This window comes from Crenobacter luteus, from assembly GCF_004345725.1.
Lineage (GTDB): Bacteria > Pseudomonadota > Gammaproteobacteria > Burkholderiales > Chromobacteriaceae > Crenobacter > Crenobacter luteus.
The window spans coordinates 1-45677 of the sequence record NZ_SLXG01000022.1 but is presented as its reverse complement, the minus strand read 5'-3'; the positions used below and the strand labels follow the sequence as shown (position 1 = coordinate 45677).

Sequence of the window (45677 nt, the reverse complement as noted above, 5' to 3'; positions counted from 1 at the left end):
CTTCGAGCGGCGGCTGGACACGCATTACGCCTTGCTCAAGCTGGCTTGTTCCTTGATCTGCTTACGCTTTGTCGAGCGGTTTTGTTAGCGGCTCTGAGTACAAACCAAAGGCATGGCCGTTGTCATCAAGATTCTTGAATTACACTTTCAAGCGCATCCGCTAGACTGAAAGCGTCAGGAACCGACACCCCCGGGAACGCGCGACCCGCCGCCCCGCCCGCCGCCGGAGGCCGCCATGCCCTACCAACGCATCCTCGTCCCAGTCGACGACAGCACCGTTTCTTCGCTCGCCATCGACCACGCCTGCATGCTGGTCAGGGAAATGAAGGGCACGCTGCGGCTCGTGCACGTGGTCGAGCTCGACCAGTTCGGCTGGCGGCGCAGCCACCCGCTCGGCGACGAGGAACGCCGCTCCTTGCGCGAGGCCGGCGACCGCGTGATGGAGCTGGCGACGCTGCGTGCGCTCAAGAACGGCGTCACGCCGCAGACGCACACGGTCAGCGCCTGGCGCGAGGCGCTGGTCGCCATGCTGGTCGACGAGGCGCGGCAGTGGGGGGCCGACCTGGTCGTGATGGGCACGCACGGCCGCACCGGCCTCGCCCATCTTCTGGTCGGCAGCATCGCCGAGGGGGTGCTGCGGCACAGCGCGGCGCCGGTGATGCTGATACGGCAGCACGGCTAGCCGCCGGCGACCGCCTGCCCGCGCGCGCCGTCCAGGCCGGCAGGGGCCGAAGACCGCGCGGGGCCGGGGCGACGAGAAATGAGAAAAGACAGGGGCGGCGCGCTCAATGCGCGCCGCCCCTGTCTTGTCGCCGTCTATTTCCGTCGACGCCGGTGGCGGCCGGGCTCAGACGGAAAAATCGGGATCGGAATCGTCCGTGTACTTGTCGTTCGCCGCGGCGATGCGGCGCGTGGCGGCCACCTGCTGGCTCCACGCGGCGGCCTCGGCACGGTCGGTCAACAGCCGCGCCGACCAGTAGGACAGGCCGCCCTGTCCTTCGTAACCCACATCCTGACCCCGCAGTGGTTCGCTGAGACTCAAGGCATCCATCTGCGCACCTCCCTTGTTATTTTTGGTGGACTCCGAAGATAGTGGCTGGAAAGCGACGTTTCCATAAGTAAGATTACCTATTTTGCTTAGTTTTTCACTGACGCAACGCAACAAACCCTCTGTTTTTACGGATTTTCCCCGAAACCGCATTGAAACGATCGTTCGCTCGATGGCATGGTTCATGCTTTTCGCTCCCGACACCCCGCTTCGCGCCCGCGGCGCGGGGCGCTAGAATGCGGGCCCGTCCATCGCCCGTCCGACTCCCGGAGACCCGCTTGAGCCATTACCGACGCATCGCCTGCCTCAGCACCGAGGCGGTCGAAACCCTCTACCTGCTCGGCACCGAAGACCGCGTCGCCGGCATTTCCGGCTTCACCGTCCACCCGCCCGAGGCGCGCCGCGACAAGCCGAAGATCAGCGGCTTCTCGAGCGCCCGGCTCGAGCGCATCCTCGCTGTCGAACCCGACCTCGTCGTCGCCTTCAGCGACATGCAGGCCGAGCTGGCCGCCGAGCTGATCCGCGCCGGTCTCGAGGTTCACGTATTCAACCAGCGCACGCTGTCCGGCGTGCTCGCGATGGTACGCGCGCTCGGCGCGCTGGTCGGCGCAGGCGAGCGCGCCGAGGCGCTGGCGGCCGAGCTGGCCGCGCGCATCGAGGCGGCGCGGGCGGACGCCGCCGCGCAGACGCGCAAACCGCGCGTCTACTTCGAGGAGTGGGATGCGCCGCTGATCAGCGGCGTCGGCTGGGTGTCCGAGCTGATCGCACTGGCCGGCGGCGTCGACGTGTTCGCCGACACCGCCCATCACTCGTCGGCGACCCGGCGCATCGTCGCCGACCCGGACGAGGTGGTGCGCCGTGCGCCCGACATCGTGATCGGTTCGTGGTGCGGCAAGAAATTCCGCCCGGAAAGGTTGGCCGAGCGCGCCGGCTGGTCGGCGATCCCCGCCGTGCGCGACGGCCGGGTGCTCGAGATCAAGTCGGCCGACATCCTGTCGCCGGGCCCCGCGGCCATCCTGCGCGGGTTGCCGCAGCTGCAGGCCGCCGTCGCCGCCTGGCGGGAGGCGCGATGACGACGCGCGACGAGGTGCCCTCGCCCTGCGTCAAGCTGTGCCGGCTCGACGACAGCGGCCGCGTCTGCGTCGGCTGCCGCCGCACGCTCGACGAGATCGCCAACTGGTCGACGTACAGCGCCGCGCAAAAGCGCGCGGTGCGGGCGCGGCTCGCTGCCGACGCGGCCTCGCCGCTGGCGCGCGAAAAGCGCTGCGAACGCTGCGGCGTCGCCTTCGGCTGCGGCAGCGGCGCGCGCGACGGCGGCTGCTGGTGCAACGAACTGCCGCAGGTGCTGCCGCTGGACGGCGCCGGCGGCGACTGCCTGTGCCCGTCGTGCCTGCGCGCTCACCTGGCCGGCGCCTACCGACAACGCGGCCTGACGCCGCCCTTTCCGGAGAGCCCCATGCATAAACTCGACGCCAGCGCCTACCCCGTGTCGCCGTGGAAGAACGGCGGCGGCAGCACCCGCCAGGTGCTGATCGAACCGGCCGACGCCAGCCTGGACGACTTCGCGCTGCGCATCAGCCTCGCCAGCGTCGCCAGCGACGGCCCGTTCTCGCGCTTCGACGGCGTCGACCGCACGCTCGCCATCGTCGACGGCGACGGCATCGCGCTGGACATCGACGACGGCGCCGAGCGCGCGACGCTGACCCCGACCAGCGCGCCGCTGGTCTTCGCCGGCGAACGGGCCATCGACAGCCGCCTCGTCGGCGCGCCGGTGCTCGACTTCAACGTGATGACGCGCCGCGCGCGCCTGCGCCACCGCGTCGAGGAGCTTTGCATCGACGCCGCGCTGACGCTGGCGCTGCCGAGCGGCGCGCTGCTGCTACTGGCCGACGGCGACGGCTGCGACATCGACGACGGCGCGGCGCGCGTGGCGCTCGGCCGGCTCGACGCGGTACGCTTCGACGCCGCCGCGACGGCGACGCTGACGCCGCGCGGCGCCTGCCGGCTGTTCCGCGTCGACGTGACGCCGGCCTGAGCCTCGGCCAACCGCGAAAGCAAAAACCCGCCGAATGGCGGGTTTTTTGTCGGCTGGGGCCGCTCAGAAGCGCTCGTAAGCGCACAGGTAGCGCCAGCAGCCTTCGGCGAGCTCACCTAACGCGAGCCGGCCGATGCGGATGCGCCGGATCGCGACCGGCTCGACGCCGGCCGCCTCGGCCAGGCGCCGCACGAGGCCGGCGCGATTCTCGCGCAGCACCAGGCGCAGCTGGCGGTCGCTCTGGCGGCTGAAGCGGAAGGCGGCGAGCGCCTTGCCGTCCAGTTCGCGCGTCGCGTTCAGCGCGGCGAGCGCACCGTCGGGCAGCGGCGCGGCCAGCGCGAGCAGGTACTCCTGCTCGTAGTCGGCGGCGTGCTTGCCGAGCTGGCGCGCGAGCTTCTCGTCCTGGGTCAGCACCGCCAGCCCGCCCGCCTCGTCGTCGAGCCAGCCGGCCTGGACGAGGTGCTGCTGATGGCGCCGCAGAAAGACCACGCCGGACTTGTCGCGCGCGTCGCGACGCGCCGGCAGCGCCCACAGGCCCGGCTCGGCCAAGTCGCCGCCGGCCGGCTTGTTCAGCAGCAGCGTGACCCGCTCCAGCCGCGCGCCGCCGGGCCGCGGCAACACCTCGACGCGCTGGCCGGGCCGCACCCGGCTACCGAGCACGTCGACCACCGCGTCGTCGACCTTGACGAGGCCGAGCTCGATCAGCTCGTCGGCTTCGCGGCGCGAGCAGCCGGCCAGTTCGCTGACGCGCTTGGACAGGCGGATTTCGGTGGACGGACTATCGGTCATCGTGCGCTTTCGGTCGGTTGCGGAATCGGAGCGCGATTATCGCCGCGTTTGCGCCCGACCTCAAACGCGGCGCGCGTTCAGCGTTCGGCTTCGTCACGACCGGCCTCGACGCGCGCCGGCTGCGCCGCCTTCACGCGCGCGTCCAGCGCGACCACCAGCGCGCCGGTGCCGAAGAAGCCGATCGCGAAAAAGACCGCGTTCAGCAGCACGCCGTCGTAGCCGAGCTGCGGCACGTTGAAGAAGGGATAGGGGTAGTGGCCGAACACGCTGCCGCGCAGCATCGTGTAGACGAAGTAACCGACCGGGAAAATCAGCCACACCAGCGCGTCGCGCCAGCGCAGCCGGGCCGGCGGCACGTAGCGGATCCAGTAGACGAAGTAGCCGAGCGGGATCACGTCGTGCAACAGCAGGTCGGCCAGCCACTGCAGACCGCTCGGGCTCCACAGGTGACGCAGCAGCAGCTCGTAGACGGCGCCGACGATGACGATGTAGGTCAGCGACGCCGAGCGTACGCCCGGCTGCTCGAGAAAGCGGCTGAGCGCCATGCCGGGCAGAAAGCGTGGCAAGGTCAGGCTGGCGGCGAGGAACAGATTGGTCAGGATGGTGAAGTAGCTGAAGAAGTTCAGCAGCGAGGACTGCCACGGCACGCCGTGCGCCAGACCGTCCACCACGTTGTGGTAGAGCTGGGTCGACAGCGCGAACCAGCCGGCCGTCAGAAGCGCGACTTCGAACAGGTCCCTCGTCGAATTCTTTTTCATCGCTAAACCCCGGCGACTTGACGAGAAACCGCGTCAGGGCAAGGCGGACCCGCTCGGCGCGGTGCGGATATCTATAAACATAGTCAAACGGCGCCACGCCGGCAGGGGGAATCGCCGGGCTTTCGACGATGCAAAAAGCCCCGCTTGCGCGGGGCTTTTTCTGCGTCGGGATCCGGCCGGATTACTGCGGCTGGATGTTCGAAGCCTGCAGGCCTTTCTGGCCCTGGGTCACTTCGAAGCTCACGCGCTGGCCTTCTTGCAGGGTTTTGAAGCCCTGGACGCGGATCTCGGAGAAGTGCGCGAACAGATCGTCGCCGCCTTCGTCCGGGGTGATGAAGCCAAAGCCTTTAGCGTCGTTGAACCACTTAACGATACCAGTTTTCATAATGAGTACTCCTTAATTAGGACAAATTGAGCAAAGCTCGGGGCGCAGTTAAATCAAGGAGGGGGTAGTGCAACTGAAGTACCGCTAAGGAACCACAAGTGAACAACGATCACACAACTTGAAAAACTTGCGAGACACGTTATACGGGACATTGACCGCGACGGCAACTGTTATTTTTCACCGCTCCGGCACGGACCGGGCGCAGGACAATGGACTTCCCCAATCGCCGCCGCCTTGGGCGATGCCCGATAGTGGGCAGCGCCGGCGTCTTCGCCGGCCTTGTTCCACCCTAGCCCCATGGAGCCTTCATCGTGCTCGATCATCCGCTACGCGACACCCTGGCCAGCGAAGTACACGCCCGCCCCTTTCTCCGTCTCGAAGGCTCGGCCCGCCTGTCGCACCTGGCGATCTACGACGCGGCCCGTCCCGAGCTGCACCACCGCCTGCTGTCCTCGCTGTGCGCGGCCTTCGGCACGGCCCCGCCGCCGCCCTCGGCCAACCATTTCACCGCGCGGCACGCGGAACTGCTGCTCAAGTGGGAACGCCACACCGAGTTCTCGAGCTTCACCTTCGTGCTCGAGCACGGCGGCGGCGAGCCGTTCTCCGACAACGCGATCGACCGCGTGCCGGCCGCCTGGCTGGCCGAGCTCGCCGGCACGCGCCTGGTCGCGCTGCACGCCGAGGTGGTCGAGCGCGCCGCCGCCGAGCGGGTGCGCGGTTCGCTTGCGCGCTGGTTCGCCGGCCCGGTGCTGGTCGGCAGCCGGGTGCTGACCGGCGGCGAGGTGTGGTGCGACTGGCATATCGGGCCGGACGGCTACTCGCGCTTCCTGGTGCTCGACCTCGACTTCCGCGAGGCGCAGGTCGGCCGGCTGCTGCAACGACTGTACGAGATCGAGACCTACCGGATGATGGCGCTGCTGGCGCTGCCGGTCGCGCGCGAGATGGCCGGCACCCTCGGCCAACTCGAGGCCGAGCTGGCCGCGATCATGGCGCGCATGGACGCCGACCGCGACGGCAGCGGCGACCCGGCGCTGCTGCAGCAACTGACCCGACTGGCGGCGCACGTGCAGGCGCTGGCGGCGCACAGCACGCGCTTCAACGCCTCGGGCGCCTACGACCGGCTGCTGTTCGCCCGCATCGCCGAGCTGCGCGAGGAGCGCATCGAGGGCGTGCCGACGATAGGCGAATTCATGGAGCGGCGGCTGTCGCCGGCGATGAACACCTGCCGCGCGGTGCAGGCGCGCCACGAAACACTGGCGACGCGGGTCGCGCGCGCGGTCGACCTGCTGCGCACGCGGGTGAACCTCGCGCAGGAGCGCCAGACCAACGCGCTCTTGCAGGGCATGAACCGTACCGCGCGCACCCAGCTGCAGATGCAGCACGCGGTCGAGGGGCTGTCGGTCGCGGCGATCTCCTACTACGTGCTGAGCCTGATCGCCGTCGCCTTCAAGGCGCTCAAGCAGGCCGGCCTGCCGGTCAGCCCCGAAATCGGCCAGGGCGTGCTGATCGTGCCGGTGGTACTCGGCGTCTACTTCGGCGTGCGCCGGCTGCACAAAACCTTCGCGGCCGGGGAGACGCACTGAGCGTGCGTCGGCGGGTTTGAATGCATGGTGACGCCGGCGGCTCGGCTAGGATGAAGCAGCGACATCGTCGTGGAGTCCGCCATGCACCAGGCCCAGTTTCCCCCGCCGGACGAGGACGGCGAAGCGCCACCGGCCGGCTTTTCCGGCCTGGTGCGCTACGACACGCCGATGGCGCCGCGCCGTGTCGACTACTACCTGTGCGGCGAGATACTCGGCCCCCACCTCTACACCGACCTGTTCTTCACGCTGCGCTCGGCCAACCCCGACGACGCGATCTTCCTGCACCTGAACACCCAGGGCGGCGACTTCGACTGCGGGCTGCAGATCGTCAACAACATGCTCGCCTCGCCGGCGCGCGTCGTCACCGTGCTCGAGGCGCGCGCCTACTCGATGGGCGCGCTGATCTTCCTCGCCGGCGACGAGCTCGTCGTCCACGACAACTGCCAGCTGATGTTCCACACCTACTCGGGCAGCTTCGCCGGCAAGGGCCACGAACAGCAGGCGCAGGCCCAGGCGCTGGCCTCGTGGTTCGAGAAGGTGCTGACCCGCCTGTGCAGCCCCTTCCTGAGCGCCGCCGAGATCGGCCGGGTGCTCAAGGGCAGCGACCTGTGGATGGACTCCGACGAGATCCGCCGCCGCCTGGGCCGGATCAGCCGCGCCGCGCAACAGGGGCAGCCGTCGCCGCGCAAACGCGCGGCCGACGAACACGATTGAGCGCGGCGCTCATGCCATGCGCAAGTGCGTCGCACCGGCCTACAATGGCAAGGCGGACGACCGCGCCCTGCCCCGCCCACCCGAGGAGCCCTCCATGAGTGCAGCCCTGCCCATCGCCAAGGCGGACGCCGAACTGGCCATCCTGCCGCGCATGGCCAACCGCCACGGCCTGGTGGCCGGCGCTACCGGCACCGGCAAGACCGTCACCCTGCGCGTGATGGCCGAGCAGTTTTCCCTGGCCGGCATCCCGGTCTTCATGGCCGACGTCAAGGGCGACCTCTCCGGCCTCGCCCGCGCCGGCGGCGACGCGGCCAAGGTCGCCGAACGCGTCGCCGAACTCGCGCCACCCGGCTTCGGCTACCGCGCGTTCCCGGTGGTGTTCTGGGACCTCTACGGCAAGGCCGGCCACCCGGTGCGCGCCACCGTCAGCGACATGGGGCCGCTCCTGTTCGCGCGGCTGCTCGGCCTGAACGACACGCAGGCCGGCGTGCTCACCATGGTGTTCCGCATCGCCGACGACAACGGCCTGTTGCTGCTCGACCTCAAGGACCTGCGCGCGATGCTGCAGCACGTCGGCGAGCACGCCGCCGAGTACAAGACCCGCTACGGCAACGTGTCGCCCGCCAGCGTCGGCGCGATCCAGCGCGGCCTGCTCGAACTGGAGAGCCAGGGCGCCGAAGCCTTCTTCGGCGAGCCGGCGCTCGCGCTTTCCGACCTGATGCGCTGCGACGCCGACGGCCGAGGCACGGTCAACATCCTGGTCGCCGACAAGCTGATCCACGCGCCCAAGTTGTACGCGACCTTCCTGTTGTGGCTGCTGGCCGAGCTGTTCGAGACGCTGCCCGAGGTCGGCGACCCGGACAAGCCGCGGCTGGTGTTCTTCTTCGACGAGGCCCACCTGCTGTTCGACGACGCACCGGCCGCGCTGCTCGACAAGATCGAGCAGGTGGTGAGGCTGGTGCGCTCCAAGGGCGTCGGCGTCTACTTCGTCACCCAGAACCCGGTCGACATCCCCGAGACGGTGCTCGGCCAACTCGGCAACCGCGTGCAGCACGCGCTGCGCGCCTTCACCCCGCGCGACCAGAAGGCGGTGCGCGCCGCCGCCCAGACCTTCCGCAGCAACCCGGCGCTCGACGTCGAGGCGGTCATCACCGAGCTGGGCGTCGGCGAGGCGCTGGTGTCCCTGCTGGACGACAAGGGCCGGCCCGGCGTCGTCGAGCGCGCCTTCGTCTACCCGCCGCAAAGCCGGCTCGCGCCGCTCGACGACGCCGAACGCGCCGAGCTCGTGCGCGCCTCGCCGCTCGCCGGCCGCTACGAGGCCGTGCTCGACCGCGACAGCGCCTACGAGATGCTCGAACGCCGCGCCGGCGAGGCAACGCTGCCGCCGACCGAGGACGGCGGCCGTGCCGAACGCGCGCCGGCGCGACAGTCCGACAGCCTGATCGAGGCCTTCGGCAAGAGCCTGCTGCGCGCCGCCGGCTCGACCATAGGCCGGCAACTGATCCGCGGCGTGCTCGGCTCGCTGCTGTCGGGCGACAGCAAGCGCCGGCGCTGAACGCCGACGCCCGGCTCAGTAGTCGACCTTGCCGCGCAGGGCCTTGATCTGGCCGCGGCTGGTCTTGCCGGCGAGGCGCCGCTGCCGGGCGCCGAAGGTCGGCTTGGTCGCCCGCCTCGCCTTGGGCACGTGCGCCGCCGCGTCGACCATCGCCTGCAGCCGCGCCAGCGCGTCGGCGCGGTTCTGCTCGCGGGTGCGGAACTGCTGGGCCTTGATGACGACCACGCCGTCCTTGCTCACCCGCTGGTCGCCCAGCGCCAGCAGCCGCGCCTTCACCGCCTCGGGCAACGACGACGCGCGCACGTCGAAACGCAGGTGGACCGCCGTCGATACCTTGTTGACGTGCTGGCCGCCGGCGCCCTGCGCGCGGATGGCGCCGAATTCGACTTCTTCTTCACGGATCACGGGCGACGCGGTCATGACGGGGAAATTCTCCGGAAAAACGGCCAAGTCCCGCCGCCACGGACGGCGGCATGGCGAGGGGCACCGCGCTGCCAACACCGCTGCGGCGACTTTTCGGCCTCGGGGCAATGGTAGCCCAGATCACGCCGGCCGGGAAAAGAACGACGCCACCGCGAAACGGCCGCGAAGGCGGGCAAGCCGTGCCCCGGACCATTTCGTGCCCAGGCGGGCTTGAAATGCGCGCCGGCGTCGCCATCTGCGCAAGACAACCGCCCGCGTCTTGCGCGGGCCCACTCACCCCGAACAGGAAATGCTCATGGCCATCACCGTCAACGGCGTCGAAATCACCGAAGCTCAAGTCCAGGCCGAAATGGACAACCACGCCGACACCCCGAGCCCGCGCGACGCCGCCGTCCAGCAGCTGGTGCTGCACCAGCTGCTGCTGGAAAAGGCCAAGGAAGAAGGCTTCGACACCAGCAACGAAGGCCGCGCCATCGGCGAATTGCTCGACAAGACGCTGCAGTTCACCCCGGTCGACGAAGACGCCGCGCGCGCCTTCTACGACCAGCACCCGGAGCAGTTCACCCAGGGCGACAGCGCCGTCGCCAGCCACATCCTGTTCCCGCTGGGCCAGGGCGACGAGCTGTCGAACAGACTCGCCCGCGCCAAGGCCGAGGGCGTGCTGGCCGAAGTGCAGGCCGACCCGACCCGCTTCGCCGACCTCGCCCGCGAGCACTCGACCTGCCCGTCCGGCAAACAGGGCGGCGACCTCGGCCAGTTCGGCCGCGGCCAGATGGTGCCGGAATTCGAACAGGCGGTATTCGGCAGCGACGCCGGCGAGATCGTGCCGACGCTGGTCGAGACCCAGTTCGGCTACCACATCATCCAGGTCAACGCGCGTCAGGAAGGCGGCAAGGTCGCCTTCGAGGACATCAAGGACCGCCTGCAGCAGTACCTGAACCAGATGGCCAGCCGCCAGGCGATGCACGAATACCTGTCGAAACTGGTCAGCGCGGCCAAGATCGAAGGCTACGCGATGCCGGGGCTGTAAGCCCGCGCCGCGGTCGGACGCAAAAAAACCGGGCCTTGTGCCCGGTTTTCGTTTGTCCGCGTCACGGTTGGCCGAGGCGTGCGCGGGCGCCGCGCAGCCACGCCGACAGGCCTTGCGACCGGCGCTTACAGCCTGAAGCGGCCGAAGGCGGCGTCCATCCTGCCGGCCGCGTCGGCCAGCGTCGCGAGCGTGGCGCTCACCCCCTGCAAGGCGGCGTCGTTCTGGCCGACCGTGCCGTTGATCGTCTCGCTGCTCGCGGCGATCTGGCGCGTCGCCGCCTGCTGCTCGCCGGTCGCGGCGACGATCGCGTCCATCCTGTCCTTCACGCAGGCCATCGCCGCGCGCAGCCGCGCCAGGCTGGCCTCGGCCTCGTGCGTCAGCGCGACGCCCTCGTCGACCTGGCCGACCGCCGCGCCGACGTCGCCGACCGCGCGGCCGGTGTCGTCACGGATTGCGCCGACCATGCCGGCGATCTCGCGCGTCGCCTCGGCGGTCCGCTCGGCCAACTTGCGCACCTCGTCGGCGACCACGGCGAAGCCGCGTCCCGACTCGCCGGCGCGCGCCGCCTCGATCGCCGCGTTCAGCGCCAGCAGATTGGTCTGGTCGGCGATGTCGCGGATGGTGACGGTGATGCCGGAAATGCCCTGCGAGCGTTCGTCCAGCTGCGCGAGCATGGTCTCCAGACCGCGCACCGAACGCGCGACGTCGGCCATGTGTCCGGTCAGGCGATACAACTTGGCCGAGCCGGCGTCCAGCTCGGCGCCGCTGTCCCTGACCCGCTCGTCGGCGGCGCGCGCGCCCTCGACGATGTTCTCGACGCCGGCGCCCAACTGTGCGAGCGCGACGGCGTTGGCCGAGGACACGCCCGACAAGCGGCGCGCGCGCTCGGCTGCGCCGGCGACGTCGCGCTCCGCCTCACGCACGCCGCCGACCACGCCGCTGGCCTCGCGCCGCAGCTCGACGAAAAGGCCGTGCAGGTGCGCGACGAAACGGTTGAAGGCGCGCGCGGTCTCGGCGATTTCGTCGCGGCCGCCCTCGTCGAGACGGCGCGTCAGGTCGGCCTCGCCATGCGCGATCTCGACCATCGCCTCGCGCAGATGGACGAGACCGCCGAGCAGGCGGCCGATCGCCCAGCCCGCCAGCGGCACCAGCAGCAGCAGCGCGATGGCCGACAGGCCGGCGATGCCGTAGAGCAGCGTGGAAAGGGGCGCGAGCGCCGCGTCCTTGGCGGTGACGATGCCGACCAGCCAGTCGGTGCCGGCGATCGGCCGCAGCGAAACCAGCATCCGGGTGCCGGCGACGTCGGCCTCGTCGACGCCGCCGACCTTCGCCAGCGCCGCCAGCCGCGCGGCGTCGAGCGACGGCGCGACGGCGGTCAGCGGCTTGAGCGTCAGCGCGGCGTCCGGGTGGGCGATCACCGTGCCGGCGCGGTTGACGATGAAGGTGTAGCCGCCGCCGCGCACCGGCAGCGACAGCACCGACTTGACCAGCGCGTCGACGAACACGTCGGCGCCGATCACGCCGGCGAAGGCACCGCCGGCGTCGAACGGCGCGGCGACGGTGACGATGAGCTTCTTGCTGTCGGCGTCGACGTAGGGCTCGGTGATCACGGCGCGGCCCGCCTGGCGCGCCGCAAGGAACCACGGCCGCTCGACGACCTTGAAGTCGGCCGGCGGCACCCAGTCGTCCGACCAGACCGAGCGGCCGTCGGCGTAGCCGATGTAGTCGACCATGAAGCCGCCGGCGCGCGCCGCCTGCTTGAGCTCGCCGAGCACCTCGTCGCGCGCGGCGAAGCCGCGCTGCGCGTCGATCTGGCGCTTCTTCTCGCCCAGCCACGTCTCGACCACCGCGCTCTGGCCGCGCAGCGCGGAGGTGAATTCGTGCTCCAGCCCCGCGACGATCTCGCGCCGCATCTGGCTGAACGCCAGCCACAACAGCATCAGCACGAACAGCGCCAGGAGCGCCACGTTGAGCACGATCAAGCGACTGCGAAGCGACTTCATCCCCGACCCCTCCGTCCACGAATGCGGGCCATTAGAGCCGCGGCGCGACGGGGCGGCAAGGCACCCATCCGGAATCTGTAAGCGCGGTTCGCGAATTCGAACGGAATGACGCGGCGACTGTCGGCAAAGCGCCACGGCCGTCGCGGATGATCGGCCCGCCGTTGGTTCGGTAACGGAACGGCGGACTCAGCCCGGCAGCAACGCCTCCTCGCCGTCCTCGTCGTCGCCGCGCAGCGCCGGCGACAGCTGCTTGTTCGCCTTGACGCCGAGCTTGCGCAGCCGTTCGGCGCGGTTGACGAGGTTGCCGCTGCCGCTGACGAGCTGCTTCATCGCGGTCGCGTAGCTGTCCTGCGTGCTCGCCAGCTGCTTGCCGAGCTTTTCCAGCGTCTCGACGAAGCCGACGAACTTGTCGTACATCGCGCCACTCTGGCGCGCGATCTCGATCGCGTTCTGGTTCTGCTGCTCGTAGCGCCAGATGCTGGCCACGGTGCGCAGCGTCGCCAGCAAGGTGCTCGGGCCGACGATGACGATGCGCTTGTCGAAAGCCTCGGTGAACAGGTCCATGTCGCGCTGCACGGCGGTCAGGTAGGCCGGCTCGACCGGCACGAACATGAACACGAAGTCGATGCTGGTGAGGCCGTACAGGTCCTGGTAGCGCTTTTCCGACAGCGTGCGGATATGCGCGCGCAGCGCGGCGATGTGCGACTTGATCTCGGCCTCGCGCGTCGCGTCGTCGTCGGCGGCGGTGTAGCGCACGTAGGCGTTCAGCGACACTTTCGAGTCGACCACCAGGTGCTTGCCCTCGGGCAGGTGGATCACCACGTCGGGCTGGTAGCGCTTGAGGCCGCCGTCGTCGGTCTCGAGCACGTCAGAATGCTGCACGTCGTACTCGCGACCGCGCGCCAGGCCCGAGTGTTCGAGCACCTTCTCGAGCACCATCTCGCCCCAGGCGCCCTGCGACTTGCTGCTCGCGCCGGTCAGCGCGCGCGTCAGCGCGACCGCGTCGTCGCCGAGGCGGGTGTTCAGTTCCTGCAGGCGCTTGAGCTCGGTCTCGAGCGTCAGCCTCTCCTTCGAATCCTTGTCGTAGGTGTCCTGCACCAGACGGCCGAACTGCTGGATCTTCTCGCCCAGCGGGTTCAGGAGTTGGCCGAGGTTGTTCTGGTTCTGCTCGGTGAAACGCTTCGACTTTTCCTCGAAGATCTCGTTGGCGAGCGTCTTGAACTGGTTCGACAAGGCCTCGCGCGCCTCGATCAGCATCGCGAGCTTCTCGTCGGCGGCCAGGCGCTCCTGTTCGAGCCGCGTCGCCAGTTCCTGCTCGCGCGCGGTCAGCCGCGTGATGTCGTCCGACAGCGTCGCCGCGTGCGCGCGCGCGTTCGCGAGATCAAGCTGCAGCGCCTCGAGCTGGCGCCCCTGCTCGGCGCTGGCGGCGAGCCGGCTGGCGGTGTCGCGCAATTCGGCGTGGAGCCTGGCGATCGCCGCGTCGCGCTCGGCCAACTGCGCGTCGAGCGCCGGCACGCGCTGCGCGGCGGCCTCGAGTTGGCCGAGCCTTTGCTGCTGCTCGGCCAGGGTGCGGCGCTGCAGGGCGAGCTCGGCCTGCAAGGCGCGCTCGCGCTCGCGCGCCTCGTCGAGCGCGCGCGCGGCGGCGGCGATCTCGGCGTTCAGGCGCGAGGCCTCGGCCACGCCTTCGCCGCGACCGCGCTCGAAGGCGGTGTCGGCGCGGCTTTTCAGCAACAGCCAGACGATCAGCGCGCCAAGCGCCAAGCCCAGCAGGGCGACCAGAATCATGCCCACCATCAGTGCCCCCCCTCTCCGGCCGGCAGCCAGTGTTCGATATAAAGCTGCAGCTCCTTGCGGCCCTGCCATTCGTTGGCGACCACCTGGTAGACCGCGTCGACCGCGTCCGGCAGCCAGTCGGCCTGGTTGAAACGCATCGCCTCGTACTCGACGCCGTCCTTTTCCAGCCGCAGCTTCAAGTGCTTGTCGCCGACCAGGCGCTGCTGGACGACGCGGAAGCGGTCGTGGAAGGTCGGCGGTGGAAAGCCCTGGCCCCACACCTGTGCGCCGAGCTCCTCGGCGACCGGCAGTTGCAGCTCGCGCCCGCCGAGGCTGCCGTCGGTCTCGAAGGTGCGCGTCAGCTGGTTTTCCGTCAGCCACTCGCGCGCGACCGCCTCGAAGGCGTCGCGAAAGGCCGAAAAGTCGGCCTCGGCGACGGTCAGCCCGGCGGCCATCGCGTGGCCGCCGAACTTGAGGATCAGCCCCGGGTGGCGCTTGTAGACGAGGTCGAGCGCGTCCCTGAGGTGAAAACCCGGGATCGAGCGGCCCGAGCCCTTGATCTCGCCGTCGTCGCCGGGCGCGAACACGATGGACGGGCGGTGGAAGCGCTCCTTCAAGCGCGAGGCGACGATGCCGACCACACCCTGGTGCCAGTCGTCGCGGTAAAGCGCGAGGCTGTGGCGGCCGGCCGCATCGACGCCCGACAGCACCGCGAGCGCCTCGTCCTGCATGCCCTGCTCGATCGAGCGCCGCTCGCGGTTCAGGCGGTCGAGCTCCTGCGCCAGCCGCATCGCCTCCTCGTCGTTCTTCGCCAGCAGGCAGGCGATGCCGAGGCTCATGTCGTCGAGCCGGCCGGCGGCGTTCAGCCGCGGGCCGAGCGTGAAACCGAGGTCGAACGTCGTCGCCTTGTAGGCGGCGCGGCCGGCGACGCGGAACAGCGCTGCGATGCCCGGCCGCATCCGGCCGGCGCGCATGCGGCGCAGGCCCTGCTCGACGAGGATACGGTTGTTCTGGTCGAGCCTGACCACGTCGGCGACGGTGCCGAGCGCGACGAGGTCGAGCAATTCGGCGAGGTTCGGTTCGGGTTTGTCCGCGAACGCGCCGCGCGCGCGCAGCTCGGCGCGGAGCGCCATCAGCACGTAGAACATCACGCCGACGCCGGCGAGGTTCTTGGACGGGAAGTCGCAGCCGGGCTGGTTCGGGTTGACGATCAGCGCCGCCGGCAGCGTATCGCCCGGCAGGTGGTGGTCGGTAACCAGCACCTCTATGCCCAGTTCGCGCGCGCGCTCGACGCCGGCGACGCTGGCGATGCCGTTGTCGACGGTGACGATGATGTCGGGCCGCTGTGTCGCGGCGAGGTCGACGATCTCGGGCGTCAGGCCGTAACCGTATTCGAAGCGGTTGGGCACGATGAAGTCGACCGTCGCGCCGAGCGCCGATAGCCCCTCGAGCGCGACGGTGCACGCGGTCGCGCCGTCGGCGTCGTAGTCGGCGACCACCAGCAGCTTCTCGCGCTTTTCGATCGCCTCGGCCAACCTTTGCGCCATCGCGGCGACGTTCTTCAGGGCCTGGTACGGCAGCAGCGCCTTGAGCGCGGTGTCGAGCTCGCAGGCTTCGGCGATGCCGCGCGCGGCGAACAGGCGCGCCATCAGCGGCGAGAAGCCGGCGGCGGCGAGATTCTGGGCGACCGTGGCGGGCACGGCGCGGGCAACGATTCGGGACATGGCTCAGTCGCTCGGGAAAAGGGTGGCGAGCGCGCGCGGACGGCGCCAGGCCTTCCAGGTCGACAACGGCGTCACCGTCGCGGTGAAGCCGGCGTCGCCGTGGCAGACCAGGTTCAGCTCGCCGAGCCGGCGCGCGCGCAGCGCGGCCAAGAGCGGCGCGAACCAGCGCTCCTCGAGCGCCTCGAGCGCCTCGCGCCAGCCGTAGACGTCGCGGTACTGCGCGGCCGCCTGCGCGGCGTCGACCATCACCAGCACGCGGTCGGCGCCGCCGGCCGCCTCGGCAAGCGCCGCGTAGTCGAACGGCGCCGCGTCGACGCGAACGCCGGCGCGGCGCGCGTAGTCCTGCCACAAGGGATGGTCGGCCAGCACCAGGCCGGCGCGGCTGCTCGGCTCGCCCTCGTCGCCCTCGCCCCACAGCCACACGGTGTTGACCGCCGGCTCGCCGCGTTCTTCGCGCGCGTCGTTGACCGGGTGGGTGTAGAGCAGCATCTGCAATTCGTTGAGGAAGCGGCTCCACTTGAGGCCGGCGTCGCCGCCCGGCAGGTGGGCGTTGACGTCCTCGCCGACCACGTCGTCAAGCGGCGTGAACGTGGCGCCGCTGGCCTCCGGCATGGAGACGAACCAGCGCCCCGACTCGGCGGCGTGAAAGACCAGCCCGTCCTCGGCGAAGTGCGCGTTGAGCGCGGCGACGAGCGCGTCGGCCTCGGCCCGGTCGATCGCGAGGATGCCGACGTCGGCCAGCGTCGCGCGGTCGCGGTCGATGCGCAGGTGGCCCGGCTCGGCCAGCAGCCAGCTGCGGCCGGACACGGCGAGGCCGGCCGCCTCGGCGGCGCGGCGCGCCGGCGCGATGGCGCGCAGGCCGAAGGCGATCGCGGTCAGCTCGGAGAAGGTCGCCGGCGTCGGGTCGAGCGCGCCGCGGCCGAGCAAGGTCGACAGCGCCGGCAGTTCGAGGCCGCGCGCGACCTCGGCGGCGGTGTGGGGGTCGGGCCAGGCGAGGCCGGGGACGAACAGGGACAGTTGCATGACCGGAAACGGGTGAGGGAAACGGGAAAACGCGCTCGGCCAACCTCGCCGCGGCAAAGGTTGGCCGAGCGCCGGGTCGCGGGACGGTCAGGCCAGCGTGACGCGCGCGAACTTGCGCTTGCCGACCTGCAGCACGACGGTGGCGCCGGCGACGAGCTTGAGCGCCTTGTCGTCGACCTTCTCGCCGTCGACCTTGACGCCGCCCTGCTGGATCATGCGCAGCGCCTCGGAGGTCGAGGCGACCAGGTCGGCTTTCTTGAGCACGTTGCCGATCGCCAGACCCTCGGCGCCGACGGCGACGGTGACTTCGGGCATCTCGTCCGGGATCGCGTTCTTCTGGAAGCGCGCCTGGAAGTCGGCCAACGCCGCGTCGGCGGCCGCCTGGTCGTGGAAGCGGGCGACCAGCTCCATCGCCAGCTCGATCTTCACGTCGCGCGGGTTGCGGCCTTCGGCGACCTGCGCCTTCAGCGCGGCGATCTCGGCCAGCGACTTCGTCGACACCAGTTCGTAGTAGCGCCACATCAGCGTGTCGGAGATCGACATCACCTTGCCGAAGATCTCGCTGGCCGGCTCGGCGATGCCGATGTAGTTGCCGAGCGACTTCGACATCTTGTTGACGCCGTCCAGGCCTTCGAGCAGCGGCATCATGATGACGCACTGCGGCTTCTGGCCCGCCTGCTCCTGCAGCGCGCGGCCCATCAGGAGATTGAACTTCTGGTCGGTGCCACCGAGCTCGATGTCGGCCTGCAGCGCGACCGAGTCGTAGCCCTGCATCAGCGGGTACATGAACTCGTGGATCGCGATCGGCTGGTGCTCGGCGAAACGCTTCTTGAAGTCGTCGCGCTCGAGCATGCGCGCCACCGTGGTGCTGGCGGCCAGCTTCAGCATGCCGGCGGCGCCCAGTTCGGAAAGCCACTTCGAGTTGAAGCAGATCTCGGTTTTTCCCGGGTCGAGGATCTTGTACACCTGCTCGGTGTAGGTCCTGGCGTTCTGCTGCACCTGCTCGGCGGTCAGCGGCGGGCGGGTGGTGTTCTTGCCGGTCGGGTCGCCGATCATGCCGGTGAAGTCGCCGATCAGGAACATGATTTTGTGGCCGAGGTCCTGCAGCTGACGCAGCTTGGTCAGCACCACGGTGTGACCGAGGTGCAGGTCGGGCGCGGTCGGGTCGAAGCCGGCCTTCACGCGCAGCGGACGGCCTTCCTTCAGCTTGGCGACCAGTTCGGCCTCGATCAGCAGCTCTTCGGCGCCGCGCTTGATGACGGCGAGCGCCTCGTCAATCGTGATTTCGGGATTCAATCGTTTCTTCCTTGCCGACCCGGCGCCGCGCGGCGGCCTCGCGCGGTTGCGCCGCGCGCATTACATCCGGGTATGTGATTGTTTTATATCGAAAAATTGGCGAAAACCGCCCAGCTTCTGCTAGCATGCGTGCTTTCGCCCGGAACTTATGCCGGCGCGGGGCGCCCCAATCGCCCGCCCGCATACATTGTCACGGCCCTGGCGGCCCGAACCTGGAACAGTCCGGCCGACCGCGCCCCGCGCGGCCGGCCGTTTGGAAAGCATGAATTATCGCAAACTGATCACGATCCCGCAAAAATGCCTGGCGCGCGCGCGCGGGCACCGCCTGAGCTGGCTCGGCGTCGTCGCCGCGCTGCCGCTGTTCGGCATGGTGACCGCCTTCGCCATCGCCCCGGGCGAGGACAAGCCCGTCCCGGTCGAAATCGAGTCGGTGGTCCAGCAACTGGCGCTGCCGCCGCTGACCTCGGCCGACAGCCAGACCCGCTACTGGCGCGAGGAGGCGGTGGTGCGCGGCGACACGCTGGCCCGCCTGCTGAACCGCCTCGGCGTCGGCGACGAGGAGGCGCGGCGCTTCCTCGCCTCCAGCCCGCTGTCGCGCGAGCTGCTCAAGCTCAAGACCGGCGCGACGTTGTCGGTCGAAACCAACGACGCCGGCGAGCTGTTCGGCCTGCGCTTTCTGAACGACGACGAGAACGGCGAACAGGTGCTGGTCGTCGCCGAGAAGGTCGGCGGCGAATGGCGCGCCCGCGCCGGCGAGGTCGACGCGGTCGCGCAGCCGACGATGAAGTCGCTGACGATCACCGGCGGCGTCACCGCCGCGCTGATCGACGCCCAGGTACCGGCCGAGGTGCGCGCGCAACTGGCCGAGATCTTCTCCGACCGCTTCGAGCTCGCCGACCTCAGACGCGGCGACCGCATCGCCGTCGTCTACGAGACCATGCTCTACCAGGGCGCGCCGGTCGCCTTCGGCAACGTGCTCGCCGCCGAGGTGACGCGCGGCGAGCGCGTCGACGACGCCTACTACTTCGCGCACGACAGCGAGTCGGGCGCCTACTACGACCGCGACGGCACGCCGCTGAAGAAGGGCTTCGGCCTGCAGCCGGTCGACGGCGCGCGGATCAGCTCGGGCTTCGGCCTGCGCCGCCATCCCATCCTGAACTCGCTGCGCCTGCACGCCGGCGTCGACTACGCCGCGCCGACCGGCACGCCGATCCGCGCGCCGGCCGACGGCGTCGTCACCACCGCCGAGACGCAGAACGGCTACGGCAACGTCGTGATGGTCCGCCACAACGGCAAGCTGACCACCGTCTACGGCCACCTGAGTCGCTTCGCCGCCGGCGTGCGCGAGGGCAAGACCGTCAGGGCCGGCGACCTGATCGGCTACGTCGGCAGCACCGGCCGCTCGACCGGCCCGCACCTGCACTTCGAGGTGCGGGTCAACAACCAGCCGGTCGACCCCGCCTCGGCCGCGCTGCCGAGCCCGGGCCTGACACCGGCGCAAAAGCTCGCCTTCCGCGAAAAGAGCGCCGAACTGTCGAACCGGCTCGCGCTGCTGCGCGCGATCCCGGTCAACGTCGCCCAGCTCGACTGAGCCCGGCGCCGTCCACGAACGCCCGGCCCAGGCCGGGCGTTCGCGCTGCCGAAAGCGCGCGCACCGGCCTTTCGGGCATAATGGCCGGATGCAAAACCTGACCGATTCCCGCGACGGCGCGCTCTGCGTCGGCCTGATGTCGGGCACCAGCCTCGACGGCGTCGACGCGGTGCTGATGCGTTTTTCCGACACCGCCCCGCCCGCCTTCGTCGCCGAGGCGACGCTGCCCTACCCGGCCGAGGTCCGCGACGCGGTGCTCGCGCTGCAGGCGGTCGACGGCAACGAGCTCGACCGCGCCGCGCGGCTGGGCAACCGGCTCGCCGAGCTGTACGCCGCCACCGTCGACGCGCTGCTGGCGACGGCCGGCGTCGCGCGCGACGCCGTCGCCGTCGTCGGCTGCCACGGCCAGACCATCCGCCACGCGCCCGAGAAGGGCTACACGCTGCAGATCGGCAACCTGGCGAGGTTGGCCGAGCTGTGCGGCATCGACGTCGCCGGCGACTTTCGCAGCCGCGACGTCGCCGCCGGCGGCCACGGCGCGCCCTTGGTGCCGGCCTTCCACGAGGCGCTGTTCGGCCACCCCGACGAGGCGCGCGCCATTCTCAACGTCGGCGGCATCGCCAACCTGAGCCGGCTGTCGCCCGGCGCGCCGGTGATCGGCTTCGACACCGGCCCCGGCAATATGCTGATGGACGCCTGGACGCGCGAGCAGCTCGGCCGCGACTTCGACGCCGACGGCGCCTGGGCCGCCAGCGGCCGCGTCGACGCGGCGCTGCTGGCGGCGCTGTTGGCCGAGCCCTATTTTGCCGCGCCGCCGCCCAAGAGCACCGGTCGCGACCTGTTCGACCTGGCCTGGCTCCAGCGCCACCTCGCCGGCCGGGAGGCGCTCTCGCCCGCCGACGTGCAGGCGACACTGCTCGAATTGACCGCGACGACGATCGCCGACGCGCTCGTGCGCCACGCGCCGGCCACCGTCGAGCTCTACGTGTGCGGCGGCGGCGCGCGCAACGGCGCACTGATGAAAAGGTTGGCCGAGCGGCTGCCCGCGCTGCGCATCGACGTCACCGACGCGCTCGGCCTCGACTCGCAGCAGGTCGAGGCCGCCGCCTTCGCCTGGCTGGGCTGGCGTTTGCTGCAGCGCAAAAGCGGCAACCTGCCGGCGGTGACCGGCGCGGCCGGGCCGCGCGTGCTCGGCGCGCTGTATCCGCGCTGAACCGGTCGCCAGCCGTTATAATCCCCGCCTGTCATAGCCTGAAGTCCTGCAATGCGTCTTTTCAAACGTAAGGCCGCGGTCAAGAACAATGCTGCGCCGCTTCCACCGCGGCTCACCGCCCTGCTGCGCGAGGCCTGGTGGCTGCTGATGGCGGTCGCCGCGATCTACTTGGTGCTGGTGCTGGCGAGCTTCTCGCCGCTGGACCCGTCGTGGTCGCACAGCTCGTCCGACCCGACGGTGCGCAACTACGGCGGCCGCTTCGGCGCCTGGCTGGCCGACCTGCTGCTCTACCTGTTCGGCTACTCGGCCTGGTGGCTGGTGAGCTTCTGCGTGGTCGCGATCGGCTGGGGCTACCGCCGCATCGAGACGCTCGGCCTCAAGGTCAACCCGGTCACCGTCGTCGCCTCGGTCGGCTTTTTCCTTCTGCTGCTCGGTTCGGCCAGCCTCGAGGCGGTCTGGCTCGGCGGCAAGGCGCTCGCGCTGCCGCTGTCGGCCGGCGGTCTGTTCGGCCGCTTCGTCGGCGGCGGCTTCGAGACCGCCTTCGGCGTCACCGGCGCCACGCTGCTGTTGACCGTGCTCGGCGCGATCGGCTTCTCGCTGTTCTCCGGCGTGTCGTGGCTGGACGTCATGGAACGGCTGGGCGGCCTGATCGAGGACAAGGCGCTCGCCGCCTGGCAGTCCTGGCGGGCGCGCAAGGAGCGCGAGACCGGCCGTGAGCTCAAGCCCGAGACCGGAAAGAAGAAAGCCGAGCAGCCGTCGCCGCCGTGGCTCGACACGCCGTCCAAGCCCGAACCGGCGGCCAAACCCGCGGCGCCGCCCAAGGCCGAGCCGCCGGTGCTCGACGTAGCGCTGTCGCCCAAGCCGCCCAGGCCGGTACAGACCTCGCTGTTCGCCGACCCGGAAAGCGGCGAGCTGCCGGGCCTCGCACTGCTGGAGCCGGCCAAGGAACAGGGCGAGGTGGTATCGGCCGACACGGTCGAGTACACCTCGCGGCTGATCGAAAAGAAGCTCGCCGACTTCGGCGTCGAGGTGAAGGTGGTCGCCGCCTACCCTGGCCCTGTCATCACCCGCTACGAGATCGAACCGGCGGTCGGCGTCAAGGGCGCGCAGATCGTCAACCTGATGAAGGACCTGGCGCGCGCGCTGTCCCTGGTCAGCATCCGCGTCGTCGAGACCATCCCCGGCAAGACCTATATGGGCCTCGAGCTGCCCAACCCGAAGCGGCAGATCGTCCGGCTGTCGGAGATCGTCGGCTCGGAGAGCTACCAGGCGATGGGCTCGCGCCTGGCGATGGCGCTGGGCAAGGACATCGCCGGGGCGCCGGTCTCGGCCGACCTCGCCAAGATGCCGCACGTGCTGGTCGCCGGCACCACCGGCTCGGGCAAGTCGGTCGCGATCAACGCGATGATCTTGAGCCTGCTGTACAAGGCGACGCCGGCCGAGGTACGGCTGATCATGGTCGACCCGAAGATGCTCGAACTGTCGGTCTACGAGGGCATCCCGCACCTGTTGGCGCCGGTGGTCACCGACATGAAGCACGCCGCCAACGCGCTCAACTGGTGCGTGGCCGAGATGGAAAAGCGCTACCGGCTGATGTCCAAGCTCGGCGTGCGCAACCTCGCCGGCTACAACCAGAAGATTCGCGACGCCGACAAGGCCGGCGAGAAGATCCCGAACCCGTTCAGCCTGACGCCGGACGAGCCCGAGCCGCTCGCGACGCTGCCCTTGATCGTCGTCGTCATCGACGAGCTGGCCGACCTGATGATGGTCGCCGGCAAGAAGATCGAGGAGCTGATCGCGCGCCTGGCGCAGAAGGCGCGCGCCGCCGGCATCCATCTGATCCTGGCCACGCAGCGCCCGTCGGTCGACGTGATCACCGGCCTGATCAAGGCCAACATCCCGACCCGCATCGCCTTCCAGGTGTCGAGCAAGATCGACTCGCGCACCATCCTCGACCAGATGGGCGCCGAGAGCCTGCTCGGCCAGGGCGACATGCTCTATCTGCCGCCGGGCACCGGCTACCCCTTGCGCGTGCACGGCGCCTTCGTCGCCGACGACGAGGTGCACAAGGTGGTCGAACACCTCAAGACCACCGGCGAGCCCGACTACGTCGAAGGCATCCTGACCGGCGGCGCCGGCGACGACGGCGCGGGCGGCGGCGAATTCGGCACGGCCGGCGACGGCGACGCCGAAACCGACGCGCTGTACGACGACGCGGTCGCCGTCGTGCTCAAGACGCGCAAGGCGTCGATCTCGTCGGTGCAGCGCCACCTGCGCATCGGCTACAACCGCGCCGCGCGGCTGATCGAGCAGATGGAGGCCGCCGGCCTCGTGTCGCCGATGGAGAGCAACGGCAACCGCACCGTGCTCGTCCCCGCGCGCGAGGAATGACCGCCGGGGTTGGCCGAGCCTTGTCAGGGACTCGGCCAACCCCGGCATTGACTTTTCTGCCGACCCCGCTACGCTGGTCGGCGTTTCTTTGTCCACGACAAAACATGCCCTACCTCACCGAACCCGAATTCCGCCACGACCGGCCGGCGCGCACCGGCGTGCTGCTCGTCAACCTCGGCACGCCCGAGGCGCCGACCGCGAAGGCGCTGCGCCCGTATCTGAAGGAGTTCCTGTCCGACCGCCGCGTGATCGAGATTCCGCGCGCGGTCTGGTGGTTCGTGCTCAACGGCGTCATCCTCAACGTCCGCCCGAAGAAAAGCGCCGAGAAGTACGCCACCATCTGGCAGACCGAAGGCTCGCCGCTCTTGGTGCACACGCGCGAGCAGACCCGGCTGCTCGCCGAGCAGCTCGGCCAGCGCGGCCACGGCGACCTCGTCGTCGACTTCGCGATGCGCTACGGCGCGCCGTCGGTCGAGAGCGTGATCCAGACCATGCGCGCGCGAGGCGTCGACCGTCTCGTCGTGCTGCCGCTCTACCCGCAGTACGCCGCCTCGTCGAGCGGCACCGCGCTCGACGCGGTGTTCCGCACGCTGATGAAGCTGCGCAACATGCCCGAAATACGCACCGTGCGCCACTTCCACGACCACCCCGGCTATATCGCGGCGCTGGCTCGCAAGATCCGTGCGCACTGGCAGGCGCACGGCCGCCCGGACAAGCTGGTGATGAGCTTTCACGGCGTGCCGCGCTTCACGCTCGACAAGGGCGACCCCTACCACTGCGAGTGCCACGTCACCGGCCGGCTGTTGGCCGAGGCGCTCGGCCTGTCGCGCGACGACTACGCGGTCTGCTTCCAGAGCCGCTTCGGCCGCGCCGAATGGCTCAAGCCCTACGCCTTCGACGTGCTGCGCGAACTGGGCCGCGCCAGGACGCGCCGCGTCGACGTCGTCTGCCCGGGCTTCGTGTCCGACTGCCTCGAAACGCTTGAGGAGATCGCCGTCGAAGGCAAGGAAGTATTCCTGACCGCCGGCGGCGGCGACTACCGCTACATCGACTGCCTGAACGAGGCGCCGGATGCGATCGCGATGCTGGCCGACATCGTCGAGGCGCAGCTGGCCGGCTGGACGCGCGCGCAGCCCGATACGGCCGCGCGGCTCGCGCGCGCACGCGCGCTGGGTGCGGCAGGATGACAACACGCTGAAAGCGCGGCACCCGAGCGGCGCGAGGCCCGCGTTGACAGTCTTCTCATGCCCTACCAATAATCAAATCGCGTTTCGGCGCGATTTTTTTATCGCCGCCGCGTCGAATAACGATTCCTACGAAGTCGCAAACCAGGGGAAACACATGAAGAAGATCGCGCAACTGAGCCTTTTCGCCGCCGCCGCTCTCGCCCTCGCGGCCTGCGGAAAGCAAAACCAACCAGCCGGCGGCGATGCCTCCGCGCCGCAGGCCGACGCCAACGGCGATCTCGTCGTGAAGATCGGCCAGGTCTCGCCGATGACCGGCCCGATCGCCCACTTCGGCAAGGACAACGAGCGCGGCGCCATCCTCGCGATCGACGAACTGAACGCCGAGGGCGTCGAAATCGGCGGCAAGAAGGTGAAGTTCCAGCTGATGTCCGAAGACGACCAGTCCGACCCGAAAATCGGCACCCAGGTCGCGCAGCGGCTGGTCGACGCCAAGGTCGTCGCCGTCGTCGGCCACCTGAACTCGGGCACCACCATCCCGGCGTCGAAGATCTACGCCGACGCCGGCATCCCGCAGATTTCCCCGTCGGCGACCAACCCGGCCTACACCCAGCAAGGCTTCAAGACCGCCTTCCGCGTGATCGGCAACGACGTGCAGCAGGGCAAGGCGCTCGGCGAATTCGCCGTCGACGGCCTCAAGGCCAAGAGGATCGCGATCATCGACGACCGCACCGCCTACGGCCAGGGCCTGGCCGACGAGTTCGAGAAATCGGTCAAGGCCAAGGGCGGCCAGGTGATCAAGCGCGAGTTCACCACCAACACCGCCACCGACTTCAACGCCATCCTCACCTCGCTGAAGGCCGCCAACCCCGACCTGGTGTTCTACGGCGGCATGGATGCGCAAGGCGGACCGATGGCCAAGCAGATGAAACGCCTCGGCCTCAAGGCCAAGCTGCTGGGCGGCGACGGCATCCAGACGCCGGAGTTCATGAAGCTGGCCGGCGACGCGGCCGAAGGCCAGTACGCGTCCAGCCCGGGCATGCCGAAGGAAAAGCTGCCGGGCTTCGCCGACTTCAACCGGCGCTTCCAGGCCAAGTTCAACGACGAGATCCAGCTGTACGCGCCGTACGAGTACGACGCGGTACGCGTGCTCGTCGAGGCGATGAAGCGCGCCGGCTCGACCGATCCGAAGGCCTTCCTGCCCGAAGTCGGCAAGACCGACTACAACGGCGTGACCGGTCGCATCCAGTTCGACGAAAAGGGAGACATCAAGAACGGCGCGGTCACCGTCTACCAGGCCAAGGGCGGCAAATGGGAGGTGATCAGCACGGTCGGCGGCCCGGCCGCAGCCCAGTAAGCCCTTTCACCGCTCACGTGAACGGCGCCTGCGGGCGCCGTTTTTTCTTGCCGGCACGCCCCCGGCGACGGCGCCGATTCTCATTTTCCAATGCCACGAACCGGCAAAACCTTCAAAAGTTCGCCACGATGCGCTGCTTTCCTGCGAAAGGCTTGACCGGCCACGGCGAAAGGGATAAAAAGTCGTCATGCGTCCACGGTGTCGATTGTATACAAGCGACACCGTGCCCGGCCGCGACGCCCACCCCGCGCCCGCGCGCCGACCGACCATGCGTGCCACAAGCACCACATGGGCATGGCCCTGACGACCCGATTACAGACAGCTTGCGTCTTAAACGAACAAGGGCAATTCCATGCAGTTCTTCCGCTACACCCTCATCGCCGCCGGCGTCGCCGCGCTGGCCGCGTGCAACAAGGCCGCCGATAGCGCCGAGGCGCCGAAACAGGCCGCCCAGGGCGGCGAAATCGTCGTCAAGATTGGCTCGGCCAACCCGCTGACCGGCCCGTTCGCCCACTGGGGTCGCGACAGCGACAACGGCGTCAAGCTCGCCGTCGACGAGGCCAACGCCGAAGGGCTGACTCTCGACGGCAAACAGGCCAAGTTCGAGGTCGTCTCCGAAGACGACCAGGCCGACCCCAAGGTCGCCACCCAGGTCGCGCAGCGCTTCGTCGACGCCGGCGTGGCCGGCGTGGTCGGTCACCTGACCTCGGGCGCCACCATCCCGGCCTCGCGCATCTATTCCGACGCCGGCATCCCGATGGTCGCCGCCTCGGTCACCAGCCCGAAATTCACCCAGCAGGGCTACAACAATACCTATCGCATCATCGCCAACGACGCGCAGCAGGGCGAGGCGCTGGCCAGGTTCGCGACCGCGTCGCTGAACGCCAAAAAGATCGCGGTGATCGACGACCGCACCACCTACGGCCAGGGCCTGGCCGACGACTTCGCCAAGGCGGTCGAAGCAGCCGGCGGCAAGGTGGTCAAACGCGAGTACACCACCAACAACGCGACCGACTTCATGGCCATCCTGACGTCGATCAAGGGCGAGCAGCCCGACCTGGTGTTCTACGGCGGCATGGACGCGCAGGCCGGCCCGATGGTCAAGCAGATGGCCAAGGTCGGCCTGAAGGCCGCCTTCATGGGCGCCGACGGCATCAATACCGCCGAGTTCGTCAAGCTGTCCGGCAAGGACGGCGAGAACGCCTACGCGTCGAGCGCCGGCGCGCCCAAGGACCAGATGCCGGGCTTCGCGTCGTTCAACGAGAAGTTCAAGACCAAGTTCGGCGCCGAGATCCAGGCCTACGCACCGTACACCTACGACGCAACCCGCGTGCTGATCGACGCGATGAAGCGCGCCGGCTCGGCCGACCCGAAGAAATACCTGCCGGAACTGGCCAAGACCAAGTTCGACGGCGTGACCGGTCCGATCGAGTTCGACGCCAAGGGCGACATCAAGAACGGCACCGTGGCGCTGTACCAGCTCAAGGCCGGCAAGTGGGAAACCGTCGGCGCGCCGGCGGCCAAGACCGACGCCTCGGCCGCAAAGTAAGCCGGAAAGAAACAAGGTTGGCCGAGCCCCGGCCGACCTTGGACGCAAAAGGCCGCGCAACGCGGCCTTTTGCTTCAGGCATCCCGGATCCAAGGACAGCCCCCCGGACGACAGACACAAAAAAGGCACCCCGCAGGGTGCCCTTTTCCATCGGTCAGCCGACCGCCTCAGGCGTTCTTGCTCTTGCGACGCTCGTGCTCCTGCAGGAAGCGCTTGCGCAGACGGATGTTTTTCGGCGTGATCTCGACGATCTCGTCGTCGTCGATGAACTCGACCGCCGATTCCAGCGTCAGCTTGATCGGGGTGGTCAGGCGCACCGCTTCGTCGGTACCGGAGGCGCGGACGTTGGTCAGCTTCTTGCCCTTGAGCGGGTTCACCACCAGGTCGTTGTCGCGGCTGTGAATGCCGATGATCATGCCCTCGTACAGCTTGTCGCCCGGCGACACGAACATGCGGCCGCGGTCTTCCAGGTTCCACAGCGCGTAGGCGACGGCTTCGCCGGTTTCCTGCGAGATCAGCACGCCGTTGTGACGGCCCGGCATGTCGGCTTTCACCGGCGCGTAGTCGTCGAACACGTGGCTCATCAGACCGGTGCCGCGGGTCATGGTCAGGAAGTCGCCCTGGAAACCGATCAGGCCGCGAGCCGGGATGTGGTACTCGAGGCGGGTACGGCCCTGGCCGTCCGACTCCATATTGGTCAGCTCGCCGCGGCGGCGGCCGAGTTCTTCCATCACGGCGCCCTGGTGACCGTCTTCGAGGTCGATGGTCAGGTTCTCGTACGGCTCGCACTTGACGCCGTCGATGTCCTTGAACACGACGCGCGGCTTGCCGACCGCGAGCTCGAAGCCTTCACGGCGCATGTTTTCCAAGAGGATGGTCAGGTGCAGCTCGCCACGACCGGAGACGCGGAACACGTCGGCGTCTTCGGTGTCTTCGACGCGCAGCGCGACGTTGGTCAGCAGCTCCTTGGTCAGGCGGTCGCGGATCTGGCGGCTGGTGACGAACTTGCCCTCGGTGCCGGCCAGCGGCGAGGTATTGACCATGAAGTCCATCGTCAGCGTCGGTTCGTCGACCGACAGCACCGGCAGGCCGACCGGCGCGTCGCGGTCGCAGATGGTCACGCCGATGCCGATGTCGTCCAGGCCCGAGATGATGACGATGTCTCCGGCTTCGGCCTCCTCGACCGGCACGCGCTCCAGGCCCTTGAAGCCGAGTACCTGGTTGATGCGGCCCTGTGCGACCTGGTCTTCATGGTTCATCACGACGACAACCTGGCCCGGCTTGATGCGGCCGTTCAGGATGCGGCCGAGGCCGAGGCGACCGGTGTAGGTCGAGTAGTCGAGCGCCGAGATCTGCAGCTGCAGCGGCGCCTCCGGATCGCCCGACGGGGTCGGCACGTGCTTGAGCACGGTGTCGAACAGCGGCCGCATGTTGTCGGATTCGTCGGCCAGTTCGTACTTGGCGAAGCCGGACAGGCCCGAGGCGTAGATGATCGGGAAGTCGAGCTGCTCGTCGGTGGCGCCGAGCTTGTCGAACAGGTCGAAGGTCTGGTCGACCACCCAGTCCGGGCGCGCGCCCGGACGGTCGATCTTGTTGATCACGACGATCGGGCGCAGGCCAAGCGCCAGCGCCTTCTTGGTCACGAAGCGGGTCTGCGGCATCGGGCCTTCGACCGCGTCGACCAGCAGCACCACGCCGTCGACCATGCCCAGCACGCGCTCCACCTCGCCGCCGAAGTCGGCGTGGCCCGGGGTGTCGACGATGTTGATGTGCACGCCTTCGTACTCGATGGCGGTGTTCTTGGCGAGGATGGTGATGCCACGCTCTCGTTCGAGATCGTTGCTGTCCATCACGCGCTCGTCGACTTGCTGGTTCTCGCGGAAGGTGCCGCTCTGTTTCAGCAATTGGTCGACCAGGGTGGTTTTGCCGTGGTCGACGTGGGCAATGATGGCGATGTTGCGGATTTGACGGGTCATGGTGCGCTTTGTGGGCGGAGAGAAAAATCGCGAGATTCTATCATGGTTTGCACGAAGTCACGAAGCCCTGCGCGCCGCGCCGCCCCGCTTGGGCCGTTTCGGCCGTTTCGGTACACTTCGCCCGTTTCGATCTGGAGAATCCCCATGTACGACTGGAACGCCCTGTGGCACGAACACGCCGGCTTCCGCGCCGGGCTCGACCTGGCGCACGCCGACCTCAACGCGCTCGAAGCCTCGTTGTCGGCGTCGCTGTTCAAGCCGGCGCGCGACGACAAGGACGTGGCGGTCTACGAGACCGGCGACCGCTTCATCCTGCTGGGCCACCAGGACGGCCTGCAGATGCTCGAGGTGGCCAAGCACGCGCTGTTCGACCTGACGCTGCGCGTGGTGGTCGACGACGAGGGCCAGGGCATGGCGCCGCCCTACCTCGAGGCGCTGATCGACAACCTCGCGACCGGCGAATCGGGCGAATGGCGCGGTTCGCTGACGCTGAACCCGGACGGCATCGCGCTCGTCAACGGCCAGGTACTGTCGCCCGAACTGCTGCCCGACATGCTGTTCCCGGAGCTGGCCTTCACGCAGACGCCGCACTTTCGCGACCAGTTGGCCGAGCGCTGGCGCGAGGAGCTGAGCGCCGAGTTGCCGATGGTCGAGGCCGCGCTCGGCGGCGGCGCAGCGGCTGAGGCGGACGCCGACCTGTCGCCGGCGCGCATGCAGCAGATCTACGACCGCTACGCCGAAATGGTGCGTCGCGAACAGGCGACGCTGTCGCGCATTTTCAGCGACGCCGAGCTCAAACTGGTCGCCGCCGCGCTCCACGGGGTCGGCTTCGAATCGGCGGCCTCCTGCCGTGGCCTGTGGCTGGTGGTCGAAGCGCAACTAATCGACGCCGAACCGGACCGCGAGTTCGGGGTCGACGCGCGAGCGTTGCTCGACAAGATGAAGGGGCTGAGCTATGCGCAGGAGATCGCGCTGATCGAAGGGCTGGCCGGCTGAGGCGCAAAGAAAAACGGGCGGCCGAGGCCGCCCCAATCCCATCCATACCAAGTCGGAAGTCGCCTCCCAACGCCGCCACTATATGCCATCGGTATCATCCTGTCATCACCCGGCAAGATGGTTTTATGTGAAGATTTTGTTTTTGCGCACAAGTCGCGTTGTTTGGTTTAAATTCCTTACGCCATAAACAGGTTTTTACTGAACAATCACCTCCCGTCGATCCGGACCCGGCTCGCCGAGGGCGTAAAAGAAATGCGGCCAAGGCAAGCCGCGCCGGACCACCCGAAGCCAGCCAGGCTCACACCCCACAGCAGCGCAAGCAACACGGCCGGCGACGCGTGCTACACCGGAACCGGGCCGATCCTCCCGCCCCCCCTGTCGACACCCATAAAGTTTCATATGAAGCAAATCACATCGAACAGGCACTTCACTGCCGCCTTCGCGGGACGCATCCGCAGCCCAAAACCGGGCACGCTAGCGGAACGGAAAGTCGAGCGGCGGGGCCCGCCCGTCGACGAGCTCGGCCAGGGCAGCCCCCGAGCCGCACGCCATCGTCCAGCCCAGGGTACCGTGACCGGTATTGACCCAGAGGTTGGGATAGCCGAGGCGCCCGATGGCCGGAACGCCAGACGGCATCACCGGCCTGAGCCCGCACCAGAACTGCGGCGGGCCGTCGGGGTTCAAGTCAGGGAACAACATCCTCGTGCGGTGGATCAGCGCGTCGCAGCGGATGGGATTGAGGCCGAGGTCGAAGCCGGTGAACTCGGCGGTCCCCGCGACGCGCAGCCGCTGGCCCAGACGCGAAAAAACCAGTTTGTGGCCGTCGTCGGTGAGGCTGACGGTCGGCGCGACACTGTCGTCGGACAACGGGATGGTCGCCGAGTAGCCCTTGGCGGGATAGACGGGCAGCGAAACGCCGAGCGGCGCCAGCAACAAGGGGCTGTAGCTCCCCAGCGCGACGACGTAGGCGTCGGCGACATGGCGCCTGCCGTCGGCCGTCACGACCGCGGCGATCCGCCCGCCTTCGGCCTCGATGCGCAGGGCAGCCTGGCCGAGCTCGAATTCCACCCCGGCCCGCCGGCAATGACCGGCCAGGCCCTCGGTGAAACGGCGGGCGTCGCCCGACTCGTCCTCCGGCGTATAGTCGCCGCCGACCAGCCTGTCGCGGGCGAGCGCCAGCGCAGGCTCTATCTTCACGCACTCGTCGGCGGACACCGCCCGCCGGTCGCAGCCGTGTTCGCGCAGGACGGCCGCCGCACGGGTCGCCCTGTCGAACTCGTTGCGGTCCGTGTAGACGTGCAGGATGCCGCGCTGCAGCTGGTCGTAGTCGAGCGACAGTTCGCGGCGCAGCTCGCCAAGGCAGCGCCGGCTGTAGAGCGCCAGCTCGACGATGCGGCGGATGTTCTCCCGGGTCCGCCCCGGCGTGCACTCGCGCAGGAAGCGCAGCGTCCAGCCCAACAGGCGCGGGTCGGCCCGCAGCCGGAACAGCAGCGGCGCGTCTTCCTTGCCGAGCCAGCGCAAGGCCTTGAGCGGCGTGTGCGGGTTGGCCCAGGGCTCGGCGTGCGACACCGATATCTGACCGCCGTTGGCGAAGCTCGTCTCCCTCGCCGGCGCGTCCCTGCGGTCGATCACCGTCACCTCGTGGCCGTTGCGTGACAGATACCAGGCCGACGCGACGCCCACCACGCCGGCCCCCAGAACGATAATCCTCATACCTCCCCCCCCTTCTTCCGGAACGGCCCCGGCGCGGCCACCCCTGCGGGCGGCTCAATCGTCCGGCGCTTGCTTGACCCTCGTTTGCGCGTCCGCCTCGATGGCGGCGATGGCGGCGGCGGCGCGGCGCAAGGCCGGCAGGTGACGCGCCGCCTCGCCCGCCTTCAGCCGCATCACCGGCGCCTGCAGCGCCAGACCCAGGTTCGACGGGCCGCCGTCCGCCGCCGGCACCAGCACCCCGACGCACACCAGTCCCGGCAGAAACTCCTCGTCGTCCAGCGCGTAACCGTCCCGACCCACCCGCGCGATCTCCGCCTCCAGCGCCTCGGGCGCGGTCAGCGTCCGCTCGGTGTAGCGCGCCAGCGGCGCGTGCGCCAGCAGCCGCCGCCGCTGCGCCGCGCTCAGCTGCGCCAGGAACAGCTTGCCGGTCGCCGAACAGTGCGCCGGCACCCGCGACCCCGGATGCAGGTAGAAGCGCAGCGGCGCCGCCGTCTCCACCCGGTCCAGGTACAGCACCTCGCCGCCCGAGAAGGCGGTCAGGTTGCAGCTCTCGCCGACCTCCTCGACCAGCTGGCGCAGCACCGCGTGCCGCGCGCCGTGCGCGGTGTCGTTCAGCAGCAGCGTCTCCGCCAGCCGCCGCAGCCGCAGCCCGGTACCGTACTGCCGACCGTCGCCGTCGCGCTGCAGCATGCCGGCCGATTCCAGCTGCTGCAGCATGCGGTGCAGCGTCGGCTTCGGCAGCCCGGTCTCCTCGACCAGCTCCTGCAGCGTGAACAGCCGGTCCTTGCCGGCGATCACCTCCAGCAGCGCGAACAGCCGCAGCGTCGGCGTGTCGCCGTCCAGTTTCGCGTCGCCCCGGCTCGGGCGCGTGTCGTCGTTCATGTTGGCCTCATCTTAGTCGAGTTTCACTTTTAGATACAAATTGTACCGTTTATTGAAATTTATTGTTGACCGGCGCGCGACTTCGCCCTACATTGCCAGTCAAGCAACACTTTCCGGAACGATTGGTTCCGTTTTATTGACGCAACGGAGACGCCCCCATGAGCGATCGCAACACCGCCGCCGCCAGCGGCCCGCAAACGATGACCCCCTCGGAAGCCTTCGTCGAAACCCTGGCCGCCAACGGCGTGACCGAGATGTTCGGCATCATGGGCTCCGCCTTCATGGACGCGATGGACATCTTCGCCCCCGCCGGCATCCGCCTGATCCCGGTGGTCCACGAACAGGGCGCCGGCCACATGGCCGACGGCTACGCCCGCGTCTCCGGCCGCCACGGCGTGGTGATCGGCCAGAACGGCCCCGGCATCTCCAACTGCGTGACCTCGATCGCCGCCGCCTACTGGGCGCACAGCCCGGTGGTGATCGTCACCCCGGAAGCCGGCACCACCGGCATCGGCCTCGGCGGCTTCCAGGAAGCCAAACAGCTGCCGATGTTCCAGGAATTCACCAAGTACCAGGGACACGTCACCCATCCTGCCCGCATGGCCGAGTTCACCGCGCGCTGCTTCGACCGCGCGATGGCCGAGATGGGCCCGACCCAGCTCAACATCCCGCGCGACTACTTCTACGGCGAGATCAAGGCCGAGATCCCGCAGCCGCGCCGCCTCGACCGCGGCGCCGGCGGCGAAGCCAGCCTCAACGAGGCGGCCGAGCTGCTGGCCAACGCCCGGTTCCCGGTGATCATCTCCGGCGGCGGCGTAGTGATGGCCGACGCCGTCGAGGAATGCAAGGCCTTGGCCGAGCGCCTCGGCGCGCCGGTGGTCAACAGCTACCTGCACAACGACTCCTTCCCGGCCAGCCACCCGCTGTGGTGCGGCCCGCTCGGTTACCAGGGCTCCAAGGCGGCGATGAAGCTGATCGCGCGCGCCGACGTGGTGGTCGCGCTCGGCTCCCGCCTCGGCCCGTTCGGCACCCTGCCGCAGCACGGCCTCGACTACTGGCCGAAGCACGCCAAGATCATCCAGATCGACGCCGACCACAAGATGCTCGGCCTGGTGAAGAAGATCTCGGTCGGCATCTGCGGCGACGCCAAGGCGGCCGCCGTCGCCCTCACCCAGCGCCTCGCCAACCGCACCCTCGCCTGCGACGCCAGCCGCGAAGCGCGCGCCGACGTCATCGCCACCGAGAAGGCCGCCTGGGAGCAGGAACTGGACGAGTGGACCCACGAGCGCGACGCGTTCAGCCTCGACATGATCGAGGAGCAAAAGCGCGAACGCACCTTCAACGGCGGACACTACCTGCACCCGCGCCAGGTGCTGCGCGAACTCGAGAAGGCGATGCCCGACGACGTCATGGTGTCCACCGACATCGGCAACATCAATTCGGTCGCCAACAGCTACCTGCGCTTCGAGAAACCGCGCAGCTTCTTCGCCGCCATGAGCTGGGGCAACTGCGGCTACGCCTTCCCCACCATCATCGGCGCCAAGGTCGCCGCGCCGCACCGCCCGGCCGTCTCCTACGCCGGCGACGGCGCCTGGGGCATGAGCCTGATGGAAACCCTCACCTGCGTGCGCCACAACATCCCGGTCACCGCCGTGGTGTTCCACAACCGCCAGTGGGGCGCCGAGAAGAAGAACCAGGTCGACTTCTACAACCGCCGCTTCGTCGCCGGCGAACTCGACAACCCCAGCTTCGCCCAAATCGCCCGCGCCATGGGCGCCGAGGGCATCGTCGTCGACCGCCTCGAGGACGTCGGACCCGCGCTGAAAAAAGCCATCGACCTGCAGATGAACCACGGCAAAACCTGCATCGTCGAGATCCTCTGCACCCGCGAACTCGGCGACCCCTTCCGCCGCGACGCCCTCGCCAAACCCACCCGACTGCTCGACAAGTACAAGGACTACGTCTGAGCCAATGCCGGGCCGGGGGCGGCCTTGTCCGCACCCGGCCCGGGCCGCGACCGGTCCGCAGAGACCGCGCGGCCTGCCCCACTCTTCGAGGAGCGAATACCATGAAAGCGATCAACCGCATCGTCGAGCGCGCCCGGGCAAGGCCCTTGCGCATCGTGCTGTGCGAAGGTGAGGACAAGCGCATCCTGCGCGCGGCCGAACGCGCGAACCGCGAAGGGATAGCGCGCATCGTCATCGTCGGCAAGGAGGAGGCGATCCGGCGCGAGGCGCAGACGGCCGGCGTCAAGCTGAACGGCATCGAGCTGGTCGACCCGGCCACCTCGGCGCTCGCGCCCTCGTTCGCGCACAAGCTGTTCGCGCTGCGCCAGAAGAAGGGCATGACGCTCGACGAGGCCAGGCGCGAGGCGCTCAAGCCGCTGTGCTTCGCCAACCTGATGGTGACGCTCGGCCACGCCGACGGCTCGGTCGCCGGCGCCGTCCACCCCACCGCCGACGTCGTGCGCCACGCGATCCAGATCATCGGCGTCGACCCGGCGTTCAAGCTGGTCTCGAGCTTCTTCCTGATGATGCTGTGCGAGCCCTTCCACACGCTCAAGGGCGGGCTGATTTTTTCCGACTGCGGCCTCGTCGTCGAGCCCGACGCGCAGGAGCTGTCCGAGATCGCGATGGCGGCGGCCGACAGTGCCCAAAGCCTGCTGATGGACGAGCCGCGCGTCGCGATGCTGTCGTTCTCGACCAGCGGCAGCGCCCGGCACGCGGCGGTCGACAAGGTGGTCGACGCGACCCGGCGCGTCAGGGCGCAGCGCCCCGGCCTCGCGATCGACGGCGACGTGCAACTGGACGCGGCCATCGTCGCCGAGATCGCCGAGCGCAAGGTCGAGAACTCGGCGGTGAACGGCCGCGCCAACGTGCTCGTCTTCCCCAACCTCGAGGCCGGCAACATCGGCTACAAGTTGGCCGAGCGCGTCGGCGGCGCGAAGGCGATCGGCCCGCTGCTGCAGGGCTTGCGGAAACCGGCCAACGACCTGTCGCGCGGCTGCAGCGCCGACGACGTGTTCCACGTCATCGCGGTGACCGTGGTCCAGGCGCAGGCCGCGCGCGCCGCCGGCTTGACGCGATGAGCGCCGACACGCTGCTGCCCTTTCTCGCGCTGATGGCGGTCGCGAGCTATTTCCAGACCGTCACCGGCTTCGGGCTCGGCATGATCGTAATGGGCGCGACCAGCAGCCTGGGCCTCGCGCCGCTCGCCTCGGTCGCGGCCGTGGTCAGCCTGGTGACGCTGGCCAACAGCGCCGTCGCGCTGCCCGGCCGGCTGCACCACGTCGACTGGCGCGCGGTGCGCGCGGCGAGCGCCGGCATCCTGCCGTCCATCGTCGCCGGCGTGCTGCTGCTCGACTACCTGTCGAACGCGGCCGCCGACCTGCTGCAACTGCTGCTCGGCGCGGTGATCGTCTACGGCGGGCTGAGCGCCGCGCTGCGCCCGGCGCCGCTCGCGCGGCGGTCCGGCGACGGCAGCTTCTTCGTCAGCGGCGTGTTCGGCGGCCTGCTCAGCGGCCTGTTCGGCGTCTCCGGCCCGCCGCTGATCTTCCAGTTCTACCGCCAGCCGATGAGCCTGCTCGAGATCCGCTGCGTGCTGATCCTGATCTTCACCGTCACCTCGAGCACGCGCACGCTGTTCACCGCCTGGCAGGGCCAGTTGACCGCCGATATCTGGTGGCAAAGCGCGCTGGCCGTGCCGGCGGTGGCGCTGGCCACCGTCGCCGGCCGGCGCTGGCCGCCGCCCTTCTCGGCGCCGACGACCCGCCGCCTCGCCTTCGCCACGCTGATCCTGATCGGCTGCCACCTGATGCTGCCCACGCTGCTGCGCTGGGCGCAGGCGGCGGCCGGCGCCTAGCGGACCCCACCGTAAGGATGCCCCGATGAAGATTTCGCACAAGGTCGGCCTCGCCGCCGCCACCGTCCTGCTGCTCTCGTGCGGCCTGCTGTCGCTGTGGCAGGTCCACGAGGTGCGCGCGAGCCTGCGCGAGCAGGCCGAGGCCAACATCCGCGAGAGCGGCGCCACGCTCGCGCGCCAGATCGAGCACTGGCTGAACGCCCGGCTCGCGCTGGTCGACATGGTGTCGCAGACCGTAGACGCCGACTTCGGCGACGCGCAGATCCAGCGCGCCTTCGAACGCCCGCTGCTCGGACAGTCCTTCCTGCTCGTGTTCGGCGGGCTAGAGCGCGACGGCGCGCGGATCACCAACACCCCGTCGTGGAACCCGCCCGGCTGGGACGCTCGCACGCGTCCGTGGTACCGGCTGGCCCGGGAAAGCAAGCACGCGGTACTGACCGCGCCCTACCCCGACGTGGCCACCGGCCAGATCCTGATCTCGGCCGTCGGCAAGCTCAGCGACCGCGGCCGCTTCATGGGCGCCTTCGGCGGCGACCTGAGCCTGAAGGCCGTTTCCGACGCGGTCAACACGCTGAATTTCAATGGCGCCGGCTACGCCTTCCTGATGGCGCGCGACGGCGCGATCATCGCCCACCCGGACGCCAAGCGCTTCGGCCAACCCTACGCCGGCCTGTTCGGCGGCCAGAGGCCCGCCCTCGAGCGCGCGCCGCGCGTCGTCGACGTCGGCCAGACGCGCCTCATCGTCTCCTTCGTGCCGCTGTCGGGCGTCAAGGGCGTCGACTGGTACGTCGGCGTGGTGCTCGACGAAGCCGCGGTGATGCGCGAGGCCGACGCGCTCAGCACGCGCGCCGCCGTCGGCACCGCGGCCGGCGTGCTGCTCAGCCTCCTGATCCTGGCCGCACTCGTCGCCCGCCAGCTCAGGCCGCTGTCGCGGCTGCGCGATTCGCTGCGCGAACTCAACCAGGGCGGCGGCGACCTGAGCCGCCGCCTGCCCGAGAACGGCCGCGACGAGATCGCCGGACTGTCGGCCGAGTTCAACCGCATGCTGGAGTCGCTGCAATCGCTGATCGGCGACGTCGCGGCGCGCGCCCGGGCCGTACGCGCCGCCAGCAGCCAGAGCGCGCAGGAGGCGGAACACGCGGCCGCGCAATTGCACGAGCAGATGGGCGAGATCGACCGGCTCGCCGCGGCGATGGCGGCGATGAGCGCCACCGCCCTCGAGGTCGCGCGGCACGCGGGCGAGGCCGCCGAGGCCGCCGTCTCGGCCAGGGCCGAAACCGAGACGGGCGCGGCCGTCGTCGCGCGCACCGCCACGGCGGTCGGCCTGCTGGCCGAGGAAACGGCCGACACCCGCCGCGCCATCGTCGAGCTGTCCCGACAGAGCCGCGACATCGAAACCATACTGACCACCATCACCGGCATCGCCGACCAGACCAACCTGCTGGCGCTGAACGCGTCGATCGAGGCGGCGCGCGCCGGCGAGGCCGGACGCGGCTTCGCGGTCGTCGCCGACGAGGTGCGCGCGCTGGCCTCGCTCACCCAGTCTTCCACGCACGAGATCCGCGGCATGATCGAACAGCTGCAGCAAGGTGTGGGCCTGGCCGAGGCGCGCATGCGGGCGACTAGCGAGGCGGCAGCCGGCGGCGCCGCCGAGGCGGACTCGGCGAAGGCGTCGCTGAGCCGGACGCGCGAGGCGATGGACCGCATCGACACGCTGAACCGGCAGATCGCCGAACTGGCGCGCGGACAAAGCGCGGCGGCCGGCGAGATCGACCGCAACACCCGGCACATCCGCGACATCGGCCACGCGCTCGACGAGGGGGCGCGGCAACAGGCCGGGCACTGCGCGGCGGTCGCCGAACAGGTAGAGCAGCAGGACGAAAGGCTGAGCCGCTTCGCCCTCTGAACCGGGCAAAACAAGACGCCGACCGGCTTGCCCGGTCGGCGTCTTTGCGTGCGAGAGCCACGCTTCAGCGCCGGGCGGCGGAGCCGATCAGCCGCACGAGGTCGCCGAACAGCGCCGCGTCGAGCGGCCGCGACAGGTCGACCGCCAGACTGCGCCGGTAGTAGGGCGAGAGGTCGAGCCCGACGCCGACGGCGACGATGCCGACGTCGCGCGCCGCCTCGTGGCGGGCGACCACCGCCTTCAGGTGGTTGTCGAGGTAGAAGGGGTCGTTGGCCTGGCCGGTCGCGCCGTCCATCGGGCTGCCGTCGGAAACGACGACCAGCAGGCGGCGCGCCTCGCCGCGCGCGAGCAACCGCCCGCACGCCCATTCGACCGCCTCGCCGTCGACGCCCTCGCGGAACAGGTCGGCCTTCAGCAAGGCGGCGATGTCGGCGCGGGCGCGCCGCCAGCGCCGGTCGGCGTCCTTGAACACCATGTGGCAGAGCTCGTTGAGCCGCCCCGGCTCGGCGGGACGGCCGCGCGCCAGCCAGTCGGCGCGCGCGCGGCCGCCGTTCCAGGCGCCGGTGGTGAAGCCGAGCACCTCGGTCGTCGCGCCGGCCGCCTCGAGCGCGCGCACCAGCACGTCGATCAGCGCCGCCACCGGCTCGATAGACGCCTTCATCGAACCCGAACAGTCGACGAGGAAGCCGACGACGCAGTCGGCCCGAGGCGTGCAACGCTCCTGGCGGAACACGCGCCGCTCGGCCGGCGAGCCGACGATCTGTGCGAGGCGCGCGCCGTCTATCCGCCCCTCCTCCTCGCCGAAGGACCAGCCGTCGCGCGCCGGCCGCGCGAGCGCCGCCGCCAGCGCGCACGCGAGCCGGGCGGGGTTGAGTCCGAGCCCGGCGATGCGCCGGTCGAGACGTTCGCGGTACTCGCGCAGCAGCGCGGCGCGCACCAGCTGGCCGGCGTCGACCTCGCGGTCGTAGCGCGTGGTGTAGACGCGGTAGCCCTGCGCCGACGCGTTGAGCACGCGGCTGCGGCCACTCGGCGCGACGGGGAAAACGTCGGCTGCCTCGTCGTCGAAGTCGAGCAGCAGCGCGAAGCCCGCCCGCGCGCCGCCCTCCTCGTCGTCGCCGTCCTCCCGCCCGCCGGCGGCGCGCGCCTCGCGCACGCTCTGGCCGACGACGCGCGCCAGTTCGAGCGCGTGGACGGCGAAGGCCGACTGCTCGCCCCGGCAACGCCGCAGGCCAGCCAGAGAGGCGCCGATGGCCGGCACGATGGCCGCGCGCGTCGCCTCTATCGTGTCCTCGGTGTCCTCGAGCACCGGCCAGCCGGTCAGCCGCGACCACGCGACCTGCGACACCGTGTAGAGCAGGATGCCCAGCTGTCCCTCGAGCAGGCCGCTGCGGGCGAAGTCGCGCGACCAGGCCTCGAAACGGTGGCGCAGATTCGCCGCCAGCCCAGGCATCGCCGGCGGCAGCCGGCTCTCGCAGCGCAGTTGCTCCAAGAGCTCGAAGACCAGGCGCTCGACCGGATCCTGCGGGCACAGGCTCCGGTGCAGTACCGGGTCGGAATGCAGCAGCCGCAACGCCGACGCGTCGGCGGCGCCGCGCAGCGACGCGAGGTCGTCGACGTCCGGATCGGTGTGCAGGTGGGGCGCGAAAAGCGGCAGGGGCGCGAGCTCGCGGCACAGCCGGCCACCGCGGTAGTGCAGCGCCGCGTCGCCGGTCAGCGCACGCACCGACGCCGCGCACAACGCCGCGAGCCGCTGCCGCCGGCCTTGCCCGGCGGCGCTCACGACAGCGCTCCGGGCGACGCGACCGCGCCCAGCTCGCGGCCGAAGCAGCGCTGGAAATATTCGGCGACGACGGGGCGCTCGGCCTCGTCGCACTTGTTGAGGAAGGTCAGCCGGAAGGCGAGCGCCGGGTCGCGGAAGATCTGGCAGTTCTCCGCCCAGGTGATCACGGTGCGCGGCGACATCAGGGTCGACACGTCGCCCGCCGCGAAGCCCTTGCGGGTCAGTTCGGCCAAGGCCACCATCGCGTCGACCCGGGCGCGGCCGGTCTCGTCGGCCAGCTCGGGCACGCGCGCGAGCACGATCTGGGCCTCCGCCTCGCGCGGCAGGTAGTCCAGCGTCGCGACGATATTCCAGCGGTCGATCTGCGCGTGGTTCAGCGTCTGCGTGCCGTGGTACAGGCCGTTGAGGTTGCCGAGCCCGACGGTGTTGGCCGTGGCGAACAGCCGGAAATAGGGGTGCGGGCGGATCACCCGGTTCTGGTCGAGCAGCGTGAACCTGCCGTCGCGCTCGAGGATGCGCTGGATCACGAACATCACGTCGGGCCGGCCGGCGTCGTACTCGTCGAAGATCAGCGCGACCGGGCGCTGCAGCGCCCACGGCACGATACCCTCCTGGAATTCGGTCAGCTGGCGGCCGTCGCGCACGACGATCGCGTCGCGGCCGACGAGGTCGAGCCGGCTGATGTGGCCGTCGAGGTTGACGCGCACGCAGGGCCAGTTGAGCCGCGCGGCGACCTGCTCGATATGGGTCGACTTGCCGGTGCCGTGCAGGCCCTGGACCATCACGCGGCGGTCGCGGGTGAAGCCGGACAGGATGGCCAGCGTCACCTCGGGGTCGAAGCGGTAGGCGTCGTCGACCTCGGGCACATGGTCGTCGCGCTCGGAAAAAGCCGGGACCATCAGCTCGGTGTCGACGCCGAACAGCTCGCGCGCGGAGACCAGCTTGTCGGGCCGGCCGTATGGGTTCTCTGTCACATCCCTCTCCTTTTGCCGCCGGGCTCGCGCCTCGGCCAAGCTTTGCGGCGGGCGGGTCGGCGCCCGCCGCGCCAAATGGAGAAGGACGCAAGAACGCTAGTCCTCCTCCCCTTTATTCAGTCGGCCACCGTCCGCCTCGATGGCGGCGATGGCGGCGATGGCGGCGGCGGCGCGGCGCAAGGCCGGCAGGTGACGCGCCGCCTCGCCCGCCTTCAGCCGCATCACCGGCGCCTGCAGCGCCAGACCCAGGTTCGACGGGCCGCCGTCCGCCGCCGGCACCAGCACCCCGACGCACACCAGTCCCGGCAGAAACTCCTCGTCGTCCAGCGCGTAACCGTCCCGACCCACCCGCGCGATCTCCGCCTCCAGCGCCTCGGGCGCGGTCAGCGTCCGCTCGGTGTAGCGCGCCAGCGGCGCGTGCGCCAGCAGCCGCCGCCGCTGCGCCGCGCTCAGCTGCGCCAGGAACAGCTTGCCGGTCGCCGAACAGTGCGCCGGCACCCGCGACCCCGGATGCAGGTAGAAGCGCAGCGGCGCCGCCGTCTCCACCCGGTCCAGGTACAGCACCTCGCCGCCCGAGAAGGCGGTCAGGTTGCAGCTCTCGCCGACCTCCTCGACCAGCTGGCGCAGCACCGCGTGCCGCGCGCCGTGCGCGGTGTCGTTCAGCAGCAGCGTCTCCGCCAGCCGCCGCAGCCGCAGCCCGGTACCGTACTGCCGACCGTCGCCGTCGCGCTGCAGCATGCCGGCCGATTCCAGCTGCTGCAGCATGCGGTGCAGCGTCGGCTTCGGCAGCCCGGTCTCCTCGACCAGCTCCTGCAGCGTGAACAGCCGGTCCTTGCCGGCGATCACCTCCAGCAGCGCGAACAGCCGCAGCGTCGGCGTGTCGCCGTCCAGTTTCGCGTCGCCCCGGCTCGGGCGCGTGTCGTCGTTCATGTTGGCCTCATCTTAGTCGAGTTTCACTTTTAGATACAAATTGTACCGTTTATTGAAATTTATTGTTGACCGGCGCGCGACTTCGCCCTACATTGCCAGTCAAGCAACACTTTCCGGAACGATTGGTTCCGTTTTATTGACGCAACGGAGACGCCCCCATGAGCGATCGCAACACCGCCGCCGCCAGCGGCCCGCAAACGATGACCCCCTCGGAAGCCTTCGTCGAAACCCTGGCCGCCAACGGCGTGACCGAGATGTTCGGCATCATGGGCTCCGCCTTCATGGACGCGATGGACATCTTCGCCCCCGCCGGCATCCGCCTGATCCCGGTGGTCCACGAACAGGGCGCCGGCCACATGGCCGACGGCTACGCCCGCGTCTCCGGCCGCCACGGCGTGGTGATCGGCCAGAACGGCCCCGGCATCTCCAACTGCGTGACCTCGATCGCCGCCGCCTACTGGGCGCACAGCCCGGTGGTGATCGTCACCCCGGAAGCCGGCACCACCGGCATCGGCCTCGGCGGCTTCCAGGAAGCCAAACAGCTGCCGATGTTCCAGGAATTCACCAAGTACCAGGGACACGTCACCCATCCTGCCCGCATGGCCGAGTTCACCGCGCGCTGCTTCGACCGCGCGATGGCCGAGATGGGCCCGACCCAGCTCAACATCCCGCGCGACTACTTCTACGGCGAGATCAAGGCCGAGATCCCGCAGCCGCGCCGCCTCGACCGCGGCGCCGGCGGCGAAGCCAGCCTCAACGAGGCGGCCGAGCTGCTGGCCAACGCCCGGTTCCCGGTGATCATCTCCGGCGGCGGCGTAGTGATGGCCGACGCCGTCGAGGAATGCAAGGCCTTGGCCGAGCGCCTCGGCGCGCCGGTGGTCAACAGCTACCTGCACAACGACTCCTTCCCGGCCAGCCACCCGCTGTGGTGCGGCCCGCTCGGTTACCAGGGCTCCAAGGCGGCGATGAAGCTGATCGCGCGCGCCGACGTGGTGGTCGCGCTCGGCTCCCGCCTCGGCCCGTTCGGCACCCTGCCGCAGCACGGCCTCGACTACTGGCCGAAGCACGCCAAGATCATCCAGATCGACGCCGACCACAAGATGCTCGGCCTGGTGAAGAAGATCTCGGTCGGCATCTGCGGCGACGCCAAGGCGGCCGCCGTCGCCCTCACCCAGCGCCTCGCCAACCGCACCCTCGCCTGCGACGCCAGCCGCGAAGCGCGCGCCGACGTCATCGCCACCGAGAAGGCCGCCTGGGAGCAGGAACTGGACGAGTGGACCCACGAGCGCGACGCGTTCAGCCTCGACATGATCGAGGAGCAAAAGCGCGAACGCACCTTCAACGGCGGACACTACCTGCACCCGCGCCAGGTGCTGCGCGAACTCGAGAAGGCGATGCCCGACGACGTCATGGTGTCCACCGACATCGGCAACATCAATTCGGTCGCCAACAGCTACCTGCGCTTCGAGAAACCGCGCAGCTTCTTCGCCGCCATGAGCTGGGGCAACTGCGGCTACGCCTTCCCCACCATCATCGGCGCCAAGGTCGCCGCGCCGCACCGCCCGGCCGTCTCCTACGCCGGCGACGGCGCCTGGGGCATGAGCCTGATGGAAACCCTCACCTGCGTGCGCCACAACATCCCGGTCACCGCCGTGGTGTTCCACAACCGCCAGTGGGGCGCCGAGAAGAAGAACCAGGTCGACTTCTACAACCGCCGCTTCGTCGCCGGCGAACTCGACAACCCCAGCTTCGCCCAAATCGCCCGCGCCATGGGCGCCGAGGGCATCGTCGTCGACCGCCTCGAGGACGTCGGACCCGCGCTGAAAAAAGCCATCGACCTGCAGATGAACCACGGCAAAACCTGCATCGTCGAGATCCTCTGCACCCGCGAACTCGGCGACCCCTTCCGCCGCGACGCCCTCGCCAAACCCACCCGACTGCTCGACAAGTACAAGGACTACGTCTGAGCCAATGCCGCCCCTGACGGGCGGCAAGCGCCGCCTCCCGGCCCGCCCGGGAGGCGCAAGGCGACGCCTTTTCGGTGACCCCACGCCCCGGAGCCCGACGACATGTTTTCCCAACTCGCCCTTCCCTTCCCGTCCGTGCTGACGCGGACACGCAGCCTGCTGCCGGGCTTCATGCTCTGCGGCGTCATCGCCGTGGCCGCCACCTTCGTCTCCGAGCACTACGGCGGCCCGCAATTCCTCTACGCGCTCCTGATCGGCATTGCCTTCCACTTCCTGTCCGACACCGAGAAATGCCTGCCCGGCATCGAGGTTTCGGCCAAGAAGCTGGTGCGTTTCGGCGTCGCCCTCCTGGGCGCGCGCATCGTCGCCAGCGACGTGAGCGCGCTCGGCCTCGCCGGCGTCGGCGCGCTGATCGGCGCGGTCGCGCTGACCATAGGCTTCGGCCTCCTGATGGCGCGCGTGCTCGGCCTGCCGTCCATGCTCGGCCTGCTCTCGGGCGGCGGCACCGGCATCTGCGGCATTTCGGCCACGCTGGCGATCTCGTCGACGCTGCCGGCGACGCGGGAGAACGAGCGCTACACCCTCCTGACCGCGATCGGCGTCGCGATCTTCTCGACCGTGGCGATGGTGCTCTACCCGCTGATCGTCAAGGCCGCCGGCCTCACGACCGCCGAGGCCGGGCTGTTCCTCGGCGGCTCGATCCACGACGTCGCGCAGGTGGTCGGAGCCGGCCTGATCATCTCGCCCGAGGTGGGCGACGCCGCGACGCTGTCCAAGATGTTCCGCGTGGCGATGTTGATGCCGGTCGTCATGATCCTCGCGCTGACCTTCCACGCCGAGCGCCAGAAAACCGCGACGGGTGGCGCCAAGGCCCCCATCCTGCCGCTCTTTCTCGTGGTATTCGCCGCGCTGGCCACGCTCAACAGCGTCGGCTGGCTGCCGCCCGCCGTCGTCGAGGCCAGCTCCACGCTGTCGCGCTGGTGCCTGGTGATCTCGATCGCCGCGCTCGGCATCAAGACCTCGCTCGAGAAGTTGGCCGAGCTGGGCTGGAAACCCATCGTGCTGATGTCGAGCGAAGCCGCCTTCGTCGCCGGCTACATGCTGCTGGTCGTCTACCTGAGCCGCAGCCTCACCGCCTGAACCCGAGGATTCGCCATGAACGCCCCGACCAACCTGAATACCGAAATGGTGGTGGACAGCGCCGCCATCCAGCCGCTGCCCAACTCGCGCAAGATCTACGTCGAGGGTTCGCGCCCCGACATCCGCGT

36 protein-coding genes are annotated in these 45677 nt (G+C 69.6%); 20 read left to right on the top strand and 16 right to left on the bottom strand.

Annotated features, from left to right (window positions below):
• Positions 1–235: 235 nt before the first annotated feature.
• Positions 236–682 carry a universal stress protein gene (locus EV683_RS12045; RefSeq protein WP_131862945.1) on the top strand — a complete coding sequence of 149 codons (447 nt, stop codon included), beginning with the start codon at positions 236–238 and terminating at the stop codon, positions 680–682.
• 165 nt (positions 683–847) lie between these two features.
• On the opposite strand, the gene EV683_RS12040 is transcribed toward EV683_RS12045, so the two are convergent.
• On the bottom strand, positions 848–1234 hold the full coding sequence (locus EV683_RS12040) for a hypothetical protein (protein ID WP_131862944.1): 387 nt from the start codon (positions 1232–1234) through the stop codon (positions 848–850).
• A 92-nt stretch (positions 1235–1326) separates the two neighbouring features.
• On the opposite strand from EV683_RS12040, the gene EV683_RS12035 reads away from it, so the two are divergent.
• Both EV683_RS12035 and EV683_RS12030 read left to right on the top strand, forming a co-directional pair.
• The gene (locus EV683_RS12035; protein ID WP_207910456.1) at positions 1327–2121 is read left to right on the top strand and encodes an ABC transporter substrate-binding protein; all 795 of its coding nucleotides are present in this window, start codon (positions 1327–1329) and stop codon (positions 2119–2121) included.
• Positions 2118–3083 (top strand): HutD family protein, encoded by a 966-nt coding sequence (locus EV683_RS12030; protein WP_131862942.1) that lies wholly within the window; start codon positions 2118–2120, stop codon positions 3081–3083. The genes EV683_RS12035 and EV683_RS12030 overlap by 4 nt, the downstream gene beginning before the upstream one ends.
• Positions 3084–3146: 63 nt before the next feature.
• On the opposite strand, the gene EV683_RS12025 is transcribed toward EV683_RS12030, so the two are convergent.
• The 3 genes from EV683_RS12025 to EV683_RS12015 all read right to left on the bottom strand — a co-directional run bounded on the left by EV683_RS12025 (position 3147) and on the right by EV683_RS12015 (position 5015).
• Entirely contained in the window at positions 3147–3872 is a 726-nt protein-coding gene (locus EV683_RS12025; protein ID WP_131862941.1) for a S4 domain-containing protein, read from the bottom strand.
• Positions 3873–3949: 77 nt separating this feature from the next.
• Positions 3950–4630, bottom strand: a complete 681-nt coding sequence (locus EV683_RS12020; protein ID WP_131862940.1) for a Pr6Pr family membrane protein — start codon at positions 4628–4630, stop codon at positions 3950–3952.
• Positions 4631–4811: 181 nt separating this feature from the next.
• Entirely contained in the window at positions 4812–5015 is a 204-nt protein-coding gene (locus EV683_RS12015) for a cold-shock protein (RefSeq protein WP_066609518.1), read from the bottom strand.
• 311 nt (positions 5016–5326) lie between these two features.
• On the opposite strand from EV683_RS12015, the gene EV683_RS12010 reads away from it, so the two are divergent.
• From EV683_RS12010 to EV683_RS12000, 3 genes are all read left to right on the top strand, one after another.
• Positions 5327–6598 (top strand): DUF3422 family protein, encoded by a 1272-nt coding sequence (locus EV683_RS12010; protein ID WP_131862939.1) that lies wholly within the window; start codon positions 5327–5329, stop codon positions 6596–6598.
• An 81-nt stretch (positions 6599–6679) separates the two neighbouring features.
• On the top strand, positions 6680–7312 hold the full coding sequence (locus tag EV683_RS12005; protein WP_066609520.1) for a Clp protease ClpP: 633 nt from the start codon (positions 6680–6682) through the stop codon (positions 7310–7312).
• A gap of 94 nt (positions 7313–7406) precedes the next feature.
• Positions 7407–8867 carry a helicase HerA-like domain-containing protein gene (locus EV683_RS12000; protein WP_131862938.1) on the top strand — a complete coding sequence of 487 codons (1461 nt, stop codon included), beginning with the start codon at positions 7407–7409 and terminating at the stop codon, positions 8865–8867.
• A gap of 15 nt (positions 8868–8882) precedes the next feature.
• Here the strand turns inward: EV683_RS12000 and arfB are convergent, their stop codons facing one another.
• Complete coding sequence (gene arfB / locus EV683_RS11995; protein ID WP_131862937.1) at positions 8883–9287, bottom strand: alternative ribosome rescue aminoacyl-tRNA hydrolase ArfB; 405 nt, start codon at positions 9285–9287, stop codon at positions 8883–8885.
• 298 nt (positions 9288–9585) lie between these two features.
• Here arfB and EV683_RS11990 point away from each other — a divergent pair, with 298 nt between their 5' ends.
• The gene (locus EV683_RS11990) at positions 9586–10320 is read left to right on the top strand and encodes a peptidylprolyl isomerase (protein ID WP_066609522.1); all 735 of its coding nucleotides are present in this window, start codon (positions 9586–9588) and stop codon (positions 10318–10320) included.
• 125 nt (positions 10321–10445) lie between these two features.
• Here the strand turns inward: EV683_RS11990 and EV683_RS11985 are convergent, their stop codons facing one another.
• The 5 genes from EV683_RS11985 to tyrS form a co-directional block, all read right to left on the bottom strand.
• Positions 10446–12323 carry a methyl-accepting chemotaxis protein gene (locus EV683_RS11985; protein ID WP_131862936.1) on the bottom strand — a complete coding sequence of 626 codons (1878 nt, stop codon included), beginning with the start codon at positions 12321–12323 and terminating at the stop codon, positions 10446–10448.
• A 186-nt stretch (positions 12324–12509) separates the two neighbouring features.
• Positions 12510–14117: a DNA recombination protein RmuC gene (locus EV683_RS11980; protein WP_243694758.1), complete on the bottom strand. Its 1608-nt coding sequence runs from the start codon at positions 14115–14117 to the stop codon at positions 12510–12512.
• Positions 14117–15820 (bottom strand): single-stranded-DNA-specific exonuclease RecJ, encoded by a 1704-nt coding sequence (gene recJ / locus EV683_RS11975; RefSeq protein WP_131862935.1) that lies wholly within the window; start codon positions 15818–15820, stop codon positions 14117–14119. Before recJ ends, EV683_RS11980 begins: the two co-directional genes overlap by 1 nt.
• A 3-nt stretch (positions 15821–15823) precedes the next feature.
• Entirely contained in the window at positions 15824–16843 is a 1020-nt protein-coding gene (locus EV683_RS11970; protein ID WP_131862934.1) for a hypothetical protein, read from the bottom strand.
• Between the two features lie 87 nt (positions 16844–16930).
• Positions 16931–18139 (bottom strand): tyrosine--tRNA ligase, encoded by a 1209-nt coding sequence (tyrS, locus tag EV683_RS11965; protein WP_131862933.1) that lies wholly within the window; start codon positions 18137–18139, stop codon positions 16931–16933.
• A gap of 262 nt (positions 18140–18401) precedes the next feature.
• On the opposite strand from tyrS, the gene EV683_RS11960 reads away from it, so the two are divergent.
• From EV683_RS11960 to EV683_RS11935, 6 genes are all read left to right on the top strand, one after another.
• Positions 18402–19730 (top strand): M23 family metallopeptidase, encoded by a 1329-nt coding sequence (locus EV683_RS11960; RefSeq protein ID WP_131862932.1) that lies wholly within the window; start codon positions 18402–18404, stop codon positions 19728–19730.
• Between the two features lie 88 nt (positions 19731–19818).
• Complete coding sequence (locus tag EV683_RS11955) at positions 19819–20943, top strand: anhydro-N-acetylmuramic acid kinase (RefSeq protein WP_131862931.1); 1125 nt, start codon at positions 19819–19821, stop codon at positions 20941–20943.
• Between the two features lie 51 nt (positions 20944–20994).
• On the top strand, positions 20995–23334 hold the full coding sequence (locus EV683_RS11950; protein ID WP_131862930.1) for a DNA translocase FtsK: 2340 nt from the start codon (positions 20995–20997) through the stop codon (positions 23332–23334).
• Between the two features lie 104 nt (positions 23335–23438).
• On the top strand, positions 23439–24521 hold the full coding sequence (gene hemH / locus EV683_RS11945; RefSeq protein ID WP_131862929.1) for a ferrochelatase: 1083 nt from the start codon (positions 23439–23441) through the stop codon (positions 24519–24521).
• A 154-nt stretch (positions 24522–24675) separates the two neighbouring features.
• Positions 24676–25875 carry a branched-chain amino acid ABC transporter substrate-binding protein gene (locus tag EV683_RS11940; protein ID WP_066609531.1) on the top strand — a complete coding sequence of 400 codons (1200 nt, stop codon included), beginning with the start codon at positions 24676–24678 and terminating at the stop codon, positions 25873–25875.
• 352 nt (positions 25876–26227) lie between these two features.
• Complete coding sequence (locus tag EV683_RS11935; protein WP_131862928.1) at positions 26228–27424, top strand: branched-chain amino acid ABC transporter substrate-binding protein; 1197 nt, start codon at positions 26228–26230, stop codon at positions 27422–27424.
• A gap of 167 nt (positions 27425–27591) precedes the next feature.
• On the opposite strand, the gene typA is transcribed toward EV683_RS11935, so the two are convergent.
• Positions 27592–29400, bottom strand: a complete 1809-nt coding sequence (gene typA, locus EV683_RS11930; RefSeq protein WP_066609533.1) for a translational GTPase TypA — start codon at positions 29398–29400, stop codon at positions 27592–27594.
• A 144-nt stretch (positions 29401–29544) separates the two neighbouring features.
• Here typA and EV683_RS11925 point away from each other — a divergent pair, with 144 nt between their 5' ends.
• On the top strand, positions 29545–30396 hold the full coding sequence (locus EV683_RS11925; RefSeq protein ID WP_131862927.1) for a hypothetical protein: 852 nt from the start codon (positions 29545–29547) through the stop codon (positions 30394–30396).
• 474 nt (positions 30397–30870) lie between these two features.
• Here the strand turns inward: EV683_RS11925 and EV683_RS11920 are convergent, their stop codons facing one another.
• Positions 30871–32109, bottom strand: coding sequence for a D-amino acid dehydrogenase (locus EV683_RS11920; RefSeq protein WP_131862926.1), 1239 nt, complete (start codon positions 32107–32109; stop codon positions 30871–30873).
• Between the two features lie 54 nt (positions 32110–32163).
• Entirely contained in the window at positions 32164–32991 is an 828-nt protein-coding gene (locus EV683_RS11915) for an IclR family transcriptional regulator (protein ID WP_131862925.1), read from the bottom strand.
• A 158-nt stretch (positions 32992–33149) separates the two neighbouring features.
• Between EV683_RS11915 and xsc (EV683_RS11910) the strand changes: the two genes are divergently transcribed.
• From xsc (EV683_RS11910) to EV683_RS11895, 4 genes are all read left to right on the top strand, one after another.
• Positions 33150–34958, top strand: a complete 1809-nt coding sequence (gene xsc, locus EV683_RS11910; protein WP_207910454.1) for a sulfoacetaldehyde acetyltransferase — start codon at positions 33150–33152, stop codon at positions 34956–34958.
• Positions 34959–35059: 101 nt separating this feature from the next.
• Positions 35060–36079, top strand: a complete 1020-nt coding sequence (gene pta / locus EV683_RS11905) for a phosphate acetyltransferase (protein WP_131862924.1) — start codon at positions 35060–35062, stop codon at positions 36077–36079.
• Positions 36076–36852: a sulfite exporter TauE/SafE family protein gene (locus EV683_RS11900; protein WP_131862923.1), complete on the top strand. Its 777-nt coding sequence runs from the start codon at positions 36076–36078 to the stop codon at positions 36850–36852. Before pta ends, EV683_RS11900 begins: the two co-directional genes overlap by 4 nt.
• Positions 36853–36877: 25 nt before the next feature.
• Positions 36878–38758 carry a methyl-accepting chemotaxis protein gene (locus EV683_RS11895; RefSeq protein ID WP_131862922.1) on the top strand — a complete coding sequence of 627 codons (1881 nt, stop codon included), beginning with the start codon at positions 36878–36880 and terminating at the stop codon, positions 38756–38758.
• A gap of 64 nt (positions 38759–38822) precedes the next feature.
• On the opposite strand, the gene EV683_RS11890 is transcribed toward EV683_RS11895, so the two are convergent.
• From EV683_RS11890 to EV683_RS11880, 3 genes are all read right to left on the bottom strand, one after another.
• Positions 38823–40538, bottom strand: coding sequence for a cobaltochelatase CobT-related protein (locus EV683_RS11890; RefSeq protein ID WP_207910455.1), 1716 nt, complete (start codon positions 40536–40538; stop codon positions 38823–38825).
• Positions 40535–41512 (bottom strand): AAA family ATPase, encoded by a 978-nt coding sequence (locus tag EV683_RS11885; RefSeq protein WP_131862921.1) that lies wholly within the window; start codon positions 41510–41512, stop codon positions 40535–40537. Before EV683_RS11885 ends, EV683_RS11890 begins: the two co-directional genes overlap by 4 nt.
• Before the next feature lie 96 nt (positions 41513–41608).
• A complete protein-coding gene (locus tag EV683_RS11880; RefSeq protein ID WP_131862920.1) occupies positions 41609–42442 on the bottom strand; it encodes an IclR family transcriptional regulator in 834 nt (277 codons plus the stop codon).
• A gap of 158 nt (positions 42443–42600) precedes the next feature.
• On the opposite strand from EV683_RS11880, the gene xsc (EV683_RS11875) reads away from it, so the two are divergent.
• Positions 42601–44409: a sulfoacetaldehyde acetyltransferase gene (gene xsc, locus EV683_RS11875; protein WP_207910454.1), complete on the top strand. Its 1809-nt coding sequence runs from the start codon at positions 42601–42603 to the stop codon at positions 44407–44409.
• Positions 44410–44511: 102 nt separating this feature from the next.
• Positions 44512–45549, top strand: a complete 1038-nt coding sequence (locus EV683_RS11870) for a YeiH family protein (protein WP_131862919.1) — start codon at positions 44512–44514, stop codon at positions 45547–45549.
• The last annotated feature ends 128 nt before the right edge of the window (positions 45550–45677 follow it).

Bases quoted from the DNA above. Each gene is read 5' to 3' on its own strand.
- EV683_RS12045 (WP_131862945.1), top strand. From the start codon at position 236: ATGCCCTACCAACGCATCCTCGTCCCAGTCGACGACAGCACCGTTTCT.
- EV683_RS12040 (WP_131862944.1), bottom strand. From the start codon at position 1,234: ATGAACCATGCCATCGAGCGAACGATCGTTTCAATGCGGTTTCGGGGA.
- EV683_RS12030 (WP_131862942.1), top strand. From the start codon at position 2,118: ATGACGACGCGCGACGAGGTGCCCTCGCCCTGCGTCAAGCTGTGCCGG.
- EV683_RS12025 (WP_131862941.1), bottom strand. From the start codon at position 3,872: ATGACCGATAGTCCGTCCACCGAAATCCGCCTGTCCAAGCGCGTCAGC.
- EV683_RS12020 (WP_131862940.1), bottom strand. From the start codon at position 4,630: ATGAAAAAGAATTCGACGAGGGACCTGTTCGAAGTCGCGCTTCTGACG.
- EV683_RS12015 (WP_066609518.1), bottom strand. From the start codon at position 5,015: ATGAAAACTGGTATCGTTAAGTGGTTCAACGACGCTAAAGGCTTTGGC.
- EV683_RS12005 (WP_066609520.1), top strand. From the start codon at position 6,680: ATGCACCAGGCCCAGTTTCCCCCGCCGGACGAGGACGGCGAAGCGCCA.
- EV683_RS12000 (WP_131862938.1), top strand. From the start codon at position 7,407: ATGAGTGCAGCCCTGCCCATCGCCAAGGCGGACGCCGAACTGGCCATC.
- arfB (WP_131862937.1), bottom strand. From the start codon at position 9,287: ATGACCGCGTCGCCCGTGATCCGTGAAGAAGAAGTCGAATTCGGCGCC.
- EV683_RS11990 (WP_066609522.1), top strand. From the start codon at position 9,586: ATGGCCATCACCGTCAACGGCGTCGAAATCACCGAAGCTCAAGTCCAG.
- EV683_RS11985 (WP_131862936.1), bottom strand. From the start codon at position 12,323: ATGAAGTCGCTTCGCAGTCGCTTGATCGTGCTCAACGTGGCGCTCCTG.
- EV683_RS11980 (WP_243694758.1), bottom strand. From the start codon at position 14,117: ATGGTGGGCATGATTCTGGTCGCCCTGCTGGGCTTGGCGCTTGGCGCG.
- recJ (WP_131862935.1), bottom strand. From the start codon at position 15,820: ATGTCCCGAATCGTTGCCCGCGCCGTGCCCGCCACGGTCGCCCAGAAT.
- EV683_RS11970 (WP_131862934.1), bottom strand. From the start codon at position 16,843: ATGCAACTGTCCCTGTTCGTCCCCGGCCTCGCCTGGCCCGACCCCCAC.
- EV683_RS11960 (WP_131862932.1), top strand. From the start codon at position 18,402: ATGAATTATCGCAAACTGATCACGATCCCGCAAAAATGCCTGGCGCGC.
- EV683_RS11955 (WP_131862931.1), top strand. From the start codon at position 19,819: ATGCAAAACCTGACCGATTCCCGCGACGGCGCGCTCTGCGTCGGCCTG.
- EV683_RS11950 (WP_131862930.1), top strand. From the start codon at position 20,995: ATGCGTCTTTTCAAACGTAAGGCCGCGGTCAAGAACAATGCTGCGCCG.
- hemH (WP_131862929.1), top strand. From the start codon at position 23,439: ATGCCCTACCTCACCGAACCCGAATTCCGCCACGACCGGCCGGCGCGC.
- EV683_RS11940 (WP_066609531.1), top strand. From the start codon at position 24,676: ATGAAGAAGATCGCGCAACTGAGCCTTTTCGCCGCCGCCGCTCTCGCC.
- EV683_RS11935 (WP_131862928.1), top strand. From the start codon at position 26,228: ATGCAGTTCTTCCGCTACACCCTCATCGCCGCCGGCGTCGCCGCGCTG.
- typA (WP_066609533.1), bottom strand. From the start codon at position 29,400: ATGACCCGTCAAATCCGCAACATCGCCATCATTGCCCACGTCGACCAC.
- EV683_RS11925 (WP_131862927.1), top strand. From the start codon at position 29,545: ATGTACGACTGGAACGCCCTGTGGCACGAACACGCCGGCTTCCGCGCC.
- EV683_RS11920 (WP_131862926.1), bottom strand. From the start codon at position 32,109: ATGAGGATTATCGTTCTGGGGGCCGGCGTGGTGGGCGTCGCGTCGGCC.
- EV683_RS11915 (WP_131862925.1), bottom strand. From the start codon at position 32,991: ATGAACGACGACACGCGCCCGAGCCGGGGCGACGCGAAACTGGACGGC.
- xsc (WP_207910454.1), top strand. From the start codon at position 33,150: ATGAGCGATCGCAACACCGCCGCCGCCAGCGGCCCGCAAACGATGACC.
- pta (WP_131862924.1), top strand. From the start codon at position 35,060: ATGAAAGCGATCAACCGCATCGTCGAGCGCGCCCGGGCAAGGCCCTTG.
- EV683_RS11900 (WP_131862923.1), top strand. From the start codon at position 36,076: ATGAGCGCCGACACGCTGCTGCCCTTTCTCGCGCTGATGGCGGTCGCG.
- EV683_RS11895 (WP_131862922.1), top strand. From the start codon at position 36,878: ATGAAGATTTCGCACAAGGTCGGCCTCGCCGCCGCCACCGTCCTGCTG.
- EV683_RS11880 (WP_131862920.1), bottom strand. From the start codon at position 42,442: ATGAACGACGACACGCGCCCGAGCCGGGGCGACGCGAAACTGGACGGC.
- xsc (WP_207910454.1), top strand. From the start codon at position 42,601: ATGAGCGATCGCAACACCGCCGCCGCCAGCGGCCCGCAAACGATGACC.
- EV683_RS11870 (WP_131862919.1), top strand. From the start codon at position 44,512: ATGTTTTCCCAACTCGCCCTTCCCTTCCCGTCCGTGCTGACGCGGACA.